The organism is Halochromatium glycolicum, from assembly GCF_016584085.1.
GTDB lineage: Bacteria > Pseudomonadota > Gammaproteobacteria > Chromatiales > Chromatiaceae > Lamprobacter > Lamprobacter glycolicus.
In genome coordinates this window covers 1-57671 of the sequence record NZ_NRSJ01000006.1, presented here as the reverse complement: position 1 = coordinate 57671, position 57671 = coordinate 1, and the positions used below count along the sequence as shown (strand labels likewise).

Below are 57671 nucleotides of genomic sequence, written 5' to 3'. Positions count from 1 at the left end.
CGCCGACGTCCTAGTACAGCCGAGTCTGGTCCGGGTGCAGCGTCTGAGCTACGCCGAGGCCGATCGGCGTCTCGAGCAACCGCCGCTGTCCGAGCTCGCTGCCGTGGCCGAGCGGTATCGGGCACGACGCCTGGCCCAGGGGGCGACCGAGATCGATCTGCCCGAGGTCAGCGTCCGCGTCCAGGAGGGCGAGGTGGTGATCCGTCCGGTCGAGCGCAGCGGCGCGCGTGCGCTGGTCACCGAGCTGATGCTGATGGCCGGCGAGGCGGCGGCGCGTTACTGTCAGGCGCGTGCGATCCCGATCCCGTACGCGACCCAGCCGGCGCCGGAGCGGATCGAGCAGCCGGCCGGCATGGCCGCGATGTACGCCTACCGGCGCCTGTTCAAGCCAAGCCGCAGTCTGGTTGGGGAGCCGAGCCGGCATTTCGGCCTCGGGCTCGATGCCTACACCCGTGCGACCAGCCCATTGCGCCGCTACAGCGATCTGCTCGTCCATCAGCAGCTGCGTGCGCACCTGCAGGGCGCCGAGCCCTTGACGGCGGAGCAGGTCAGCCGCCGGATCGGGGAGGCCGAGCAGGGTGCAATGACGGCGCGTCGTGCCGAGCGGCAGTCCAACCTGCATTGGAAGCTGGTCCACCTCGGCCGGAATCCGCGTTGGAGCGGCGAGGGGGTCGTCGTCGAGCTGCAGGAGCGCAAGGCCGTCCTGATGATCCCGCCGCTGGCACTCGAGACCCGCATCCGCGCGAAGCCGGATATGGCCCTCGATCAGCGCATCCCGTTGGCGTTGGCCGAGGTCGATCTGGCGCAGGGCGAATGTCAGTTTCGCGTTCGCGGTTGACCGAGTCCTGCCGAGCAAACCGGCCGGTGAGTATAGGCAGTGATGCTGACCGCCGGACGAGATCGATGTGCAGGCCCTGAACCCTGTGGCGTCTTCTGTCCGGCGATCAGATGAAATAGCTCTAACCCAGCTGATGAGTGAACTGGCCGATGAGCGAACCGGCTGGGCGCCGGTAGCCAGCATCGCCTACCCGATCAGAAAACCTGCGACGGCTCCGGTCATCAGGGTCGCGAGGGTGCCCGCGAAGATCGATTTGAGGCCCAGCGCGGCGATCTCGGCGCGGCGCTCCGGCACCAGGCTGCCGAGCCCGCCGAGCATGATCCCGAGGCTGCCGAGGTTGGCGAAGCCGCAGAGCGCATAGGTCATGATCAGCCGGCTACGCTCCGAAAGGGCGCCTGGCGGCAGTTCGGCCAGCGCGACGAAGGCCAGGAGCTCATTGAGCACCGTCTTGGTTCCCATCAAGGCGCCGGCAGTCGTCGCCTCCTGCCAGGGGATGCCGATCAGCCAGACCAGCGGCGCGAATAGCCAGCCGAGCATGCGCTCCAACTGCAGCGATTGGCCACCGACCTGAGGCAGGAAGGCGAGCAGCTCGTTGGCCAGGGTCACCAGTGCGACCATCACGATCAACAGCGCGATGATGTTGAGCAGCAGTGGGACCGCTTCCAATGTACCCCGTGTGATCGCATCCAGGGTGCTGCCATAGCGGCTCTCGAGCCCTGTTGCGGGCACGTCCGGGGCGCCGACTGGAGGCGGATCGGTGTTGGCCTCGGCGTTGTCCTCGGCGTTGGCGATCGCCTTGCCATGGAACTGCATCGGCACCATCAGCTCGGCGACCGCTAGCGCGGCCGGGGCGCTGATCAGCGAGGCGGTCAACAGATGGCCGAGCGCGTTCGGGATGCTGTCGCCCAGCAATGAGGCATAGAGCATCATCACGGTTCCGGCAATGGTTGCCATGCCGGTGACCATCAGCGCGAACAGCTCACCTCGGCTCATCGCCTTCAGATAAGGCCTGATCAGCAGCGGCGCCTCGACCATCCCCATGAAGATATTGGCTGCGGTGCCGAGGCCCAGCGCGCCACTGACCCCGAGGCTGCGGCGTAGGAGCCATGCGAGCGCGTTGACGACCAGTGGCAGCACTCGCCAGTGGAATAGCAGCGCCGAGAGGGCGCCGATGACCAGCACCAGCGGTAGGGCGCGGAAGGCGAGGATGAAACGATTGCTGGGCTCGACGATCTCGAACGGGGCCGGACCGCCGCCCAGATAGCCGAAGACGAAGCCGGCCCCGGCATCTGTGGCCTTTTGGATACCCTCGACCACCGCATTGATCGCGATGAACAGGCTGCGCGCTTCGGGCACTCCGAGCAGAAGACCGGCGAGCGCAAGCTGCAGGCCGAGTCCGCCGATCAGGACCCGGTAGGAGATGGCCCGGCGGTTCTCGCTGAGCAGCCAGGCGATCAGGATCAGCACGGCGATCCCGAATGAACCCTGCAGCAGTTGCGCGATCGAGGTGGTCATAACCTGCTGCCGGAGCCGCTCGGCGGGCTATCCTGGACGCCTCGTGATCGGTCTACGATGACCCGTTGGGACTCGAATGGGCGGATTGTCTGTCGTGCGCCACCAGTTTACCCGCTTCGGCTTCAGTGGGTTCGGCTTGTCGTTCCGCCGGGACTCATCCAAACGGAGGAGCCGCCTATTTGCGGTATCTGGCGGCCTCTTGGTGTCCGGATCACATCAGTCGGGACAATAAGTGGGTTCATCTTCAGCGGGTTCGTCGAGCGGCCGTGTCGGGCCGCGCGTTGCAACGCCGCCGTCTTGTTCGCACAATGCGTTGGCGACCGAGACGCCTGCCCAGGCTTGGGTCCTCGATGGCCGCAAGGTCTGAGGACCCCTGCTGGGAACCGCCGCGTTCCTGCTCGGGTCTGCAGCAAAGGCCTATGGAGCCGTCCTGCCGCGGGTGCCGTTGTTCTGGACCGAGAAGGGTCCCTCCTGATGCGATCACGATGGGGCCAGGATGTGGGTGCTCTGCTTCAGATGGGCAGATCTGTGGGATGCGTGGCGAGATCAATCGACCTTGAGGAATCGACGATGTCTTTGATGCGATACATGGGAGCGGTGAAGCGCTTCGCGGCGCTGCCGCTATTGATGTTGCTGGCCGGGCCGGCCCTCGCCGCCGATCCAGGCCGTGATCCGGGCGACTATTTCTTCAACCAGACCTTCGGCGACTTCAGCGAAGAGCTTCAGCTCGCTCAGGACGAGGGCAAGGACGGCATCCTGCTGATGTTCGAGATGGATGAATGTCCGTTCTGTCACCGGATGAAGACCCGCGTGCTGAATCAGCCCGAGGTTCAGGACTACTTTCGCGAGCACTTTCTGATCTTCCCGGTCGATGTCGAGGGGGATATCGAGGTTGTCGACTTCGAGGGCAATACCGCACCGGAGAAGGAGTTCGCGCTCAAGCAGTTCCGTGTTCGCGCGACCCCGGTGTTCGCGTTCTTCGATCTCGATGGCAAGCTCGTGGCGCGCTACACGGGCGCGACCCGCGATGTCGAGGAGTTCATGCTCCTCGGTCGATACGTCGTTGAAGACGCCTACAAGGAGACCACGTTCACCAAGTACAAGCGGGCCATGCGCAGCGCCGGGCAGCAGGCGTCGCTCGCCGGCCCGTAGCAAGTCAGTAACAGAGCCGATTGCCGCTCGCTCGGGCCCAGCTAGCGTTGCCAGCGCAGGCCCTTGTTCGCACAGGCCCTTGTTCGCACAGGCCCGTATTCGATCGAATCCGTTTCAGATCAGGACCGTTTCAGGTCAGATTAGCGACCGATTAAACCGCGTCCAGAGGCAGAAACGTCATTCTTCCGCAGCAGGCGCGGTCAAAATTGCACATCCCAAACTGGACCCAGTGTAGACGCAGGAGATCCGCAATGAATCAGCCCGAGCCGAAACCATCCGACGGTGCTCGCTGCATGCGCTGCTTGATCAGCGGGCGTGTTCAAGGCGTCTTCTTTCGCGCGTCGGCCCGTGATCAGGCGCAGCGACTGGGCGTGTCCGGCTATGCGAGCAACCTTCCCGATGGCCGGGTCGAGGTACTGGCTTGCGGCCAGCCCGAGGCGTTGGATGCGTTCAAGGCCTGGCTCGGTCGCGGCCCCTCAGCTGCCGAGGTCACCGACGTCGCCTGCGAGTCGGTCGCCTATCAGCACAGGAGTGGCTTCTCGACCGCCTGAGGGATGACCTCGACACGCTCGATGCCGGTGTTGAGGCGTCCGTCCGCGTGGAGTTCCAGCCAGCGATAACCGGGCGGCTCGTCATCGAGGGTGAATTCTTCATGACCCGGTGCGAATTGAGCGCAGGTAGAGGGCGTGGCGAGGAGCCGCGTGGACCCCTGCCGTCGGTCAAACGACTGGTGGACATGGCCCCACAGGATCAACCGGAGCTGAGGATAGCGAGCCGTCAGCCCGAGGAGCGCTGCACCGTCCTCGACCTTCATGGTGTCGATCCAGCGACTGCCGACCGGGACCGGCTGGTGATGGAGGGAGATCAGCGTCGGGCGCCCCTGGTTCGAGGCGAGATGCTGTTCGACTGCCTCGAGCGTTCCCGGCTGCAGCCGTCCGGCGTCCGAGCCGTCGATCGTGGAATCCAAGAGCAAGAGATCCCAGCTGCCGATCCGCTCGGCACGAAAGGGCTCGGCTGCGAGGGCGTCGACCGCCTTCGCGAGGAGCCCCTTATGATCATGGTTGCCCGGGATGCAAAAGCAGGGGATACCACAGCGGTCGATGACTTGGCGCAGGTAACGGTAGCCCTCGAGGCGTTCGTCATGGACCAGATCGCCTGTGAAGAGGATCACGTCGGGCGGCCAATGTCTTACCTGTGACTGCGCAAGGACCGCCTCGAAGGTGGAGCGGGTCGGAACGCCGAACAGGGTCTGATCTGGATCGGCGTAGAGATGGAGGTCGGTGAACTGCAGCACGCGCTGGATACCCTGCCTGGCATGCCAAGGGCCGGCGCCAGGTTGGCGCGCTGGGTCAGATTGGGCCATTCGGTCGGCTTCTTCTCAAGCGGCATCGAACTAATCGTCTTACAGAGATGTAGCACTGGCACCCCGTAGAGGCAATGCGCCGGTTAACGAATTATGACCGGGTTCGCAATGCGGGAAAGCGCGCGGCAAGGGTCGATCGAACGGGTGCAAGCAAGCGGCGATCCCGAGGCCGATTGACGCTGTCCGCAAGGGTCGTGCGGTAGGAACCCGCTTGCGGGCGACCAGACCGCGCTCGCGGCGACGAAGATCGCCCGCAAGCGGGCTCCTACAGCGCTGAGAGCACAGATAGCAGGACCCGGTGGCAGGACCCGGTGGCAGGAAAAGGGTCTCGGTCTCTCTGACGCGATGCACGAGCGCTCAATCGGCGATTGGAAAGCTCGCTGTAATCGCGACCGCGAAGATGAGGGCATTGGTCAGGGCGCCAACCAACGGGTGCCCGGTTCGGCGATAGATCCAGCCGCTGAAGAGTCCGAAGACGATGAACAGGATCAGGATGGCCGGGATGATGATGACGAGGAAGAACAGCTGCCCGAGGTCCAACGCGACCGCGAGCATCAAAGAGGCCAAGAAGAGCCCTTTTGTGAACGCATAGGCGCCGCGGGCTGCGCCTTCGCCGCGCGTGATCCATTCGTCGATGCTGAACCAGAGCGCCGTCGCGGTCAGCAGCACGATCAGGATGAGGACGCGATGCGGGTCGGGCAGGAAGGCCGCGACATAGCGATCCGTTGGCAGGGCGATCGTCAGGGTCAGGTAGACGATCACGGCGACCAGCGCGATGATCAGCGCCGATAGGGAGCTTTGCGGCCGTTCGGCCTTCGGGCGCTTGCCCCAGAGGACGAGCGCGATGCCGCTGAGCAGGGCGTAGACCGCAAAATGCAGCGCGATGTAGTCGGCGATGGCAATGGACAGGAAATCGCTTGGAACAGGTCTGAGGATCAGCGGCGTGAACAGTGCCGGCAGCGCGGCCACGGGCAGCAATCGGCGCCACTCGAGGCCGGCACCCAGCGGTTGCGGGCTCACGCGCGGCAGCAGGCGACTGAGGGGCCAGGCGAGCAGTATCACGCCTAAGAAGTAGAGTCCGAGCCAGAGGCCGCGTCGATCCACCCAACCGCTGCCTTGGTGATCGAAGACCTGATTGAGCCAGCTCAGGGCCGCTTCCAGCGATTGCTGGCTGTAGAGCACGCCGATGTGCTCGACCGCGTCGGCGATCACCAGCCTGCGCGCACTGCCGCTCTGCTGCCCGCCATAGGTGACCCCGGCAGCGACCTGATCCGGCGGCAATCCCGCGACCGCAGCGACGGCCTCACGGCCCTGTTGATGGATCATCTCTGGCTCCCAGGCGCCATAGATGAACAGCATATTGGCCGGGCTCTCGCCCGGTTGGTACGGGCCGAGCTCTTGCGACAGGTAGGGAGAGACGGCGACCAGGGCGTCGACCCCGATCCGGTCGGGACGCCCAGAAGTCGGCTCGGACTGCGGCGGCATGGACGCCGGGTCGGTCTCGGCCTCCGTGCTCGCATAGCGTACCGCGATGTCGCCTGCCATCGAGTGCCCGAGGAGCGCCAGCCGGCCATCGTATTGCGGCAGCGCAGCGGCATAATCGACGACCGCCGCCAGCGCGTCGAGCAGGATCTGGGCGCGGCGCGGCGCGCCGATCGCACCCTCGAGCGGTCGCGGGTTGGCACCGTGGCCAGGGAAATCGAGGGAGACAACGGTATAGCCGTTGCGCGCCAGGGTCAGCGCGAAGGGCTGCATCATCTGGCGCGACCCGGAGAAACCGTGGGCGATGACGACGATCGGGGCCTGATCGACGTCGATTGGTTCATAGACGGTCAGCGGCGCCTCTGGGAGCGTGCTGTGCTCAGTTGTCAGACCTTGATCCGTCGTGCCCAATCGGAGCAGACCAACCAGCATCAGCACAATGGCGACAAGGGCTGCCAGTCCGTCGATCAGCCGGAAACGCCTCCCGCGGCCGTGTTGGGGGGAAGTGGTGATTGTCATGGGGCCGGGTGTCGTTCGTCTTGTGGCGGACCGGTTCTGTCTGGGCGAGGGGTTTGCGCGGCCGGATGTCGTGCGTCGACGGCATTCTAGCAGGGCATCACAGAATGCTGATTGCGGTCCCGCGGATTGACAGAGAGATCGTCATCGAGTTCTGCTAGATTTGCAGCGTTCTGGAAGGCAACGGTAGCCATGATGATGAGCGTAGTAATCGACGAACCGACAACGGCCGAAGGTTTGAGGGCATCGGTGCTCGCGACTGAGCTCGATACGATCGAGCTCGCGAGACTGGCTGAGGTGATGGGTCAGGTGCGCCTCCGCGATGGGGCCTGGGCGGTACGCGAGGGCGAGCAGCGGCGAACCCTGTTCGTGCTGATCGAAGGCCGTTTGGATGTGACGCATCGCAGCGAAGGGTCCGATACGGCCGTCTACCGGATGGCGCCCGGCGAATGCGCCGGTACGCGGGCCTTTGTCGACGGTTCCCCACGAAAGGCCGGGTTGCGCGCGGCGGGTGATTGCGTCCTGCTTACGCTCGAGCCAGATGATTTCGAGGCGCTACTGGAACAGCAGCCGCGGCTGGTGCTCAAGGTGATGCGGGCGCTGTTCCGGATCACGCACAGCAACCTGATGCGCGCGAACCAGGAGAGCGATCAGCTGCGCAACTATGTGACCCGGTCGCACGGCCGCTACTGAGGCAATGCGTCCGTCAGCCGCAAGGGGCAGGCCAACGGGTTGGTTGCAACGTCGCGCCGAGCGTGCGCGCGCTGACCGCATCGTCGCGTCCCTGCCGCTCTATCAGGTGGCCTTATGGCCAGATGGCTGGGAGCACGCCGAGGATGGCGGCGTGATCGTGCGCGACACCCATGAGATCGCCGAGGCCCGGCGCTGGTACCAGATGGCCGAGCGCAACGGCGCCGGGCAGGGCCAGAGCAGGGGACCGCAGGCAGCGAAGACCATGCGTCTGCACGGGATCGGCGTTCCGCGAAGCCTGGTCGAGCTCTCTGGACGCCGCTTTGCCTCCGAGCAGGCCGCGTCGGTGGCGGTGCGCCTGGTTGCCAATGACTGGATCGAGCAGCGTCGCCGGATGCTGGCTGAGAATCCATGCCGGCTCCTCGCGCTGCGGGCTCAGACCTGGAGCGGATCACGGCACCGGCGCTTCGATGACGGCAATGCGGTCCAGGGTCTGCTGCGCTGGTTGGTCGGCCTCTGTGTCGCGGAGCACTTGACCCCTGCCGCGAGGTTCCGGCTCGATGTCCGTGCCGATGATGGCTATGGACTCAAGGGCTGGCGCTGTCGGGTCCGGGTCGATCTCGATGAGACTCAATGCCAGGCGGTCGGCGATGCGATCAGGCTCGCATTGATTCCTTGGAATCGGCAGGCGTTGCGAGATGAGAAGCCCTACCCGCTGATATCGGTGTGGGTCGAGCGCGGCGAGCGAGCTGAAGACGGCCGATGAACGCTCCGGAATCCGCTGGCGCGCATCTGCCGCGCATCCTGTACCTCTGGGTTCTGGTTGCAGCGCTGGCGCTGATCGCGGGAACCGCGACCGCCGATCCGGTCGCGGCGGGAAAGGCGCTTCGGTTCTTCGTCGTCGGCGATGCCCCCTATGCCGATGCCGAATACGAGCCTTTTGCGCGCTTGTTGGAGCAGGCCGGTGCGCGGTCGCCCTCGTTCATCGTCCACGTCGGTGATATCAAGGGTGGGGGCCAGCCCTGCAGCGAGGCACGCAACCGGCGCATCGCGACGCTGTTCAAGGAACAGACGGCGCCCGTGCTCTATACGCCCGGGGACAATGAATGGACCGACTGCCATCGGCGCTCGGCTGGACGCCATGATCCGCTCGAGCGGCTCGCGGCAGTGAGGGAGCGGTTCTTCGCCGATCCGAAGGTGCTTCATAATCAGTCGTTGGGCTTGGTCGTTCCCGATCCGGCGTTTCCGGAGAACGCCTATCTGGTGCGCGACGGCGTGATGCTCGTACTACTCCATGTGGTGGGGAGTCAGAACCATCACCGACCCGATTCGCCATCGGCGATGGCGGAATGGGAGCGTCGTTCTGCGGCCAACCGCGCGCTGTTGCAGGCGGCGACGGCCGCGGCAAGGGAAGAGCGGGCGCGGGCGCTGGTGCTGTTCTTCCATGCCAATCCAGGCTTCGAGCGGACCGCGCCTGAGGAAGGCTTTCGTCCCTTGTTGGCCGACTTGCGGCGATTGCTCGAGCGCTACCCAAGGCCAGTCCTGGCCGTGCATGGCGATACCCACCGCTTCCAATTCAATCAGCCGCTGGCCGGCGCCGCTGATCACGATCGGGCGGGTCAGGATGGTCGTCGGTTCTGGCGTCTCGAGGTGCCCGGCTCGCCATTCCTAGGCGGTGTTTGGGTGACAGTGACGGGCGATACAGAAGCCCCGTTCAAGATCGAGGTGGTCTTTTTACGTGCCGAGACGGCATTCGAGGGCCGCTAGCGATCCTGTTCGACCATCGCATAGGCCGAGTGATTGTGGATCGACTCGAAGTTCTCGGCTTCGACCCGATACGCGCCGATACGGGTATCGGCATTGAGACGGCGCGCGACATCACGGACCGTGTCCTCGACGAACTTGGGGTTGTCGTAGGCGTGCTCGGTCACGTACTTCTCATCCGGACGCTTCAATAGGCCATAGAGCTCGGCGCTGGCCTCGGATTCGACCATCTCGATCAGCTCCTCGATCCAGAGGAAGCCTCGCGTCTGGGCCTCGACGGTGACATGAGAGCGTTGGTTGTGCGCGCCATAGCGAGAGATCTCTTTCGAGCAAGGGCACAGGCTCGTCACCGGGACCACGACCTTGATCGAAAGCTCCGGCTGGCCGGCACGGACCTCGCCGATCAACGTGACGTCGTAATCAAGCAGGCTTTGGACCCCGGTCACCGGTGCGCGCTTGTTGACGAAGAACGGGAAGCGCATCTCGATATGACCGGCCTCCGACTCGAGCCGCTCGGCCATCTCTGTGAGCATCTCCTTGAAGGTGCCGACGCCGATCTCGTGTTCGTGCCCGTTCAAGATCGCGACGAAGCGCGACATGTGCGTCCCTTTGAAATGGTGGGGCAGGAACACGTACATGTTGAAGGTCGCGACCGTGTGCTGCTCGCGGCCGCGGCGATCCTTGATCCGGACCGGATGGCGGATGTCTTTGATGCCGACCTTGTTGATCGCGATCCGGCGTTCGTCGCGACTCGCCTGGACGTCCGCGATCTCGCAGGCAGCGGCTGGGCTGCTCGCGTCGGTTGAGGGTTCGAGGTTGGCCGACGCCGAAGGTGGCGGGCTGGTCAGCAGGGAATCCACAGACAAAGCTCCAACGGTGAAACGGGATGGGGCGGCGCGTGGGCGCAACCGGTAACGGCCCCGATTGGTCTTTCTTGATCACAGAGAGTGCGGCCCTCGCGTTCGCGCGACAACCCCGACTCGGGTCCAGGACCAGGCACTTGGCTTCTTGCGCTCCGGCTCAGTCGTGCTCGAAGAGCCCCTCGGCCTTCATCAGTGCCGTCCCGTAGTCGAGATCGACGGCAAAGGAGATGTTGGTGTTTCGGGCCGGGCGGCGCTCCCAATCCGCATCCTGGACGATGACGTCGGCCGGTTCGAAGCGGCCGCTGATGACCCCGACGATGTGTCCATCCTGCACATGGATCAGCGGTCCGCCAATATCGCCGTTTTGGACCATGTTGTCGAACAGGATCAACCTCGTGTCGTTGTAGGAGCGGATCTTCGCCGAAGCATAGCCGCCGACCGTCAGCGAGGTATGGATCTGATCATGCCCGAACGAATAGCCCAAGCTCATGACCATGGCGCCGGGCAGCACGTTCTCTCCGCTGCCCAAGAAGTCGTCGGGGATACCGATGTCGAGCGCTTGGTCGATCTTGAGCAGCGCAACATCATGCGCCGAATCGCGCCGAGCGACCGAAACCGCCATCGCAGCGACTCGGTCGAAGGTGATCGGATGGAATTCACCGCCGCTCGAGGTCGGGACGACGAGCAGCCCTTCGGTCTCGGTCACAAGGTGGGCTGAGGTCAGCAGATAACCCTGCTCATGGACAACGAAGGCGCTGCCGAGGAAGTCGACCGACTCCCCGTTGTCGCGGACGAGCATCAGACAGCCGCCGCGGAATTTTTGGCTGATGCCTTGCAGCATGTGGCGTTCTCCGTGCGCGTGAGTGCACGGCCGGCTGAGGCGGCCGTGTGAAGGGTGGTATCAAAGCGCGGGCAATATTACGGCGCGCCGGCCTCGAGCCAGGCATCGACGCGGTCAGGATAGGCGCGCGTCCAACGCAGGGCCTGGGCATAGGGGTCCCGACCCTGATCTTGGTGGATCCAAACCAGGAGCCGCTCCATTGCCTGCGGGTCCCACTCGAAGCGATCGAGCAGGGCTGCCGCCTGCGGGCGCTCATCGGCAAGGCCAAGGCGCGCCATCGTATGGATGCGCCCGCTGCCGCCATAGACGTCCTCGGGATCATCGAGAAAGCGCAGCGACCAGCGGCCGAACATCCAGTGCGGGACCCAGCCGGTGACGACGATCGGACGATTGCGCGCGACGGCGTTGGCGAGTGCCTCGGTCATCGTCGCCTCGTTGCCGGTGATCAGCCGGAATCCAGCGAGCCCGTAGACGTCGATCGCACGCTCGGTGGCGGTCATGATGCCCGCCTCCGGATCGATCCCCTGGATGCGACCGCCGAGCATCCGGCGATGCTCGGCAAGCTCAGGAATGCTGTGGATATTCAGGCTGGGCCGGGTACGCTCGCCTTGGGCGCCGGTCTGTCGGCCAACGCCCGTCGCCGGCACCACCAGGCCGGTGCGGGTTCCGACCAGATTCGGACCCAGGTCATCAAGCTGATCGCCAAAGGCTGCGAAGTAGTCGGCATGGGTGTCGGGAAGCCAGGCCGAGAGCATGGCATCGGCCTCGCCCTCGGCAACCAGGCGCCACATCTCATCGGCACTGGTCTCGATCAGCTCGCAGCCCAGGTCGAGCCGTTCCTCCAACACCACGCAGACGACGTTCGCACTCGCGACCGACGACGACCAATCGACATAAGCGATCCGGATTGGCGGCGCGGCGTGGCCGACAGCGGTGACGAAGCAGGCGAGGGCCGCGGTCAACAGCGGCAATGCCGGGTGTATCCGACGCCGCTGAGCCTGCCTTCGGCGGTGGAAAGGGCCCTTGATCATGCGCTGCCTCCGCTCTTCGGCTGCTCTGTGGCCGGCTGATCGGTGCGACTGGTGTCAGGTCCTGGGCCTTGCGGGTCCTTGGTCGATTTGCTGACGCCAAACGCCGCGACGGCGGGCCGCGGACGGACGGCAGCGCCCGTGGCGCGTTGGATATGACCGGTTGGAACCCAGAACTGGCGTCGCCCGAAGGTTGGCATCTTGCGTGTCGCATGGGTCCGGTACTCGGGGCCTTCATAGCCGCCGAGGTTGAGCTCGAAGGTTTGGCCGGTCTTGTAGTGGACGAGACCGAGATGGAGTGACCAGCACATGCCGAGCAGGATGATCGCGAATGGCAGACCGGTCGAGATCGCTGCAGTTTGGAGCGCAACCAGACCACCGCCGAGTAGCAGCGCTGCGGCGACTGTGCCCTCCATCACGGCCCAGAACACCCGTTGGACCACCGGCGGTTCGGTGTTACCGCCGGCGGTGATGATGTCGATCACGAGCGAGCCGGAGTCGGACGAGGTCACGAAGAAGGTGATGATGACGGTGATCGCGACGACCGACGAGATCGCGCTCAACGGCAGGTTTTCGAGCATCACGAACAGCGAGACCGGGATGTTCTCCTGGACCGCCTTGGCCAAGCCGCCGGCGCCGAACATCTCGATATCCAGTGCGGTGGCGCCAAAGGTGGTCACCCACATGAAGGTGACCAGCGTCGGCACGAGCAGCACGCCCTTGATGAATTCGCGGATCGTGCGTCCGTAGGAGACGCGCGCGATGAACATACCGACGAACGGCGACCAAGCGATCCACCAGCCCCAGTAGAAGACCGTCCAGCCGTTCTGCCAGTCGGTGTCGTCGTAGGTCTCGTTCCAGGTGCTGAGCGCCGGGAAGTTCTGCACATAGACACCGATATTCTCGATGAAGGCGTTGAGGATGAACAGGGTCGGTCCGACCAGCAGCACGAAGAACATCAGGATCGCGGCGACGACGACGTTCATCTGACTCAATAGTTTGATGCCGGAGTCCAGGCCGCGGACGACCGACCAGGTCGCGACGCCGGTGATGCCGGCGATCAGCAACAGCTGGACTGTCGTGCTCTGCGGGATGAAGTCGACGAGGTGGCTGAGACCGGCGTTGACCTGCTGGACGCCGAGCCCGAGCGAGGTCGCGACGCCGAACATGGTCGCGACCGTGGCCATGATGTCGATGATGTTGCCGATCGGCCCATAGATCCGCTCGCCGAAGACGGGGTAGAACACCGCGCGAATCGACAGCGGCAGACCCTTGTTGAAGGCGAAGAAGCCGAGCGAGAGCCCGACCAGTGCATAGATCGCCCAGGGATGCAGTCCCCAATGCAGGAAGGTGAAATCCATCGCGACGCGGGCAGCCTCTGGGGTGCCCGGTTCCGCCAGTGGTGACGCCACATAGTGGAACATCGGCTCGGCGACGCCGTAGAACAGTAGGCCGATCCCCATCCCGGCGCTGAACAGCATTGCGAACCAACCGAGCGTCGAAAACTCTGGCTTGGCACCTTCCCCACCGAGCCGGATATCGCCGTAGCGCCCGAGCAAGAGCGCGATCACGTAGATCAGGATCACGTTCATCGTGCCGACGAAGAACCAGCCGGCATACTTCGAGACCACCCCCTGAACCGTATTGAACAGGTTGTCGACGGTGTTCTCGAAGAAGATGGTGAGGCCGACGAAGAGGATGATGATGGCCGCCGAGACGAAGAAGACCCAGGGATGGACGTCGAGCTGGAGCCAGCCGGGGCGACCGGAATCCGGCCTGTTGGTGGCCCCGGTGCTTGGACCGGCGCTGGCCCCGGTCGTCGTCACGCTGCCCGGGCCGGTGTTCGAGTCGGTGTTCGGTGGGGAGTCGCTCGATTCTTGCATAAGCTCATCAGCTCGCTCGTGATCCGCTGCAGGCCGCTGAATCCTAACCTAAGCGAGCTCGATGCCGAAAGTTCGGAAACAACGCTTTTTTGCGGCGGTTGCCCCGTCTGCACCGGGCGCTCCGTCGCCCCGTGGAGCACGCCCGTCAAGGTCGGGTAGGCCCTGGGGCGCCCTTCCTACTGCGTTGTGTGAACGGCATTTCCGTTAATCCTGGCGGTGAGATGACAGAAAGATGACGCGGGCCGATGACTTGCGCGATTTTCGATGCTGTGATCTAGAAAAAACACTGTTCCCGATATAAACTACAAGATGTTGCGCAGGGGCAACATGTCGCGTCGATTGTTCATTCGTCGGTCGCGCGCGAGCGACGTTGCACAAGCAACGCGATCGATTCTTCCACTCACACACGCTAGGTCATAGGTCACTATGAATACCCAGATACCGCGCGCGACTCGCGCATCTGCCGAGCGTCTACGGTCAGGGCCACAGGCCTCCCGCACGCTGCTTGCCCTCAGCCTCGCCGCCGTCCTTGGCGCGCCACAACTTGCAACGGCCGCCGCTGATCCGGCGACACTCGAGCGGCGGATCGCCGAGCTCCAGGCCGAGCTCAGTCGGGCTCAGGCCGAGCTTGCCGCTGCCAAGGCCGATGCCGAAGCCGCGAACGAGAAGGCAGCGGCAGCGGAGGCACAGCTTGATGATTCCGGTCCGCCGGTGGCGGACAAGATCCAGTTCGGGCCCTTGACGATCGGCGGTGCGATCCGGGCCAATTACATCCTTGGGAGCTATCCGGATCGCGGCGATGGTCCGTCGCGCGGGGGCAATGGCGGCGATTTCGAGCTGGACACCTTCCGAATCAATATGGACCTGAAGTACGACCAGCTGGTCGGAAAGCTCGAGTACCGCTGGTATCCTGGTTATAACTTCATCCATACAGGATGGTTGGGGTGGGACTTCGACGACGGCAGCCAGGTCCAGGTTGGTATCAACCGCGTGCCGTTCGGCCCCGGTCCCTATGGCGTCTCGCAGAGCTGGTTCTTCGATCAGCACTACTATGTCGGTCTGTCCGATGATATGGACCTCGGCATCAAATATGTCACCGATATCGGCAATCTGAGCCTCGATTTCGCCTACTATGCGCGCAGCGAATGGAACGGCAACGGGACCAGTCAGGACAGCACGCGCTATGGCTATGACGCCGTTGAATGGCATTCGGGGGTTTCGCCTAATGGAATCGTCTTGGACGGAGACAATGCTCCACCGCCAAATGGTTACCGAGAGCGTAATCAGTTCAATATCCGAGCAATTTATACTTTTGAGGACATGCCGGTTGCGACTGATCTCGGCGTCTCATTGCAATATGGACAGCTCAAAGGACGGCGGGCCGATGATGGCCATCACTGGGCGGCTTCCGTTCATATGACCAACAGCTGGAACAACTGGCTGCTCGCGACCCAGCTGACGCGCTACAAGTACGATATCGACTCGGATAACCCGCTCAACACCGACACCCTGTTGCCGATGGGCGCCTATGACTTCGCCTGGCCGGTTGCCTCGGAGGCCTGGTTGCCGGCAGTCTCGCTCAGTTACCTCTACGAGACGCCGCAGATCCCCTGGCTGGATTCGGTGCGCCCGTACGTCGAGTACTCGAGCATCATCAAGGAAGAAGGCGACTTCAACGACAGTCAGCTTGTCACCTTGGGCGCGGCATGGGCGCGCGGCGGTTGGTACATCTACACCGACCTGGCCTTCTCCGACGGCAACTATTTCGTCGGTAGCGAGACTGAAGACGGGAACGCGGAAACCTTTAATGACGCGGACCTGTTTTCGTCTACTGCTGGTGTTGGCGACTTCGGTGCCAATGGCAACGATCACTGGAACTATCGCTTCAACATCAACTTCGGCTACTACTTCTGATCGAAGCCTGAGCGGTGCGGTGCCACCGCCCGCGTTGGTGCGGCCCGCGTTGGTGTGATCAGAAGAGGTCGAACTTGGCAACGGCGCTCGATCCGAGCAGGGTCGGGCGCCGTTGTGCGTCTGTCACGCCGCTGGTTTCGGACGGGGACGGGGCGTGCACTGGTGCAAGACAGCGGACACCCCGAGACCGATGGTCGCTGCCGCCAATGGTCGTGGGGTAGGAGCCCGTTTGCGGGCGATCTTCGCCGCCGCGAGCGTGGCCTGGTCGCCCGCAAGCGGGCCCCTACAACGCTGAGGGCCAGGTGGCGGAAAAAGGTCTCGGCATTTCTGACGCGATGCACTAGTGGTCGTAGCGGTCATTACCCATGGGTGCGCTGCATGAAGCGCCAGCAGTGGAGCCACTGCAAAGGGTTGCATGCCGGGCTATAGCCATTCCGCCTGATCGCCGGACAGAAAGCGCCGGAACAGTCAGCACCGATGGGCTCAGCTTGTCCGGAAATCAGGGCGAGTGACGATAAGCGGTCCACTGCGGTTTCTCGGTTCAAGGCTTGAATCCGGTGGCAGCAGCCGGCGGTTCACCAAACGACAACCGCCACCGACCTGAGAGGGTCGGTGGCGGCGTTTCAGCGCCGAAGCGGGCTCGGCGCGTCAAAGGAGATTGACCAGGCGGCTCAACCGGCTGCGCCGCCCGCTGAGGAGATGCTCGCCGCAACCTGCACAACGGCCAATGACCGTTTCCAGTTCCAAGCAATGCCGGGCGAGCGATCGGCCGCCGGCCGCTTGGCCAGGAGCGCGACTCAGAGCTCGCCGGTGACCCAGTAGTTGATCCGATCCTGATTGTTTTCGATGTACTTGGTCACCGCATCCTCGTAGGAGGTCTCCTGAGCATCGTACATCGCCGCCTGCAGGTCATCGATCGGGATCTGCATCCGCGAGATGAAGCTTGCCGCCTCGATGTCCTCCTGATAGAAGCCCTTGCGTGCGAGTGCGACAACACGCTCGAAGCTACCGAGCACGCCCTTGGGGTCTTCCAGATAGCGCAGGTCATAGGCGCCGAACATCCAGTGCGGGCTCCAGGCAGTGACGACGATCCAGTCGTCGCGGCGGACCGCACGCTCGAGCGCCGCCGTCATACCGGCCCCGGATGAGATCTGGAGCTCGTAGTCGTCGAGCTCGTAGTCCTTGACGGCCTGCTTCGACAGGCGGGTCAGACCAGCGCCCGGATCGATTCCGGTGATGGTCTCGTCGAGCTTCTCTTTGACCTCGTCCTTCTTCAGGTCCTCGATGCTGCTCACCATGTCTTCGGGGACATAGGCCGGCACCGCCCAGCCCAGACGGGCGTGGGTGTAGAGGATGCCGAGCGGGACGACATCGTTGCAGACCTTCTCCAGGTAATCGGCGTGCGTCCCGGGAAGCCAGGACATCAGCATCATATCGAGGCTACCGGTCGAGAGCCCCTGGTATTGGGGGGCGATATCGGTCTGCAGCAGCTCGACCTCATAGCCCATCTCGTCTTCAAGGATGCGCTTGGCGAGTTTGGTGACGAATTCGGCGTCCGACCAGGCTGTCCAGCCGATCTTGACGGTCTTTTCGGCCGCCATCGCGCTGCCGAGCGATAGCGCGAGCGCACCGGCGAGCAAGACGTTGGTTAAGGTCTTCATAGACATCGTCAGTCCTCAATGGGTTGATGAATGACATCGGAGCGGAAGATGCGAGTGTCTCACATGTTCCGAGTAGGGCAGGATGCCCCGTCATACTCGACCGCCGGTGGCGAGCGAGAATGGTGGCGCGCAAGCGCCAGGCCGATCGCAGCCGCGCATGACGACCGATCGGTTTTCAGCGCAGACCTCGAGCGCAGCGGTTGGGGCATTGCGAGCACCCCGGGTCTGCCGAGCGAGGCGCTCGATCGGTGCTGCTGCGCCGGCACGGCCGCGCTGAATTCGGCGATAATTGGACCCCCTGGGCCTTGGGCCAGGGCGTCTCTCAGACCAGGCCCGCCTCGCGTGATCCCGGAGCGGACTGACCGGTGCGGCCGCGGACAAGCCGTTATTCTGCCGATGCGGGATCTCGTTGAAGTCTGATTACACTGCGTCCAGTTTGGGATGTGCAATTCTGATCGCGCCCGCTGCGGAAAAATGACGTTTCTGTCTCTGGACGCGGTTTAGACATCCGATGATTGGGATTCCTTCCAGCGCTCGAAGGCTTGGCGCATGCGCCCAACGAATGATGGCGCTGCGGCGGCGCCTCCAACGGCGCCGAAGCTTTGGGTGATGCGGTCGAGCAGGATTGCGAGCAGTACGACGCCGAGACCGCCCTCGAAGCCGAGCCCGACATCAAGGCGCTGGATGCCGGTCAAGACCGTGTTGCCGAGCCCGCCGGCGCCGATCATCGACGCGATCACCACCATCGACAACGCCAGCATGATCGTCTGGTTGATGCCGGCCATGATCGAGGGCATCGCGAGGGGGAGTTGCACCTTGAAGAGCAATTGGTGATTGGTGCAGCCGAATGCCTTGCCGGCCTCGACGTGCTCTTCGCTGACCTGCCGGATGCCCAGATTGGTCAGGCGCACCGCCGGCGGCATCGCGAAGATCAGGGTTGCGATCGACCCGGGCACCTTGCCGAGGCCGAAGAAGATGGCGGCCGGGATCAGATAGACGAACGGCGGCATCGTCTGCATGAAGTCCAGCACCGGGCGCACGACGGCCTCGACCGGGTCGTGCCGGGCCATCGCGATGCCGATCGGGATGCCGATGATCAAGGCCACCAGGCTCGACGCGATCACGAGCGCCAACGTGGAGATCGTCTCCGGCCAGATGCCCATCCCGAAGATCAGCACCATCGCTGCGACCGAGAACAGGCCGAACTTCCAGCCGACGCGCCAGGTTGCGATCACGACGATCAGCGCGGCGAGCAGCACCGGCGGGACGGCTTGCAGGCCGCCCTCGAACGAATCGATCACGAGCTCGAGCACCTCGGAGATGCCGTCGAGCACGCCGGTCAGGTTGATCTGAATCCAGTCGACCCCGTCGGCGACCCAGTCGCCGATCGGGATTTGGAAATCGGTGATACCGTTGGCCATGGGTCAGGTCGTCTTGTCCAAGGTGTGGAGCAGGATCGTCTTGTCGACGACGCCGCGATAGCGTCCATCCGCATCGAGCACTGGCACTGGCCGCTCGCTCGCGGTGACGCGGGTCAGCACCTCGGACAGCTCCATCTCGGCGGGGACCGGCTCGGCGTCCTTCAGGAAGGCCGCCTCCCACTGCGGGTTGTCGCTCGCGGCGGCGGCCGCCAGGCTGTTGACCGTGACCAGCCCGCGGAACTGCCCGCCCCGATCGATCACGACCGCGACGTCGCCGCGGTGATCTCGCAGCTGTGCCAGCGCCGAGCGCAGGTTGACACCGGTGCGCTCGAATACCGCGAGCAGGCTCTTCGATGCGATATCACCGGCGTTGAAGACCTTGCTGACATCGACGCCATAGAAGAACGAGCGCACGTAGTCATTGGCCGGTTTGGTGACGATCTCCTCTGGGGTGCCGATCTGGACGATGGCGCCGCCTTCCATGATCGCGATCCGATCCCCGATCCGGATTGCCTCGTCGAGATCGTGCGAGATGAAGACGATCGTATGCGCCTCGGTCTCCTGCAGTCGGACCAGCTCGTCCTGCATCTCGGTGCGGATCAGCGGGTCGAGGGCCGAGAACGCCTCGTCCATCAACAGGATCGGCGCCTCGGTCGCAAGTGCGCGGGCAAGCCCGACGCGCTGCTTCATGCCGCCGGAGAGTTCATCCGGATAACTGTCGGCGTTGGGGGCCAATCCAACCGTTTCGAGCGCCCGCATCGCCTGATCGCGCTGCTCGGTCTTGCTGGCGCCGGAGACATTGAGACCGAATGCGGCGTTCTCGGCGACCGTCTTGTGCGGGAGCAGTGCGAACGACTGAAACACCATGCTCATCGTGCTGCGCCGCATCTCGATGAGCTGCTTCTTGCTCATCTGAGTGATGTCGTGACCGTTTACGATGACCTGTCCACGGGTCGGCTCGATGAGGCGATTGAGCATCCGAACCAGCGTGGACTTGCCTGAGCCTGAAAGGCCCATGACGACGAAGACCTCGCCTTCGCGGATGCTGAAGTTGGCCTTCTGAACGCCGACCGTCGTGCGGGTGCGCTCGAAGATCGCATCCTTCGAGAGCCCTTGCTCCAACAGCGCAAGCGCCTCGTCAGGCTCAGGACCGAAGATCTTGTACAGATCCTTTATTACAACCTTGTCTTGCATCAGATTTGAACAGCATGACCGATCAGCTGACTTCGGGACGGGCCAGACGCGATCAGTGCGGAAAGGGTTAAACGAGGCTAACAGCTTCGTCCATTGCTTTCAACAAATTCACCCGTAGCCTCAGAAGGCCATAACAGAATGGTCCCTGTGGCGGTTCAATCAGGAGCTTGCGCGAGTCAAGCAGCCGTTTTGATCGGGCCTCTTATTGACCTCAAGCGAGTGACGACGATCCTTCCAATACAGAGGATGGGTTCTGTCGCTCATTGGGTTAGCGCCAAGCACGATGAAGTAGGCGAAGCACGATTCAGCCTTGGCCGATGCTTGGGTTTGACTGCGCTTCGAGAGGTGGGGCGATGGCATTGCTTCGCCGATTCAACGAAACATTGCAATGAGCTCCGGCTGCTGGATCATCGTCGATTGAATCATGACGATCGGGTGATGACCGATTGTTCCGGCTGTCCGTTTCCCAGTCCCGCCTCATCGGTCCCGCCTCATCGGTCACGGCTGACGATGTACTGGGCGATCCAACGCAATGGGTCTGCGCCGTCATCGAAGCACTCGAGGCTCCTGAGCGCATCGTTGACGAGATCGTTGGCGGCCTCGTGTGCCGGCGCGATCCCCATCAGCGATGGGTAGGTGGCCTTCGCGTGCACCACATCGGCCCCGCTCTGTTTACCGATGACGTCGGTTTCACCTTCCACGTCGAGTAGATCGTCTTGGATCTGAAACGCCAATCCAATGCACTTCGCATAATGGTCGAGTGCGTCGGCGCGCGCCGGCTCGAGGTCCGGGCAGGCCAGCGAGGCCATTTGGACACTGGCCCGGATCAGGGCGCCAGTCTTGTGGATGTGGATGTTCTCGAGCATCACGAGGTCGAGCTCGGTGCCCTCTGATTCGAGATCGAGCGCCTGTCCGCCGGCCATCCCGATCGATCCAGCCGCGCGCGCGAGCGCCGCCACCATCGCGACGCGGATCGAATCATCGATCTCGTCGATCGGCTCCTGGGCGAGGGTCGCGAAGGCGAGGGTCTGTAACGCGTCCCCGGCGAGGATTGCGGTGGCCTCGTCAAATGCCTTGTGGCAGCTTGGCCGACCCCGCCGGAGGTCGTCGTCGTCCATTGCCGGCAGATCGTCATGGACCAGCGAGTAGCCGTGAATGAGCTCGATCGCGACGGCCCCGGCGTCGACGCGCCCCTTAGGGATGCCGAGCGCCTGCGCGCCGGCATAGGCGAGCGTCGGCCGCACTCGCTTACCGCTGCCGAGCACTGCATACCGCATCGCCTGATGGAGACGAGCGGGGGGCTGTTCGGCGGGCGGAAGTGCCTGCTCCAAGGCCGCCTCGACGCGCGCCTGGCATTCGGAGAAGAAGGTTTTCAGCTGGGGCGCGTTCTGCATGAGGTGGCTATTTGGGTTGGCTAATCGTGACTCAGCTTGGAGGCATCCGCGCTCGGGTCGTTCTCTGGCCCCGGGTCAGGGGTGGGCTGGGAAGAGGGCGCGCCGGGCGGCTGCCCGGATACCGAGAAGGGCTCGGGCTCTGCCTCGGTGGTCTGTTCGCTCAGGATGCGGACCCGCTGCTCGGCTTGCTCGAGCGCCTGCTGGCAGCCGCGACTCAAACGCACGCCTTGTTCGAAGGCCTCAAGCGATGCCTCGAGTGTGAGATCCCCGTGCTCGAGCTGATCGACGATGGCCTCCAGGGCTTGCAGCGAGGCCTCGAACTGTTTGGGATCGGCGATGGTGTCGTTGCTCATGGGGTATTTGAACCATGCTTTCGAACTACGGTACCGTAGTCGGCTTTGGCCGGTCAACGCAGCGAGACTGCTGCGCGCTGCGGTCCAGGTTATCGAAAGGAGCATTCCGCCACCGCATGAGCGGACAGTACGATTCTTCGTCGATCGAGGTCCTCAGCGGCCTCGACCCGGTGCGCAAGCGTCCGGGGATGTACACAGACACCACCCGGCCCAATCACCTCGTGCAGGAGGTGATCGACAACAGTGTCGATGAGGCGCTGGTCGGTCAGGCGAGCCGCATCGATGTGATCCTGTATCAGGACGGCTCGATCGAGGTCAGCGACGACGGCCGCGGCATGCCCGTCGATGTCCACCCCCAGCAGGGTCTCCCCGGCGTCGAGGTCATCCTGACCAAGCTCCACGCTGGCGGCAAGTTCTCGGCCGGCAGTTACCGCTTCGCCGGCGGGCTGCACGGCGTCGGTGTCTCGGTGGTCAACGCCCTCTCGAGGCAGCTGCAGGTCTGGGTCAAGCGGGACGGCAAGGAATACAGCATCGCCTTTGCCGGCGGACACAAGACGGCCGAGCTGACCGAGATCGGCAAGGTCGGCCGTCACAACAGCGGCACGCGGCTGCGATTCTGGCCTGACGAGCGCTACTTCGATTCGCCGAAGGTCTCGGTGCGGCAGCTGACCCATCTGCTCCGTGCCAAGGCGGTGCTCTGTCCCGGTCTGGATGTGCGCTACCGCGACGAGAATACCGGCGACGAACAACAATGGTGCTATGCCGACGGCCTGAGGGACTATCTCGCCGAGGCGCTCGGTGATGCGGAGCGGGTGCCCGATGGGCTGTTCGTCGGCGCGCTCGAGGGGCAGACGGAGGCCGCGAGCTGGGCGATTGCCTGGCTGCCCGAGGCCGGCGATCCGGTCACCGAGAGCTATGTGAACCTGATCCCGACGGTTCAGGGGGGCACCCACGTCAACGGTTTTCGCACCGGTCTGACCGAGGCGGTGCGCGAGTTCTGCGAGTTCCGCAACCTGCTGCCGCGCAGTGTCAAGCTGGCGCCCGAGGACGTCTGGGCACGCGCGAGCTGGGTCTTGTCGGTCAAGCTCGCCGATCCACAGTTCTCGGGGCAGACCAAGGAGCGTCTCTCGTCGCGCGAATGCGCGGCCTTCGTCTCGGGCGTCGTCAAGGATGCCTTCAGTCTCTGGCTCAACGAGCATGTCGCCGATGCCGAGCGGATCGCCGAGATCGCGATCGGTGCCGCCCAGGCGCGGCTGCGGGCCGGACGTGCGGTCACGCGCAAACGGGTCACGCAGGGGCCGGCGTTACCGGGCAAGCTGGCCGACTGCACCGCGACCGATCCGGTCCGCAGCGAGCTGTTTCTGGTCGAGGGCGACTCGGCCGGGGGGTCGGCGAAGCAGGCGCGGGATCGGGAGTTTCAGGCGGTGATGCCGCTGCGCGGTAAGATCCTGAACACCTGGGAGGTCGACCCCGCCGAGGTGCTCGGGTCGCAAGAGGTGCACGATATCGCCATTGCCATCGGTGTCGACCCGGGTAGCGATGAGCTGTCCCGGCTGCGGTTCGGCAAGATCTGCATCCTCGCCGATGCCGATTCCGATGGCGCCCATATTGCCACGCTGCTCTGTGCGTTGTTCCTGAAGCACTTTCCCCGCCTGGTCGCGGCCGGCCACATCTATGTCGCGATGCCGCCGCTGTACCGGATCGATGTCGGCAAGCAGGTGTTCTACGCGCTCGATGATGCTGAGCGTCGCGGGGTGCTGGAGCGGATCGCGGCCGAGAGGCTCAAGGGCAAGGTCAGCGTGCAGCGGTTCAAAGGGCTCGGCGAGATGAATCCCCAGCAGCTGCGCGAGACCACGATCCATCCCGATACCCGGCGATTGGTCCAGTTGACGGTTGACCCTGGCGATGCAAGCGCTACCTTGATGGATATGCTGCTGGCAAAGAGGCGGGCCGCCGATCGCCGCGCTTGGCTGCAAGAGAAAGGTGATCTTGCCGAGGTCTAATTGACGGTTGGCAGCAAAGCCCGTACCGAATCGCGCGGGATCTTCGTTTGCCAATCGCCTAAGGAGCCGTAACAGGATGCCTCCTGTGGCCAGACAAATCAGAGGCTTGCGGGCTAAGCGGCCGTTTTGACAAGGCATCTTGCGCTCACCGGCTCGACCGTTCGAGTCTGCGTTCCACATCGCATTCCGCACTACCCCTTATGCACTCATTCCCCTTCGCCCATGCCGCTGACGATGACTGGCATACCGCACTCGAGCGCGTCATCGGTGGTCTTGGCTCGGTTTCGGGCCGCCTTGGCTTCCTCTATGTGACCGACGCTGCCAACGCGCATCTGGATGCCATCCTCGATGCGCTGCGTGAGGCGACCGACGTCGAGCATTGGGTCGGTGCGGTCGGGCTCGGGATCTGCGCGACCGGTGTCGAGTACTACGAGCGCCCGGCGATCGCGGCAATGGTGACTGACCTGCCAGAGGACGCCTTCCGCGTCTTTCCACCGATCGTCAAGGACCTCGAGGCGTTTGACAGCGCCCAGCGGTCTTGGCTCGGGAGTGCCCAGCCATTTATGGGCCTGGTGCATGCCGATCCGGCGAATCCGCTGACCGAGAGTCTGATTCGTCAGCTCGCCGAGCGGACGGTGACGGGGTTCTTGGTCGGGGGCCTCGCCAGCAGTCACAGCAACGCGCGGGTCGTCGCCGATGAGCCGACCCAGGGGGGGCTTTCCGGTGTCATGTTCACCGAGGCGGCCGGTGTGCAGACCGCGCTGTCGCAAGGCTGCTCGCCGATCGGGCCGCATCGACGCGTGACCCAATGCCAACGCAATGTGATCGTCGAGCTCGATGGCCGTCCGGCGCTGGATGTGTTCAAGGAAGACATCGGTGAGGTTCTGGCCCGTGACATCTCGCGTGTTGGGGGGTATATCTTCGCCGGGCTGCCGATCCCCGGCTCCGACACAGGCGATTATCTGGTCCGCAACCTGATCGGCGTCGACATCGAGAAGCGGTTGCTCGGCATCGGGGACCTGATGGAGAAGGGGCAGGAACTGATGTTCTGCCGGCGCGATGCGAACACCGCGAGAGAAGACCTGTCGCGCATGCTGAAGCATCTAAAGGGCCGGCTGAGTGGCCCTCCGCGGGGAGGGGTCTATGTGTCCTGTCTGGGCCGTGGCGCCAATCTGTTCGGCGATGACTCGCAGGAGCTGATCCAGATCCGCGATGAGCTCGGGGATTTCCCGCTCGTTGGCTTCTATGCCAACGGCGAGATCTCCCAGAACCGGCTGTACGGCTATACCGGCGTATTGACCCTCTTTACCTGAAACGGGTGGCCATGTGGTTCGGGTTGCTCCGGACTCTGATGCGTCCAGCGTTTGAAGCGAGCCCTGCCCAAGGGCGAACACTGGTGCTGCTCTGGGCGCTGGTCGCAGCGCTCGCGGTGGCCGTCTTCAGTGTTGCCACGATCAAGTTGTGGCCCCTGTTGCAGTCGCCGGTCAGCGAGCGTGCACCGCTGAATCCTTCCTGTAGTCTGCATGCCGGCCCTTGCTCGGTTCGCTTCGACTCAGGCGGTGAGGTCGTGCTCGAGATCGTTCCGCGAGCGATCCCGGCAGTCCATCCTTTGCAGATCCAGGTGACCTTGCGCAATCTGCCTGCGCCGCAAAGCGTCGAGGTGGATTTCGCCGGCGTGAAGATGGATATGGGATTCAACCGCACGCGCTTGCGGCCGCGACTCGATACCGGGATGCGCGAATCGCCCGGACCCGTTGAGGATAGAAGGCCCGGGGCGCCGCTGGCTCGCCCTGAGCCGCTTCAGTGGCGCGGGCAGGGGATGCTGCCGGTGTGCGTGCGTGACCGGATGACCTGGGAGGCGCGTGTCCTGCTGCAGTTTCCGCAGCGGCTGCTGGCCGCGCCATTCCGCTTCGAGACGCTCCGCCCCGGCCAGCGCTGAGCCCGGCCATAGAAGAAACGGGCCCGATCGCGCCGCTGATCGTCGCGAGCGCTGCTATCATCTTCCGACAGCGCCCGGCTGTTGTCGCAATGGGCGCGTCGTCAAGCTTGGAGAGAGAGTCATGCGTGTTTTGGTCGGCGATATCGGCGGCACCAAGACCGGTCTCGGGATTGCCGAGGTCGAAGGCGATGGGGTGACCCTCGAGCTTCACCGACGCTACCCGAGCCGCAAGTCGGTCTCGCTCGGTGAGATCGTCACGACGTTTGTGGACGAGACCGGCTGTGAATGCGCGGTCGCCGCATTCGCTGTCGCGGGGCCGGTTGTTGGTGGCCGCAGTAAGACGACCAACCTGCCCTGGCAGATCGATGCGGCCGCGCTGCAAAAGGGGCTTGGTTTCGAGCGCGTCGGCCTGCTCAATGATCTCGAGGCCGTCGCGTGGGGCGTGCCGGCGTTGACCGAGAACGAGCTGGCGGTGATTCAGGACGGTGCTGAGAACGCGATCGGCAATGCCTGCGTCGTCGCGGCAGGGACCGGGCTCGGCGAAGCCGGGATGTTCTGGGACGGTGCTCAGTATCGGGCGTTTGCGACCGAGGGCGGACACACCGATTTCGCGCCGACGGACGAGCGTGAGTTCGCGCTGTTGAACCACCTGCAGAAGCGGGTCGGACGGGTCAGCTGGGAGCGCGTCGTCTCCGGCATGGGGATCGGCAACATCTACGAATTCCTCGCCCAGTGGCATAAGGCGGTTCACCCGCCGGCTGTGGCCGAGGCGCTGCGCAGCGATGGCGACATTGCGGCGGCTGTCGCCGAAGCGGCGGACAATGGACACGCGATCAGCCAGGAAGCGATGGAGCTGTTCGCCGTACTCTATGGTCGCGAGGCCGGCAACACGGCGCTGAAGCACATGGCGATGGGAGGCGTTTATCTGGGCGGCGGGATCGCGCCGAAGAACCTGGCATTGCTGCAAGGACCCGGCTTCAGCGAAGGGTTCCGGGACAAGGGCCGAATGCGCGGGCTGATGGAGCGCATTCCGGTGCATGTGATCCTCGACCCCGACACCCCTCTCTATGGTGCAGCGCGCTATATGAAGGCTGAGTTGGGCTGACCCAGGGGCTTGCGTGGGGCATCGGCGAGCCGCCCTCGCTGTTTTGGGTGCATTTTTCCGCAACTGTTACTTCTGTGCCATAATGTGTTGTATCTGTGCACCATGAGGCAGTCCCATTCCGATGTCGCCCGCTCGACGGAGACCCGACCTGGCCGAAGCCCTGCGGCTTAGCTCCCTGGTGCTGACGCCTCTGTGGCGCTGGGCCTGGCTCGGCTGGCTGGCGTTTTGTTGGATGCTTCCGGTTACCGCGTTCGCGCTTGATCTCGAGGTCGAAGTCGATGGCTTGGAGGGCAGGGAGCGGGACAATGTGCTTGCGCTCCTCGCGCTCTATCAGGAGCGCGAGGATGCCTCGATCACACCGGCGCGGCTGCGTGCGCTGTACCGTCAGGCGCCAGCGCAGATTCGCGAAGCACTGGCCCCGTTCGGCCTCTATCGCGTTGAGGTCGAGTCAACCCTGAACGAGCCAGCTGCAGCGGATAGAACCTGGGTCGCACGCTTCGAGGTCGACCCCGGCCCCCCGGTCGAGATCGGCCGCATCGACTATCGCATCACTGGTTCCGGTGCCGACAACCCGCGTTTCCCGGAACGGTTCCCGATGCAGGTCGGGGACGCCTTGATCCATTCCGAGTATGAGAAGGCCAAGAGCCGGATCATCCGCATCGCCTCCGAGGAGGGGTACATCTTTGCCGACCTGACCCGGCATCGGGTGCTGATCGATCCGGTCGCCTATGAGGCGATCGTCGAGTTCCACCTCGAGACGGGCGAGCAGTACTATCTCGGCGAGGTGCGATTCGATCAAGACCTGCTGGCCGATTCGTTTCTGCAGAAGTACGTCAATTTCGAGCCCGGCGTGGTCTACAACCCGGAGCGGCTGCTCGGGCTCCAGGGCCGTCTGATCGCGACCGAGTACTACGAGAACGTCGAGATCCAACCGCTGCGGGATCAGGCCGGTCCTGACCGCCAGGTCCCAATCGAGGTCATCGCGAGCCGTAACAAGGCCAATGTCTATCGGGTCGGTATCGGCTATGGCACCGATGTGGGCCCCCGATTCAGCCTCGACTATCGGCGTCGCTATATCGGACGCTACGGACACCACGCGAAGGCCGAGCTCGAGATCTCTCAGCTCGAGCAGTCATTGGTCGGCGAATACCGGATTCCATTTCGCAACCCGGTGCGCGATTATCTCCTGATCCGCCCCGAGGTCTACTTCTTTGACACGGCTAGCCGCCAGGGTGACCTGTTCAAGCTCGGCCTCGCGCAGTCGGTCGAGAATCGATACGGCTGGCGGCGCATCATCGGCTTGGACTATCGTTACGAGGATTATTCGGTCGCCGGTGACGAGGATGACAGCTTCAACGGGGTGGTGCCGCATATCTCCTGGTCCAAGGTGGAGGCCGATGATCCGATCAACACGCGCAACGGCTATCGCGCCAAGATGAACTTGCAGGGAACGGCAGAGGACCTGCTTTCCGATAGCAATTGGTTGAGTGCGAAGCTCGACTACAAGCTGATCAAATCCTTGGGCCAGAACATGCGTTTCATCGGGCGGACCGAGCTCGGCGCCATCTGGGCGAGCAGCGTGAGGGATGTGCCGGCCAGCCAGCGCTTCTTTGCCGGTGGCGACAACAGTATTCGAGGCTGGGACTTCGACGTCTTGGGCCCGAATGATCCGGCCGATAACGAGACCATCGGGGGTCGCTATATCGCGGTCGGCAGCCTCGAGCTCGAGCATCGTCTCGTCGGCAATTGGGCGGGCGCGGTGTTCACCGATTTTGGCAACGCCTTCGATCCCGATTTCGAAGACGAATGGGAGCAGAGCGTGGGGTTAGGTGTGCGCTATAGCACGCCGATCGGACCGGTTCGGGTCGATGTCGCCTATGCGCTGACCAAGGACCCGACAGGATTCAGGTTGCACCTTTCATTGGGGCCGGACCTATGAACGAGTCCGCGAGCACTCCGGCTGAAACCGAGTCGTCTGATCCTCGTGGCGGTGCGGCCCGGGCCGGCGGCACGCGTCCAGCTCGACGGGCCTTGGGCTGGCTGCTGGCCGCGTTTGGCGTCTTGCTGACCGCGGTTGTGCTGGGTTTGCTGTTCCTGCTCGGCACCCAGACCGGCCTCAGAGCAGCGTTTGCCGTCCTCGATGAGCTCGCGCCTGAGATGATCGATGTTGGTCGCGTCGAGGGACGGGTGCTGGGGCGGCTCGAGCTCGGTGAGCTGGCCCTGAGCGTGCCCGGACTCGACGCGCAGGTCGGGACGCTCGTGCTCGATTGGCGTCCTGGTGCGCTGCTGACCGGGACCTTACGGGTCACCCAGCTGAGTGCGCGCGATCTGACGCTCGTCAGCGAGCCGGCGCCGAAGACCAAGCCGTCGGAGCCGTTCGAACTGCCGTCGATCAGACTGCCGCTCGCGGTCGATATCGAGCAACTGCTGGTCGAAAACCTCGTTTATGAACAGGCTGGCGCGCCGCCCGAAGCGGCGATCCGATTGACGCGGGCCGAGCTTCGGGCCGAAGCGGGCGGCGAGACCCTGGACCTGAAGCAGCTGACCGCCGACTTGGCGCAGCCCGATGCACATCTGCAGGCGTCCGGTCGGGTCGGGCTCGCGGATGCGCATCCGGTGAGCCTGGCGCTCGATTGGGGCCTTCGGCAATCGCCAGCCCTGGAGGTCGATGGCGACGGGGCGATCAGCGGCGATCTGACGCAGCTCGCGGTGACCCATCGCATCACCGGGTCGGTCGAGGCCAGTCTGGATGCGCGGGTTCGTCAGGTCCTCGAACAGCCCAGCTGGGACGCGAATCTCTCGCTTGAGGCGATCGCGCTACCCGAGATCGTCGCCGATGCACCCGAGCTCGATCTGCGCGCTGAGCTGAAGAGCGAAGGGGATCTTGAACAGGCCGCTGTGACTGGGACACTCCGTGGCGAGGCCCCGTCGGTAGCCGAAATCGGTCGGCTTGCCGCGGATCTCGATATCGAATGGGCCGATCAGGTGCTCACGATCAAGGCCCTGCGCCTGACCGAGTCGAGCCAGGGACCGGTAGGCACTGACAGCGACGCACCGGCCGAGGTTGGACCCTTGAATGCGCGGGTCGATCTGACCGGGCGGCTGGACATGAGACCGGCCGTACCGACCCTTGCGATGCAGGCGGTCTGGGAACGGCTGCGCTGGCCCCTGGCCGGTGATCCGCTCATCGAGCTGCCGCAAGGCTCGCTGAATGCCGAGGGTGCCTTCGACGACTATGCCTATCGGCTGCGCACGAGCCTGTTCGGACAACCGATCCCGGAGACCGAGATCGCCCTGGTCGGGACCGGAGACCGACAGCAGACCTCGATCACCGAGCTCAGTCTCAACACACTCGGCGGTCAGGTCAACGCGAAGGGGCTTGCCGGCTGGGCGCCGGCGCCGAGCTGGGATCTCGCGATCACCGCGAACGGGATCGACCCGGGGCTCCAATGGCCGGGGTTGGATGGGCGGGTCGAGCTGAAGGCGGACAGCCGCGGTGACCTCGAGGACGGGTTCAGCTATGGCCTGAAGGTGGACGCGTCCCTGGAGCGCTATCCGGCGGCACTGATCAATCTGAGCGGCAGCGGCACCGGGGACCAACTGACGCTCGGTGAGCTCAGCATCGAGACGCTCGGCGGGCTGGTCGAGGGAGAGGGCGAGCTCGCCTGGGCTCAGACGCCGGCCTGGTCGTTGAAGCTGGCGGCGCGCGATATCGACCCCGGGCAGCACTTCGAGGGGCTCGCGGGGGTGATCAGGCTCTCGGCCGAGAGCGAAGGCGATCTCGAGGAGGGGTACCGATTCAGTCTCACGGGGAATGCGGCGATGGAGGATTACCCGCCGGTGCAGATCGATCTCGCTGGCCAAGGAGGCGCCGAATCGGCCAAGCTCGAGACCCTGACGGCCGAGGTGATCGACGGTCGTCTGGACGGCAGCGGCACACTGACCTGGGCGCCGAGCATCGCTTGGGAGGCCGAGCTCGTCCTCGATGGCCTGGACCCCGGGCAGCTGCTGGCCGATTGGCCGGGCACATTGGGCGGGCGTATCCAATCCGAGGGCACGACCGTCGACGACGGGCTCGAGCTCAGCGCTCGCATCAGCGACTTCGGCGGCGAGCTGCGCGGTTATCCGGTCCAGCTCCAGACCGAGCTGGCGATGCTGGGGCAACGGATCGACCTGAAGCGGCTCGAGGCACGTTCCGGTGAGACGCGGCTGACCGCAAGTGGTCGCGCCGATCAGAAACTCGACTTTCGTTACGCTTTTCGCTCCCCGAGCTTGGCCGCGCTGGTGCCTGCACTTCAGGGTCAGCTCGGTGCGGAGGGCAGCGTCGAGGGTACCCTGGCCGCGCCGCGCGTGACCGTCGAGCTCGATGGGCGTGACATCGAGCTCGAAGGGCAGGGCATCGAGCGCATCGATCTGACTGCCGATGTCGGCCTAGACCCGGAGAGTCCGCTTCAGCTCGATCTGACGGCCAGCAACCTCATCGCGGGTGGACAGCGTGTCGAGACCCTTGCGTTGCGCGGTCGCGGGAGCATGCGATCGCATCAGCTGGATGCCGAGATCAGCAGCGATCTGCTGCGTCTGACGGCTGCGGCCGATGGGGGGCTTAGCGACCGTGGCGAGTATCGCGGCGAGCTCGGACAGCTCGCTCTTGAGACGGAGGATTATGGCCGCTGGAGCCTGCAGAAGCCGATGCCTTACGCTGTGGTTGGTGCGTCGCTCGATGTTGGACCGCTCTGTATCGCCGATGGGAACGCATCGCGCGGGTGCGCAGCATTCCAGCGGCCCGAGGCCGGTCGCTTCGTTGCTTCGCTCGATCTCGAGCGTCTCGGTTTCGACCTGCTTGATCAGTTGACTCCGGAACTGATCTCGCCCGAGGGTTACCTCCAAGCGAACGCGCGTTTCGAGGGGCGCGGCGACCTGTTGACCGGGACTGCTCGGATGTCGGTTCCTGACGGGGCGCTGGAGGTGGTGCTGCCTAGGGCGAGCCAAACCCTGACCTTTAGCGGGACTGAACTCGCTATTCGATCCGATGCGGATGGGATCGACGCCCGCTTCCAGCTTCCTGTGGACCAGGCCGGTCGCTTCGATGCCCGTGTCGGGCTCCCCGGTTTTCGGCTGACCGCCACCGGCCAGCAACCGCTGCGCGGGCAGCTCGAGATCAATCTTGACGGCCTGGATCGGTTTGCCGCGCTCGTGCCGGATCTGCAGGATGTGGGAGGTCAAATCGACGGCGATATCGGGCTGAGCGGGACACTCGGTCAGCCGCAGATCCGGGGCAATCTATCGGTCCTTGATCTCGCCCTGAGGGTTCCAGCGATCGGGCTGGAGATCGCCGAGCTCAATCTCACTGCAGCCAGTGAGGGGGCGAGCAGGATGCGGCTGAAGGGGGGAGCGCTGATCGGTGGCGGCCAGCTCGATCTTGACGGCGCGATAACGGGGATAGGAGATGATGAGCCCAGTCTCGAGCTGGAGCTGACCGGCGATGCGCTGACGGTCGCTGATACCAAAGAGTACAACGCGGTTTTATCAATGAACCTGGAGGCTGGATTGGGTCTTGGCGGCGGTGCTGTCAACGGAGAGATCAAACTGCCGCGCGCCCGGATAATGCCGCGGACGATCCCGGCCGGTGCGGTGCAGCCTTCACAAGACGTGGTGGTCGAGGAAGAGGCCAACGAGCAGGAACCCTTTCCGCTCAGCGTCGATGTGCTCGCGAAGCTCGGCGAGGATGTGTTGATCGAGGCATTTGGTCTACGCGGACAGCTCCGCGGGCAGCTGCGGGTAACCAAGGAGCCCGGAGGAGCGATGCTGGGCGATGGTGAGCTGCAGGTCATTGACGGCACCTACCGGGTCTCGCTGCCCGGGCTCGGGCTCCTGACCTCGGTCGGCAAGCCTTTGGTGATCGAGAAGGGGATCGTTGTCTATGCCAAGACCCCGCTGGACAATCCCGGCATCATCCTGAGCGCCCAGCGCCAAGGCGGCGACATCACCGCGGGCGTCCGGGTATTTGGTACCCTCCGCAATCCGAAGCTGGCCTTCTTCTCGGACTCTGACCCGAACATGACACAGTCCGAGATCACGAGCTATCTTGTCACCGGCATCCCGCCCAAACGCGACGCAACAACCGATGACCGCTCGATCTCGGTTGGCACCTATGTCGCGCCCAAGCTATTCATGGAATACGACACCAGTCTCGGTGATCAATCGGACAGTATCAAGATGCGCTATGACCTGACCGAGAGCATACAGGTTCAAAGTGAGACGGGCGATGCGCAGGGTGTCGATATCTTCTACAAATTCGAGAACTGAGGCGCAATGACCAGCAGCTCGAGAACTGGCCAGCTTTCTGGCCTAGGAAGCCCTAACAGAATGGCGCCTGTGGCCATTAAATCAGGAGCTTGCACGATCCTGGCGGCCGTTTTGATAGGGCCTCTAAGTCCGAATTTCATTCGGCCCCGCCCATCGCTGAGGAAGTGCGCACTATCTTGAATTGGATCGATGTTTCCCATTCTATTCTTTGTCGTCGGGGAGCGTGCGGCGAGTCGTCATCGGCTGTTCTGTCTGCGCCGTCGTCAAACTTGGAAGCGTGACACAAGGACGATCAGAACAGTATCTGACCGGCTCTTGGTCTGTGAGTGAGCTGTTGCGGTGAATTCGGGCGCAGGAAAGCTGCTTGGGCCGCGTCATTGGTTTAGCTGGCTCGCGGTCGGTCTTTTCAAGCTCCTCGCATTCTTGCCGTTCCGGCATCAGGTGCTGCTCGGGCGCGGGTTGGGAGGGGTTGGTTACTTTCTGGCCTGGCGCCGCCGTTCGATTGCGAAGACGAATCTCGCTATCTGTCTGCCCGAGTATAATGAGGTTGCGCGTGAGCGTCTGATCCGCGAGCATTTCGCGTGGCTTGGTGTGGCCGTGGTCACCCAGGGTCTGACCTGGTTGGCAACGCCCAGGCGTATCGCGCGGATCGTTCGTGTACGTCATCGCGAGCGGATTGACCCCTATCTGGATGCTGGTCGGCCTGCCATCTTCCTGTTGCCGCATTTCGTGGGCTTGGAGCTGGGTAGCACAGCCTTTTCGGCACTGGTGCATTCTGGGATGTATATGTATCAGCGTCTCCGCGATCCGGTAATTGATGCGCAGGTGCTGCGTGCACGAACTCGCTTTGGGGCCATACCGATCGAGCGTCATCGCGACCTCCGTGAATTGGTTCGGCGCTTGAAGGCCGGCACGCCATTCTTCTATCTGCCTGATCAGGACCCCGGCCGGCGGCGTGGGGTTTTCGTGCCGTTTTGCGGGGTGCCAACGGCAACGGTACCGACGCTGGGTCGGATCGCGCGGATGGCGGGAGCGGTTGTGATCCCGACCTTTGCGCGTTTCTTGCCGAATGGGGAGGGGCTCGAGCTTTGTTTTGATCCGCCGCTGGAAGATTTCCCAAGCGGAGATGAAAAGGCTGATGCGGCGCGGATGAATCAGGTGATCGAGGCGAGTCTGCGGGGCATGCCGGCGCAGTATTTCTGGGTCCATCGTCGGTTCAAGACACGGCCTGTGGGCGCCGAGCCGATCTATCCGGTTCGTCGTCGACGATGATCCTAGAAACCGCAGTTGGACGGCCGCCAGGGTGCGTCCCGCGTGCCTGATCGGGAATTGGCCAGCTAGGCACAACGAGGCGGAATAGTCATTCTATTCCAACGAGTTGTCACAACGCTGGGCGCCGCGCGGGGCGTGCCCTGGTGGTCGTAGCGGCCGTCACCCATGGGTGCGCTTCATGAAGCGCCAGAAGTGGAACCAGTGCAAAGGGTTGCATGCTGGGCTAAGCGGTCAACTGCGGTTTCTAGGATGATCGGATGCTTCGATCGGCGTTGCCCTGGATTGCTTGCTGGGGAGGTCGCGTTCAGAGGGCGCTGTCGTTGGGCGTGTCGCGGGCATCCGGGCTGGTCACCGCTTGGCGGGGGACGCCGTGAATACGGTCCCTGTAGGCTCGGCGATCGCCGTCCTGGCGATCGACGCCCCCGCCAAGCGGTGACCAGCCCAGATGCTTCAGCTCCAACGAGTTTTAGCGCAGGGGGCGCCACTCGGGGCGTGCCCTGGAGGTTGTATAGTCAACCGTACTGGTATCCGTACAGACCCTTTTGGTTGTCCTGGATCACTGCCGCCAGAATCAAAGGGGTCAGTACTCGCATTAGGTTGGATGGCGATAGCGTCCTGCACCGAAATCGAACTCACCTAAACGGTCGCGCCGACGGGAAAGCAGTTCGACTGCCGTTTCGAGGATGATCTCTAATCATTCACAGGGGCTGCGGCTCGGGCGGCCGAGAGATTGGTTCGTCGGGTCGGCGCTGCTGGCGCTGGTGGTGGTGCTGGTCGAGGCGGTCGTCGGCTGGTCGGCGCTGCTTGCGCCTTGGGTGACGCTGCCGCGCTGGGTCTTGGTCACTGCCTTTGGGTTGACGGCCTTGAGCTACCTGTTGCGGGCGCTGAGGGTGCGGGTCTATTTCACGGATGAGCTCCGAGGACGATTCGCTGCGGTGGTCCGATTGTCATTCTTGCACAACACTGCAAACAATCTATTGCCGATGCGAGCGGGGGAGATGGTCTTCCCGTGGCTGATGCGCCGCTATTTCGGTCATGGGTTTGTTGCCGCTGGGGCGTCCCTGGTCTGGATTCGGTTGCTCGATCTGCACGTCCTCGGCCTGATCGGCCTGCTCGTGCTCTGGCTGCAGGCGCCGAATCCGGCTTGGGGACTGGCCGCGTTGGGCTGGGTTGGTTTGCTGCCGGTGCTCTGGTGGACTGTTCGCTGGAGTGGGTGCAAGGGTGAGCCGGGCCGCGCACATTGGCTCAGAGGTCTATTGCGGTTCTTTGCAGAGACCGCACCGCCTGATCTGCTCCGGCTTCTTTGGCTTTATCTCTGGACAACCTTGTCCTGGAGTCTGAAGCTCGTTGCCTTTGCGCTGATCCTTGCGCACTTCTTGCCGATCGAGCCCTGGCAGGTGTTACTCGGCGTGATGGGTGCGGAGTTGTCGAGCGTGCTGCCGTTCCACGGCATCGCCGGCAGCGGTTCCTATGAGTTCGCGACGGTCGCGGCGCTTGTGCCGTTCGGTGTGAGACCTGCAGACGCCTTCAGCGGTGCAGTCAATCTCCATCTGTTCCTGCTTGGCGCGACCCTGCTGCTCGGGGGCGGCGCACTTCTGATTCCGGCCGGGAAACGCACCGATCTCGCGAAGGGTCAGCCTAGAAACAAGAGTTGAACGGCCGTCAGGGTGCGTCCGCGGGCCTGATCGCAAACAGGCCAGCAAGGCACAATAGGGCACAGCAAGGCGCGATAGTCAGGCTCTTCCAACGAGTGGTTGCGCAGCTTGGTGCCGAATGGGGCGCACCATGGGGCCGTAGCGGCGCGCACCCATGGGCGAGTGCCAAGCGGCTACATGATCCCAGTCAATCGAAGCGAGAGTCATCCGCCCTGGTTTCCGGACAGGCTGAGCCCATCGGTGCTGACTGTTCCGGCGCTTCCTGTCCGGTGATCAGGCGGGATGGCCATCGTGTTTGAGGGGTGGAGCGGTCGCGGTCAACTGCGGTTTCGAGTCGAATGGGTATGACGGTTTCCGTTAGCGCGCAAGGGCGAGCAGTGCATCGAGGTCCAGGTTGGCCTCGCAATGGTCGGCGAGGGCATCGAGGGCGGCCTCGATACGGGCCTCGAAGTCGATCTGGGCCGCTCGGGCGCCGATCTGCTCGAGCCAGTGGGCGCGGAAGGCGTCGCTTGCGAAGATGCCGTGGACGTAGCCACCCATGACGCGGCCGTCGGCGGAGACGGCGCCTTCCGGGCGGGTTCGGCCCGCGGCGTCGAGCGCGAGCCAGGGGTGCTCCAGTCCGGCGCCGGTGGTGCGGCCCATGTGCATCTCGTAGCCGGTGAGGCGGCAGCCGCTGTGACGGTCCTGAGCGTCGAGCTCGAGCAGGCGCTTGTCGCCGCCGATGGTGGTCTCGATCTCGAGCAGGCCGAGGCCGGGGGTCTCTCCGGGTGGGCCTTCGATCCCGTCTGGATCGCGCACCACGCGGCCGAGCATCTGGAAGCCAGCGCACAGCCCCAGTACCCGGCCGCCGCGGCGCACATGGGCGAGGATGTCGATGTCCCACCCCTCGCGCCGCAATGTCTCGAGGTCGGCGCGCGTGGCCTTGGAGCCGGGCAAGATGATGACATCGGTCGTGGCCGGGATCGGCTGGCCGGGCTGAATCCAGCGTAGATTCACCGCCGGCTCGGCGGCGAGCGGGTCGAGGTCGTCGAAGTTGGCGACCCGCGAGAGGCGCGGTATCGCGATGTTCACCGTCCCTCCCGAGGTCTCGGCCGGGCGCTCGAGCGCGAGTGAGTCCTCAGCGGGCAGCCGGTGGGCGCCCTCGAACCAGCGCACCACGCCGAGGAAGGGCCAGCCGGTGTGCTCGGTGATGGTCGCGCAGGCGGGCTCGAACAAGGAGAAGTCGCCGCGGAACTTGTTGACCAGGTAGCCGACCACCCGGTCGCGGTCGGCCTGATCCAACAGCAGCCAGGTGCCGACCAGCGAGGCCATGGTGCCGCCCTTGTCGAGATCGCCGACGATGACCACCGGCACCTCGGCGCGTTCGGCGAAGTACATGTTGGTGATGTCGCACTGGCGCAGATAGACCTCGGCGCCGCTGCCGGCGCCCTCGACGAGGACTAGGTCGGCCTCGGCGCAGGTGCGCTCGAAGCTGTCGAGGATGGCCGGCATCATCCCCTGGCGCATCTGGTGATAGGTGCGGGCCGGGCAGTTGCCGAGCGAACGCCCGCGCAGCACCACCTGCGAGCCGACATTGGTCTGCGGCTTGAGCAGCACCGGGTTCATGTGGATCGAGGGCGGCACGCCGCAGGCGCGCGCCTGCAGTGCCTGGGCGCGCCCGATCTCCCCCTGCGGCCTCTCGCCGTGCGGCTGCTGGCCATCCGGGTCGGGTGCCGCATCGCTGTCGGCGGTGACCGCGGCATTGTTGCTCATGTTCTGCGCCTTGAACGGGCGCACCTGCAGGCCGCGCCGGGCGTAGGCGCGGCACAGGCCGGCGACTAGCAGGCTCTTGCCGACGTCCGAGGCGGTGCCTTGGATCATGAGCGCTCTGGCGCGCCTTGGACCGCTGCGTGTCAGCAGCGGGAGGTCGTCGGGGATCTGGGGGGCTTGCTCGAGCTTCAAGGCAGTACCTATTACGGGCTGTTCGTTACCCAGCCCCGACGGGGGCGTCAGGCCTCTTCGAGGGCCTTGGCGCGCTCTTCCTGATTGATGGCGAGCTCGGGGTTGTTCATCTGCTCCTCGGTGAGCTGCTCGCCGCCACCGCCGCAGGCCATCATCGAGGCCTTGGCCTTCTTGGTCTCCGGGATCGCGACCTCGACACTCTCGAGCTGTTCCGTTCCGCCGCCGCAGGCCTTGGGGACCGCGGCGCTGGTGCCGACCGCGGGCCGCTTGGCCGCCGGTGCCTGCTTCCAGGCGTTGTGATCGGGCTCGACGATCTTCTCCTTGCTCTTGTCGTAGTCGAAGCGGATCAGCTTCTTGAACATCGGCCCCCAGTAGTTCTGCTTGCCGAGCTGGTAGAACTTGCGCTCGAAGGCGCTCTTGAAGAAGGCCTTGATGCAGCCGATCAGGTACCTGCGGCGGAAGGCGTCCTTGACCCAGGGATACTGGAACAGCATCCGCTTCATGTAGAAGCGCCGATAGTTGGCCATGACCCCATCGAGCAGCTCGGCGCGGTCGATGTTGTCGGGCTTCATGATCGGCTGCACGAAGTTGTACTTCGAGTAGTCGAAGACCTCGACCTTGTCGCCCATCTCGGAGAACATGTCGGAGAAGGGCCAGGGGGTGTACATCGACCAGTTGGCCATGTCGGCGCCCCAGTCCATGACCATCTGGTAGGTCTCCTCGAGCGTCTCGCGGGTCTCGTTCTCGAGGCCGACGATGAACTGCGCCTCGGTGACGATGCCGTTCTCCTGCAGCAGGCGCACCGCGCGCTTGTTCTGCTCGATCGTGGTCTCCTTGACGAAGCGGTCCAGGTTGAGCTGCGCGGCGGCCTCGGTGCCGAGCGAGACGTGCACCAGCCCGGCCTTGCGGTAGAAGGGCAGCAGCTCCTCGTCGCGCATCACGTCGGTGACGCGGGTGTTGATGCCCCAATGGATGCCGAGATCGCGGTCGATCAGTTCCTGACAGAACTCGATGAACTTGTTGCGATTGATCTGCGGCTCCTCGTCGGCGAGGATGAAGAAGCCGACGCCGTGGACCTTCACCAGCTCCTCGATCTCGTCGACCATCTGCTTCGGGTCGCGCACCCGATAGTCGCGCCAGAACTTCCACTGCGAGCAGAAGCTGCAGGTGAACGGGCAGCCGCGCGCCATGTTGGGCGTCGCGACCGGCACGCCGAGCGGGATGTAGATGTACTTCTTCCACTCGAGGATGCCCCAGTCGGGCCAGATCGAGTCGACGTCCTTGATCGAGGGCTCGACCGGGGTGGCGATGACGTTGTCGTCCTCGAGATAGGCGATGCCTTTGATCTGCTCGCGCTCGGCCGGCCAGCGGCCCTCGTCGATCGCGCGCACCAGGTTCAGCGTCACCGCCTCGCCCTCGCCGCGCACGATGACATCGATCCAGGGCGCCTCGCCGAACACCTGCTGGTACATGAAGGTCGGATGGATGCCGCCGAGCAGGGTGATCGCGTTGGGGCATTCCTCCCGGGCGATCTGCAGCAGGCGCTGGGCGGCGTAGATCATCGGCGTCATCGCCGTCGTCGCGACGATGTCGGCGTTGGCCTCGCGGATCGCCGTTCTCAGCTGTTCCTCGTCGAGGTCGTCCACCAAGGCATCGACGAACTGGTAATCGGTATAGCCGCCCTGTTTCAGATAACCGGCTAGATAGGCGACCCAGGCCGGCGACCAGTTGCCGGCGATGTCGGCGGCGCCGGCGCTATAGTTCGGGTGGACAAAGAGGATGCGCATACTCAGCTCCGAATGAATCGTGCCGTTGCCCGCAGCAGCGGACCGGCGGTGAGAGGGCTTCCGCGTCGAAGACCGCGGTAGGCGATGACCGCCTCGGCCGGGATTCGCTGTCTCGACCAGCTGACAGACCGAATCGTCGCGTTCGCTTGACGACCGCAGATTAGCATGCTGGGCCGCTGAGGTGCCGCGCAGGCCGCGGCGTGAGTTGCCTTGAATCAAGCCCGAGCGGCTTTCTCAGGCGCTTCCGTGCGAGCTTGGCCGCATGGTATTCGCAGCGGTTTCGTCAGCCAACGCGGGGACCAGTACGCTGTCGACGCGCAAGCGGCCGATCTGAAGCCCCTGCAAGATCAACTCGTGGAGTCGGGGCTTCGCGTTACTTGCTCGGGTTGATCCAACTTGCATCAGTTGCGGTCAAGCATCGTGCGCCACGGCCCAGGGCACGATGTAACGGCGGGTCTCGCCGCCTTCGATCTGCTCGCCGATGAGCGCGCGCACGCCATAGACGCTGCGGAGATTGTCACTGCTCAGCACGCTGTCGACAGCGCCGCTCGCAACCGGGCGGCCCTGATCCAACAGCAGCAAGCGGTCGCAGAAGCGGCTGGCGAGGGTCAGATCGTGCAGCACGACCACGACCGTTTGGCCGCTGCGGCAACGCGCGCGCAGCAGCTCCATCACCCGCAGTTGGTGCATCGGATCGAGCGCGGCGACCGGCTCGTCGGCGAGCAGGACCTCGGCCTCGACCGCGAGCACGCGGGCGAGGCGGGCGCGGGCGCGCTCGCCGCCGGAGAGGGTGTCCGAGCGGCGCTCGCGCAGGGCCCAGACATCGGTCGCGTGCAACGCCTGTTCGATGGCCGCGTGGTCGGCCGCACTGGCGCCTGGGGCCTGACCGCCGCGCCACCAGCTGCCGCGGTAGGGATGGCGCCCGAGCGCGACCAGATCACGCACCCGGATCGGCCATTGCAGCCGATCATCCTGGCTCAGATAGGCCAGCCGTCGGGCGCGCTCGCGCGCGTTCATCGCGGCGAGCGACGCGCCCTCCAGCAGGACCTCGCCGCTCGCTGGCAGCAGCTGCATCAGGGCCTTGACCAAGGTGCTCTTGCCGGCGCCATTAGGGCCGATCAGCCCGAACAGCTCGCCGCGGCCGATCGCGAGGTCGACGCCCGCGAGCAGGGTCTGCCCCCGAATCTGCACCGACAGGTCATGGAGTTGCAGGCAAGGCGTCATAGCATGTCCCGGCGCGAGCGCAGCACCAATGCCAGGAAGAAGGGGGCGCCGACCAGGGCGGTGACCACGCCGAGCTGCAGCTCCTTGGGCGTGTCGATCAGGCGCAGCGTGATATCGGCAGCCAGCACCAGCACGGCGCCGCCGAGGGCGCTCGGCAGCAGCAGCTGTCCGGAGCGATACTGGACGAAGCGTCGCAGCATGTGCGGCACCACCAGGCCGACGAAGCCGATGGCGCCGGTGACCGCGACGCAGGCGCCGACGCTGAGCGCGGTGCCGACGATCACCAGGATGCGCAGCCGCGGCAGATTCACGCCCAGGCTGGTCGCCTCGGCCTCGCCGAGCGCGATCACCTCGAGCGCCGGTGCGGCGGTCAGCAGCAGCGCGAGTCCGCCAACCACGAACGGCAGCACCAGGCGCACGTCGGCGAAGCTGCGATCGCTGATCGAGCCGAGCAGCCAGAGCACGATGTCCTGCACATCGTAGGGGTTCGGCGCCAGGTTCAGCGCCAGCGAGGTCAGCGCCGAGGCCAGCGCCGAGACCGCGACCCCGGCCAGGATCAGCGTCAGGTTCGAGGAGCCGGCGCGCGCGAGGCCATACAGGAACAAGGTCGCGATCAGGGCGAACAGCATCGCCACCGCCGGCAGCGTCCAGTCGTTGATGGCGCTCAGGCCGAAATAGAGGGTCAGCACCGCGCCGAGCCCGGCGCTCGACGAGATCCCGAGCAGGCCGGGCTCGGCGAGCGGATTGCGGAGCAGACCCTGCAGGGCCGCGCCGGACATCCCCAGCGCCATCCCGACCAGCCAGGCGAGGGCGACGCGGGGCAGCCGGATCTGCTGCACGATCAGCTGATGATTCTCCGGCCCGCTGCCGAATAGACCAGCGACCACCTCGTCGATGGTGAGGGGGGCGGCGCCGAAGCGCAGCGAGAGCAGGCTCAGCGCGAGCATTAGGAGGAGCAAGACTAGGCTCAGCGGCAGGGCGCCGGCGCGCGGCACCCGGGCGAGGCGGGCCGCGCCCGTGCCCAGCCGGCTGATGCCCGCCCCGCTGGTGCTCGCCCCGCTGGTGCTCGGCCTGCTGGTGCTCGGCCTGCTGGTGTTCGGCCTGCTGGTGCTCGGCCTGCTGGTGCTCGGCCTGCTAGTGCTCGGCCTGCTAGTGCTCGGCCTGCTGGTGCTCGGTCTGCTGGTGTTTGCCCCGCTGGCGCTCGGGCCGTTGGTGCCCGGGCCGCCCGTGATCGCCCTGCCGGTGCTTGGCCCGCTGCTGTTCCGTGCCCCGGCGATGGCATCGCCGCTGATGGGCGCGTCGGCGTCGTCGAGGGTGGGCTCGCCCCTTGCGGTGGAATCGCTCAAGTGAGATCGCTCATCGGTTGGGCCGCGGGCTCGATACCGGCCCCAGGCGCTCGAGCTGCGCGGCGATGTGCTCGGCGGCGTCGATCAGCTCGAGCCCGCCGCAGCCCCAGGCGCTGTCGCTCGGCATGCCGATGGTCGGCACGCGGGCCAGCAGATCGGCCAGCAGCGGGTGGCGGGCGAAGCGCGACTGGGAGGGCGGCTGTGCCTTATCGAAATAGCCGAGCAGGATCAGATCGGGCGGCTCGGCGATGACCTGCTCGAGCGGCATCCGGCCCCAGCCGCGAATCCCTTGCTCGGCGGCGAGGTTGCGCAAGCCCAGCAGCTGTATCATCGCGTCGATATAGGTGTCGCGGCCGGCGGTGCCGCCGTTCGGGCGCAGATAGAGCGTGCGGTAAGGGTGGGGTTGGCTGGGGAGGGCCGCGATGCGTGCGGTGGCGCGCGCGGTGGCGCGCTCGCCTGCCGCGGCGCGGCCGATCGTCTGGGCCAGGCTGCGGGTCATCTCCAGCGCGTCATCCAGGTCCTGTGGGTAGGGCAGCGGCACGGTCCGGACGCCCTGGCGCGCGAGCAGGTCGCTGTGCGGTCGCCCGGACCAACCGAGGTAGGTCAGCGCGATATCCGGGCCATAGTAGAGCAGCTCCTCGACCGCGCCTTGATTCGCCGGATAGCCCGCCGCGCGCTCGGTGACCGGCGAGACGACCGGGTCCTGGGCCTGGTGGGAGACCGACAGGATCTGCTCGGGCCGGCCCAGCCGCAACAGCAGCAGATCGGCGCAGAGGTTGGTGCTGACCACGCTGGGCAACTGCTCGGTGGCGCCTGCGGAAGACGGCGAGCCTGAGGCTGGATGGGTCTCCGCGGTCGCTGACGCAGCGGGCAGAGCCGCGAAGGCCGCCAACGTCACCAGCCATGGCAACAGCCAGGGGAGGCCACGAAAAGGGTGGGAGTGTCGACGTAGACAGGGGGTGAACTTCGATGGCACAGCAGAGTAGCCCGAATGCCTATCCCGAACCAGGATTCTCGGTCGGTTCGGATCGGCCCCGGTGGCAGCAGCTCGGAAAGGCGCGTGATTATGACCGAATCGGCCACGCGATGCCGAAAAGGCCGGACATCAAGAGCCGGTTGCACATCCGGCAGGCACGGATAGCGCGGCGGAGCCTCGCCCCCCGGGCACGGTGTGGCCATCCGTTTACCCTGAATAACGCAGGATTCATCGTCCGGGGTGGCGCCGTGCGATGCGCGTTAGCCGCTGTGCCGCGCGATCGCCCAGCCGACATGCTCGCGCACCACTGGGCTCGGATGATCGAGGCGCTGTTGCAGGGTGCTGCGGACCGCGGCCGTGGTCGGCGCATTGCCCAGGGCCACGGCGATGTTGCGCAGCCAGCGCTCGTGGCCGAGGCGGCGGATCGCACTGCCTTCGGTCCGTTGCAGGAAGGTCGGCTCGTCCCAGCCGAACAGCTCGATCAGCGTCGCGGTATCGAGCCGGTTGCGAGCGAAGAAATCACCCTCGTCGGTCAGCCGTGCGAAGCGGTTCCAAGGGCAGCAGAGCTGGCAATCGTCGCAGCCGTAGATGTGATTGCCCATCTTGGGTCGCAGCGGCTCCGGGATCGGCCCGAAATGCTCGATCGTCAGATAGGAGATGCAGAGCCGGGCATCGAGCTGGAACGGCGCGATGATCGCATCGGTCGGGCAGACCTCAATGCAGGCCCGGCAGCGGCCGCAGTGCTCGGCGGCGGGCTCGTCGGGCGGCAGCGGCAGGTCGCAGTAGATCTCGCCGAGGAAGAACCAGGAGCCAGCCGCATGGTTGATCAGGTTGGTGTGCTTGCCGATCCAGCCGAGACCGGCCTTCTCGGCGAGCGGCTTCTCCATCACCGGCGCCGAATCGACGAACACCCGCCAGCCATAGCGGCCAATCGCCGACTCCAGTCGCTGAGCCAGGTGCTTGAGCCGGTTGCGCAGGACCTTGTGATAGTCGCGCCCGAGCGCGTAGCGCGAGACGAAGGCGCGCGCCGGGTCGGTCAGCGCCGCGTCGACCGCCTGCTGATGCTCGGGCAGATAGTCCATCCGCGCCGAGATCACCGACAGGGTGCCTGGCACTAGCTCGTCGGGCCGCGTGCGCTTGGTGCCGTGCCGGGCCATGTAGTCCATCTCGCCGTGCAGCGAGTCGGCCAGCCACTGTTTCAGCCGGCCCTCGGCCTGACGCAGGTCGCAGTCGGCGATGCCGATCTGCTGGAAGCCGAGCTCCTGTCCCCAGCGCTTGAGGTCGCGCTTCAACGCATTGAACTGCGGCGGTGAGAGGGCCTGACGGGTGGGGCTGGGCATTGCTGCCGCCCTCAGGCCTCGGCTTCGAGCGAGCGCACATCCACGGAATCATGATAGAGCTCGATCCCGAGCCGCTCGGCGACCTGGCGCGCCCGTGGATCGACCATCGGCGAGATCACGATCAGGCGCTGGGCCTTGCGCTGGTGGCGCTCCTCGTAGAAGCGGGCCTTGCGCTCGAAGCTGTACATCCCAGCTTTGTCGATCGATGACTTGAGCTCGCAGATCAGCAGGAGGCCGTTCTTGATGATGATGTCGAGCTCGATCTGCTCCGGACGTCCGAAGACCACGCCCTCGTCGTCGAACTCGTTGACGTTGAGCACCTGGACATCGAAATTCTCTTCAAGGATGCCTGCGAGGGCCTTCCGGAACGCGGCCTCGGACTGCATCCCCCAGCGCGACCCCAAGGCGCCGATGCTGCGATCGACCTTCTTGGCTTGCGCCATGATCTCTTCATGGACGCGATCGAAGTGGCGATTGCTCTCCTCCCAGTTGAGCTTCTGCTCCTCCCACTTCTGCGTTTGCTCCTCCCACTTGCGTTCCTGGGCCCACCATTTGCGCGAGTCTTCCTCCCATCTTCGCTTCTGCTCCTCCCACTTTTGCGTCTGCTCCTCCCATTTACGTTCCTGTGCCCACCATCTGCGCGAGTCTTCCTCCCATTTGCGCTCCTGCTCCTCCCACTTCTGCGTCTGCTCCTCCCATTTGCGTTCCTGGGCCCACCATCTGCGCGAGTCTTCCTCCCATTTGCGTGTCTGCTCCTCGCGATCACGTCGGAGCTCGTCCATCATCTGGTTGAACCAGTCCGAGCTCTCGCTGCGCGTTGGATGGTGCTGACGCGTCAGCTCCAGCACATAGTCGCGAAAACCCGGGTCCTCCCGCAGCAAGGCCGGCAGCTCCCGCTTGATCGCTTCCTTCAGTGATTCGGCTGTCATGGCTTGCACCCTCGCCCGTTATGTCGTCGTCTCAACAAATAACAGAAGTCATCAGCCTTATGGTAACGCCTCGCCATTGCTTCCGGTCGGCCGATGCCAGGAGACCAGGAGCCACAAGCCACAAGCCACAAGCCAGGAGCCGAGCTGGGGAGCCCTGTGCAGCAAGTCGCCGGCTTGGGACAGTAAGTCAGTCGTGCACATTGTCCCGCCCGCTAATAGCTTGGCTGGCCGCCTGCGCCAAAAAATAGGGATGAATGGCTGATATCGGTCAATCAGGCAGGCTGAGGTCCCTGTTATCCTGAGTAGTTTTTCGGAGATCGCATGAGCCCCGCCCTCTCCGTCGTCCCGTCGTTGCTCGCGCTCGCGCTGGTAGCACATCCGGTTGCTGCGCAGGTCGAGGACGTCGATGAATTGGACCCGATCGTCATCACCGCGGCACGCACCGCCCAGACCGCCGACGAGGCGCTGGCCTCGGTGACCGTCGTCGATCGGGCCGAGATGGATCGGCGCCAGTCCCACACCATGACCGATGTGATGCGGGGACTCCCAGGCGTCGATATCTCGACCAACGGTGGCTTGGGGCACAACACCAATATCTATCTGCGCGGTGCTCGGCCGGATCACACCTTGCTGCTGATCGATGGGGTGCGCATCGGCTCGGCCAGCAGCGGCTTCCTGCCCTGGGCCTCGATCCCGCTCGGTCTCGTCGAGCGTGTCGAGGTGGTGCGCGGACCGAGCTCGAGCCTCTATGGGTCGGAGGCGATCGGCGGCGTCGTCCAGGTCTTCACCCGCAGCGGCGAGGTCGGTCCGCTGCGTCCGCGCCTGCTGATCGGTGCCGGCAGCGATAACAGGATCAATACTCAATTCGGCGTATCCGGGGGCACCGATACCGATTTCGGCACAGGCTGGTTCGACGCCGGGCTCGGCTTCGAGCAGACGCAGGGATTCAATGTCTGTGATGGGACGCCGGACGGAGGCGGCTGCGGCGTCTACGAATTCGATGACGACGGCTATCGCAATGGCAATGGCTCGCTGCGTGCCGGCTGGGCCTTCTCGGATCGGCTCGAGATCGATCTCAACTTCCTGCGCTCGGAGGGGGATCTCGAGTATGACGGGAGCGCTTTCTACGGCAACGAGAAGCGACAGGTCTTGCAGGTGCTCGGCACGCGTCTGACGGCCAAGCCCCTCGACCCCTGGACTCTGACCCTCAGTGCGGGCCGGAGTTGGGACGATAGTGAGATCTTCGCCAACGGCGAATTCATCAACCGGCTCGACAACCGCCGGGATCAGCTGAGCTGGCAGAACGATATCGCCTTCGCGCCCGGCCAGCTGGCGACGATCGGGATCGACTACCTCCGCGACGAGCTGAGCACGCCGACCGACTACGACGAGACCTCGCGCGAGACCACGGGCGTCTTCGGTCAATACCTCGGCAGGCTGCTTGGCCAGGACCTGCAGCTCAGTCTGCGCCACGACGACAACGAGCAGTACGGCGGCAAGACGACCGGGGATGCGCGTTGGGGCATCGCCCTTGAGAATGGGCTGCGGCTGACCGCTGCCTACGGCACGGCATTCAAGGCGCCGACCTTCAATGATCTCTACTATCCCGGGTTCGGCAACCCGGATCTCGAGCCCGAGACCTCTTGGAGCGCCGAGCTCGGTCTGTCCGGACGGCATGTTTGGGGCGAATGGGCGTTGAATGCCTACCAGACCGAGGTCGACGAGCTGATCGCCTTCGATGCCGCGACCTACTCGCCGATGAACATCGACCAGGCCCGCATCCGTGGGCTCGAGCTCTGGGCCACTGCCGATCTCTCGGGCTGGCTGCTCGACGGCAACCTGACCTTGCTCGATCCCCGCAACGACAGCGAGGGCCCCAACGACGGCAATCTGCTGCCGCGTCGGGCGCAGCAGACCGTCCGGCTCGATGCCGATCGGCGCTTCGGTCAGATCGATGTCGGCGCGACCGTCTTCGTCTCCGGTCGCCGCTTCGATGACGACGAGAACGCGGTGCGTCTCGATGGTTATTCGCTTGTCGATCTGCGCGCCGCCTATGCCTTCAGCGATGCGCTGCGGATCGAAGGGCGGATCGAGAACCTGTTCGACGAAGACTATGAGACCGCCGCCTACTTCAATCAGCCTGGCCGCACCCTCTTCCTGGCGCTGCGCTATGAGCCTTAAGGACGCAACAGACATGGCTTCGTTAGACATGGCTTCTTTAGACAGGGCTTCGTTGCAGCGGCGACGCGGTTGCCCGGCAAATAGACCTCGAAACGACAGTTGACCGCTGCCCAGATTTAGAGGTCCTATCAAAACGGCCGCTTGACCCGCGCAACCTCCTGATCGATCAGGCTACAGGAGGCATTCTGTTAGGTCTTCTCAGACAGCGGCTTGGATGGAAGCGGCGCAGCAGACGCGATTGCTCAACGACGCGACAGCGGCTTCTTGAACACACTCGCTGAGGAACACCCGATGAGCCCCAGTAACTCGACCGATCCACACGCAGCCGGTGGAATCGACTGGTGTCGTGCACCAGCGGCTGCGGTGGATCTGAATGCCCGCGAGGCGGCGATCAGCCGTCAAGGGAATCTGACCAAGCCGCCCGGGGCGCTGGGGCGCCTCGAGGACATCGCGATTCAGCTCGCCGCGCTGCAGGGACGTGAAACGCCCGGCGTGGATCGGGCCTGGATCAGCGTGTTCGCAGCCGATCATGGCGTCGCCGCTGCCGGCGTCTCCGCCTTCCCGCAGGAGGTAACCGCGCAGATGATCGCCAATATGGCCACTGGCGGCGCCGCGATCAGCGTGCTGGCGAAACGGATCGGAGCCGAGATCGAGCTGATCGATCTCGGGACGGTCGCTCCGGTCGCGCCGCATCCGATGATCCGTGATGCCGCGATCGCGCCTGCGACCGCGAATCTTGCCGAAGGCCCGGCGATGTCGCCGGTCCAGCTCGAGCAGGCCCTTGGCGAAGGGGCAGCGGCCGTCGAGCGCGCACGTGCGTCCGGGGCCGAGCTCTACATCGCCGGCGAGATGGGGATCGGCAACACGACCGCCGCGACGGCGCTCGCGGCCGGCTTGTTGGGCCGGCCAGCGGCGGAGCTGGTCGGTCCCGGGACCGGGCTCGACCATGCCGGCCTGACGCGCAAACGGGCGCTCATCGATGCGGCGTTGGCTCGGCATGCCGAGCAGCTCAGTGATCCCGCCGCCGCGCTCGCCTGTCTTGGCGGCTTCGAGATTGCCGCGATGGCCGGCGCCTACATCGCCTGTGCGCAGCAAGGCCTGCCGGCGCTGGTCGATGGCTTCATCAGCTCGGCCGCGGCCTTGGCGGCCTGTCGACTCTGCCCCGGCGCGGCCGACTGGATGCTGCTGGCACATGCCTCGGCCGAGCCCGGTCATCAGGCGATCGTCGCGGCCCTCGGCAAGCAACCGCTGCTTGATCTCGGGATGCGGCTCGGGGAGGGCAGCGGAGCAGCGGCCGCCTTTCCGCTACTCCGGTTAGCCTGTCAGCTGCACGCCGAGATGGCGACCTTCGCCGAGGCCGGCGTCGCCGAGAAGGCGCGTGAGGCCTGATTCGACGTCCGAGCCTGACCCATGTTTGCGTATTGGTTGATCGATCTGGTGCGCCACGGCGAGACCGAGGGCGGCGCCTGCTTCCGAGGTTGGCAGGATGACTCGCTCAGCGCGGCTGGCTGGCAGCAGCTCGAGCAGGCGACGGCGGGCGCGCCGATTCCGCCGCAGTCCGCTGCGGCGCCCGGCCACGCATCTGGCCTGTCTTCCGGGCACGGGAGCAGGCCGACAGCGGTTCGCTCCGAGACGCCCGCCGAGACACAGCCTGCCGCCTGGGATCGCATTCTGACCTCGCCGGCGCGGCGTTGCGCGTCCTTTGCGCAAACCCTGGGCCGGCGGCTCGGGATCGGGGTCGAGCCACGCGATGCGTTCCGCGAGCGCGGTTTCGGCGCCTGGGAGGGCAAGCGAGCGGACCAGCTCCCGGCGGATGAGCTGGCCCGCTTCTGGACAGAGCCGAGCGGTTATGATCCGCCTGACTCGGAACCCTTCGCCGATTTTCGCCACCGGGTCATCGGGGCTTGGCACGAACTCGTCGACCGCAGGGAAGGGCATACATTACTGATCACCCATGGCGGGGTGATTCGGGTGATCCTGGGTGAGGTCTTGGGGCTCGCCGATGACCGCCTGCTTCTGCTCGAGGTGCCGCCCGCCTGTCGGACTCGCTTGCGCGTGCCGATCGGTGAAGGCCGCCCCAGTCTGATCAGTCACGGTGAGCCGACGGCAGCTTCAAGTGACTGATCGGCACGGCGGCAACCTCGAGCGGCTGTCGAGCATGAGCGGGCGGCCCCCGCAGACCCTGCTCGACTTCAGCGCCAACATCAATCCGCTCGGCATGCCGGCAGCGGCCCGAGAGGCATTGATCGACGGCATCGATGCGCTCGGCCATTATCCGGACCCGAACTGTACGGCGTTGCGGCAGGCGATTGCGGCGCATCACGATATCGATCCTGCGCTTATCGTGGCCGGAAACGGCGCCGAGCAGCTCATCTGGTGGTTGCCGCGGCTGGTGCATCCGCGCCGGGTGCTGATCACCGCACCCTGCTATGTCGATTATCGGCGCGCCGCTGATGTCTGGGGCGTGCCCGTACAGGTGCTGGAGCTGAAGGCCGAGCATGGGTTCCGGCTGGACCCGGAGCGTCTAGCTGTCGCAGCGCGACCGGGCGATCTGGTCTGGGTCGGCCAGCCGAATAACCCGACCGGGATGCTGGTCGAGCCCGATGCCCTCGAGCAGGTAGTGCGCCATCGTCCCGACGTGGACTGGGCGATCGACGAGGCCTTCATCGACTTCGTCGAGGCGGTGACGACTGCGACTGCCCAACGCCCGGCTAATCGGCCGGGCGCGGATTCCTTCATCGAGTTGGTCGACGCGGTGACGACTGCGGCGGCCTGGCGGCTGCCGAACCTGATCGTGCTGCGCTCGATGACCAAGTTCTATGCACTCGCCGGGCTGCGGCTCGGCTATGCAGTGCTGAGCGCCGACCGGGCCGATGCGTTGGCGCAGCTGCTGCCCGACTGGTCGGTTAATCGCTTGGCGTCGGCGGCCGGTGTCGCGGTGCTCGCCGAACCAGAGCGGTCAGCCTTTGCCGAGCGGACGCGTGTCTCGGTGCGGATGCAGCGCCAATGGTTGGCTCAGGTGCTGCGCGGGTTGGGGCTGCCGGTGATCGACGGACAGGCCAACTATCTGCTCCTGCGGCTGCCGGAGCCGTTGCCCACTGCGACGGTGATCGCTGAGCGGTTGCTAACGCAGTCTGGCATCGCCGTGCGTGTCTGTGACAACTATGCTGGCCTCGATGAGCGCTACCTGCGGATCGCAGTGCGCACAGCCGATGAGAATCAGCGGCTTGTTGGTGCTTTGCAGTCTGTCCTCGGCGGTGAATGCAGCCTTCGCGAGTGACAGGTTCGCGATTGCCAACGGCCGGCGTGCTCAGTCAATTCGTCCAGTGCATACTCAGCGCCTCCGCGGTGGCGCCGATGCCGCGCTGCGCGATCTCGCTCGGAGCACCGTCGGCCACTAGCCGTCCGCCTGCATCGCCTCCTTCTGGTCCCAGGTCGATCACCCAGTCGGCGGCCGCGATCAGGTCTAGATCGTGCTCGATCACGATGAGCGAATGGCCGGCCTGGACCAACTGCCGTAGCACGCCGATCAGCCGCTCGGTATCGGCCATATGCAGCCCGACCGTGGGCTCGTCGAGCAGGTAGAGGGTCGGCTGCTGCGTCCCGCCATCGGTTCCGCCGCGCGCCTTCGCCAACTCGGTGACGAGCTTGATTCGCTGTGCTTCGCCGCCGGAGAGCGTCGGGCTGGCTTGTCCGAGCGAGAGATACCCCAACCCGACCTGCTGCAATAGCCCGAGCGGGTGGCGAATCGGCGGATGCGCCTGGAACAGCTCGACGGCCTCGTCGACGCTCATCGCCAGCACCTCGCCGATATCGCGTCCCAGGTAGCGGATGCGCCGCGTCTCGGCGTTGAAGCGCGTCCCCGCGCAGAGCTCGCAGGGCAACTTGACGTCCGGCAGAAAGCTCATCTCGACGCGCTCGACGCCTTGCCCTTCGCAGGCGGGGCAGCGGCCGGCGCCGGTGTTGAACGAGAACCGGCCCGGCCCCCAGCCGAGCATCCGCGCCTCGGGCGCGGCGGCGAACAACCGACGAATCCGGTCCCAGATCCCGATATAGGTGGCCGGGCACGACCGCGGTGTCTTGCCGATTGGGGTCTGGTCGACCTCGAGCACCCTCGTCAACGCCTGCCAGCCGGTCAGGTCGGTGCAGCCGACGAGGGCACCGGGCTGCGGACGCCGGCCGGATCGGCGCCCGGAGCCGGCGTCCGCTGCAGCGCGCTGCTTGAAACCGCGTCCGGACCCGTCCGGGCTGCTGAGCAGGCGTTTCAACGAGGCGCCGAGCACATCGCGCACCAGCGTGGACTTGCCCGAGCCGGAGACCCCGGTGACACAGACGAATTGGCCGAGCGGGACCGCGAGGTCCAACCCTTTTAGATTGTGGAGGTTGGCGCCTTCTATCCGGAGCGACTGTTCTTGTGTCGTGTCGGTGGTATCGCGACGTGCTGGCAGGCTGTGCGCTTGAATCTGATCGGTGCCAGCAGAGTAGGATGTTTCCTGGGTTTCCGGCTCGGATTGGGCTTCGGATTGGAGCTCAGACTGCGACCCGGCTTCGGCTTGCGCGGCGGCACTCGTTCGTGCTTTGCGCTCGAGGCCGGGTCTGGCTTCGGGCTCAGTATCTGGCCCTATCGATGCGGGGCGTGACTGTTTTACTTGGCTGGAATGGTCGGCGTAACGCCCAGTCTCGGAAGCGGTCTCAGAAGCGGGCGCGGACTGCGGCGATTCAGCCTGGGGTTCTCCGACGCACTGACGTGCCAGATACCGACCGGTCAGCGAAGCGGGATTCGCGGCCAGCGTGGCGGCGTCTCCGCGCGCGACCACCTCGCCCCCGTGGACCCCGGCGCCGGGCCCGAGATCGATGATCTCGTCGGCATGACGCATGGTTGCGGCGTCGTGCTCGACGACGATTAGGCTGTTGCCGTTGGCTTTCAGCGCGGCGAGGCTGTCCAGCAGACGGGCATGGTCGCGTGCGTGCAGCCCGATGCTCGGCTCGTCAAGGATGTAGCAGACGCCGCGCAGGTTGGAGCCGAGCTGGGCGGCGAGCCGAATCCGCTGTGCCTCGCCGCCGGAGAGGGTCGGCGCCGCACGCTCCAGCTTGAGGTAGCCCAGTCCCAGCTCGCGCAAGAAACCGAGCCGCGAATGGATCTCGCCGACCAAGTCCGTGGCGATCGCCGCCTCACGCTCATCCAAATCCAGATCGTCGAAGAACACCGCTGCGTCGGCGACACTCAGCGCCGACAAATCGGCGATCGAATGCCCACGAAAGCGGACCGCAAGCGCCTCGGGGCGTAATCGTTGACCCGCACAGGCGGGGCAGGGCGCCTGCGCCTCGGCGTCGAGCCAGCGACCTTCCTCGCCCGTCTGGTCGGCATCGAAACCCTTAAGCTTGAGGCCAGTCCCGAAGCAGGCCGGGCACCAGCCGTGCTTCGAGTTGTACGAGAACAGCCGCGGGTCCGGCTCGTCGAAGCCGGTACCACAGCTCGGGCAGGTGCGCTGGGTCGAGTAGGTGTGTAGCGGTGGCGATGCCGCTGGCGATGACGCACTCTTTGCGTGACTGGATTGGGTGCAGTCGAGCACGCGAACGACGCCCTTTCCGAGAACGAGCGCTTCATCCAGGCAAGCGGCCACGGCCGCGCGGTTGCTGGGATCGGTCGGTTCGGGCCCGATCCGTTGCCGCGGCAAGGGCAGGTCGATCGAATGCTCGCGATAGCGGTCGAGCGGCGGCCAGGGGCTCACCGGTACGAAGGCGCCATCGACATAGAGCTCGGGGACTCGACGGCGCTCCGCCCAGGCCGCGAGCTCCCGATAGATCCCCTTGCGGGCGATGACCAGCGGGGCGAGCAGCATGACCTCCCGTCCGGCGAAGGTCTCGAGGAGGCGTTCGAGGATCGCCTGGCGACCCTGGGGCTGAATCGGGACCTGACAGCCCGGGCAGTGCTGCACACCGAGCTTGACGAAGAGGAGCCGCAGGAAATGATGGATCTCGGTCGAGGTGCCGACCGTGCTCTTGTGCCCGCCGCGGCTGGTGCGCTGCTCGATCGCGACCGTCGGCGGCAGCCCGAGCACCGCATCGACGTCAGCGCGCGCGGCCGGCTGAACGAACTGCCGGGCATAGGCATTGAGCGACTCGAGGTACCGCCGCTGCCCCTCGGCGAACAGGATGTCGAACGCCAGCGTGCTCTTGCCGCTGCCCGAGACGCCGGTGATCACGACGAAGCGGTCGCGTGGGAGCGCGAGGCTCAGGTCCTTGAGGTTGTGCTCGCGGGCGTGGCGGACGATGATGGTGTTTTGGCTATAGGGCAGAGCGGGCTCGGCGACTTCGGCGTCGGGTTGATCGACTCTCTCGCTCAAGGCCCTGCCGGTGTGGCTGTGCGGGTGCTCGGCGAGCTCCTGCGGCGTGCCGCAGGCGACGAGCATGCCGCCCTGGTCGCCGCCCTCGGGGCCGAGATCGATGAGCCAGTCGGCGGCGCGCATCAGGTCGGTGTTGTGCTCGATCACCAGCAGCGAATGACCGGCTTCGAGCAGCCGCTCGAATGCCTGCAGCAGGGTCGCGATGTCGGCGAAATGCAGTCCCGTAGTCGGCTCGTCGAACAGGAACAGCAATCCCGGTTGCGTCGCCTTGCGGCGCTTGCGGCCCAGGGTCTTGGCCAGATGTCCGGCCAGTTTCAGGCGCTGCGCCTCGCCGCCGGAGAGGGTCGGCACCGGCTGTCCGAGACGCAGATAATCGAGGCCGACATCGGCCAGCGGCTGCAGGCTGCGCTGGATCTCGGGCTGATCGGCGAAGACGGCGAGCGCCTCGGAGACCGTCATCGCCAGCACCTCGGCGATGTTCGGCGCCGAATCCGAGTCGATATCGGACGCAGTATGCGATATCGGGGGCGAATCGCTCTGCGCGTCATTCGAGGGGACCTCCGGTTGAGATCGGCGATTGTCCGGCTTGGACTTTGAGATCGGCTCGGTACTGGGGGTTGCCTCGAGCTCGGGCCCGTCGGCGATGCGCCCGACCTCGGGACTCGATGTCGCCGTCGTGGACGCGAGCCATTCGCCCGGCAGCCGCACCTCGAGGACCTCGGGCCTGTAGCGGCGGCCATTGCAATCCGGGCAGCGCAGGTAGACGTCGGACAGGAACTGCATCTCGATGTGCTCGAAGCCGGAGCCAGAGCAGGTCGGGCAGCGCCCGGGCCCGGAGTTGAAGCTGAAATGCCCGGGCTTATAGCCCCGCTCGCGCGCGAGCGGCGCGGAGGCGAATAGTTTGCGCAACGGGTCGAGCGCGCCGACGTAACTGGCCGGGTTCGAGCGCGCGCTGCGTCCGATCGGCGCCTGATCGACCATCACCACATCCGCGATCAGCTCCTCGCCCTCGACCGCGTCGCAGTCGCCGAGCGGCCCTTCCGGGTGGCCCTTCTGTTTGGCCAGGTGATGGAACAGGACCGCCTTGACCAGCGTCGACTTGCCCGAGCCGGAGACGCCGGTCACGACCACCAGCCGTCGCAACGGCAGCGCCAGGTCGATCCCCTTGAGGTTCTGGGCGCGGGCGCCGCGGATCTGCACGGCTGGCTCGTCCGCAGCCGGCGGGTTTGGCGGTCGCGGCTCCGTGACCTGGCGGCGCCCGGACAGGTAGGCCCCGGTCAACGAGTCGGGGTCATCGAACAGGGCGCTCGGCGGGCCGTTGAAGACGAGCTCGCCGCCATGCTCGCCCGGCCCCGGCCCGATATCGAGAATCCGGTCGGCCGCGCGCATCACCTGCGGGTCATGCTCGACGACCACCAGCGAATTGCCCGCACCGCGCAGGCGCTGCAACACCGCGATGATCCGAGCCATGTCGCGCGGATGCAGGCCGATGCTGGGCTCATCGAGCACGAACAGGGTGTTCACGAGCGCGGTGCCGAGCGCGGTGGTCAGGTTGACCCGCTGCACCTCACCGCCGGAGAGGGTGCGCGACTGGCGGTCCAGCGTCAGATAGCCGAGCCCGACCGCGTTCAGATAGCGCAATCGGGAACGGATGTTCACCAGCAGCAGCTCCATCGCCTGATCCAGCGTCCCCGGCAGGCGCAGTGCGTCGAAGAAGCGCTCGACTGCGGCGAGCGGCAGCCGCATCAGGTCGTGGATCGTCAGACCGGGCAGCCCGAGCCAGGCCTGCTCAGGCAATGACGCGCGCGCATGACGGAAGCGCTCGCGCCGGTCGAGCACTGCATCGGCAAGCGCATGGTCGCCGAGGCGGAAGTCCAGCGCCGCATCCTTGAGCCGGGCACCGCCGCAAGCGGGGCAGGGATCATAGCTGCGATAGCGCGACAGCAGCACCCGCACATGCATCTTGTAGCTGCGGCCCTCCAGCCAGTCGAAGAAGCCGCGGATGCCGTACCAGACGCGTCGTTTCGGGTCATCCTCCCAGGCGCCCTCGCCCTCCAAGACCCATTCGCGGTCGGTCTCGCCGAGCGCGCGCCAGGGCACATCGGTCGGTACGCCCCGGCGATGGGCGGAGGCGATCAGGTCCTCCTGGACCTGCGAATAGCTGTCGGATTGGATCGGCTTGATCGCGCCGTCGAGCAGCGACTTGCTCGCATCGGGCACGACCTGATCCCAATCGATACCGATCACGCGGCCGAAGCCGCGGCAGGTCTCGCAGGCGCCAACCGGTGAGTTGAACGAGAACAGGCTCGGGAGCGGCTCGCGATAGTCGATCTCGCAGTCCGCGCAGTGCAGCGCGCGGGAGAACGACCAGGGCGGTCCGGGCTGGCGCTCGGCGTCGAGCGGGTAGACGCGCAGGCGGCCACGACCGTGCTCGAACGCCGCCTCCAATCCCTCCAGCGCGCGGCCGCGGTTGTCCTCGGCGAGCCTGAGCCGGTCCTGGATCACCTCCAAGCGTCCCGCGTCTTCGTGCAGGAACCGGATGTAGCCTTGCTGAGCGAGCAGGGTCTTGAGCTGCTCGGTGCTCAATCCCTCGGGGACGGCGAGCTCGAAACAGATCAGGATGCGGACCGGCTCGTCGCCTGCGCGCTGGCGCAAGGTGGCCCAGATGCGCTCGGGCGTCTCACGCTGCACCTCCCGACCGCAGCCGTGACAGAACAGTCGTGCCGCACGCGCGAACAGCAATTTCAGATGATCGTTCAGCTCGGTCAGGGTGCCAACGGTCGAGCGCGAGGTCCGGATCGAATTCGACTGATCGATCGCGATCGCCGGCGGGATGCCGTCGATCCGCTCCGCCTGCGGCCGATCCATCCGGTCGAGGAACTGCCGGGCATAGGGCGAGAAGGTCTCGACGTAGCGGCGCTGACCCTCGGCGTAGAGGGTATCGAACGCGAGTGACGACTTGCCCGAGCCGCTGACGCCGGTGACGACGATCAGCTCGCCGAGCGGCAGGTCCAGATCGAGCTGCTTGAGGTTGTTCTGGCGGACGCCGCGCAGGTGGAGCATCAACAGAGATCCATGCGCCCAGAGCCGATCGCGTACTCGCGCTCCAGCGTGCCAGCGTCGTTGATCACCCGATGCAGAAAGGCCATCAGCACCAAATTGACATAGAGTGCGCGGTACTCACCCTCGGCATTGAGCCGCTCCATCAGCTCGAGCAGACAGCTAGTCTTGCCGGTCTGACGAGGGGCATGGAGCAAGATAACCATAACGGACCCTCTTGATCGAAGGGCTGCCCCGGCTTTGCCGGGGGATGTTTACATTCCTTGCTTGGCCGTGCGGCCCTGGCTGGCAGCGCTGACCTTGGTATCCTTCGCCAGTCGATCCTCCCTCAGCCGCCCCGGAGCACGGCAACCATGAGCGCAAGCGAGCAACCCTGGCGCATCCCCTA

The 57671-nt window shown here is 65.1% G+C and carries 41 protein-coding genes (1 of these 41 running past the window's edge); 20 read left to right on the top strand and 21 right to left on the bottom strand.

Annotated features, from left to right (window positions below; translation table 11 throughout):
- Window positions 1–838, top strand: the 3' portion of a protein-coding gene (locus CKO40_RS05220; RefSeq protein ID WP_200345136.1) for an RNB domain-containing ribonuclease. The gene continues 1025 nt to the left of window position 1, outside the view; only the last 838 of its 1863 coding nucleotides appear in the window; the start codon falls outside the window, past its left edge; the stop codon is at window positions 836–838.
- Window positions 839–1024: 186 nt separating this feature from the next.
- On the opposite strand, the gene CKO40_RS05215 is transcribed toward CKO40_RS05220, so the two are convergent.
- Entirely contained in the window at window positions 1025–2353 is a 1329-nt protein-coding gene (locus CKO40_RS05215; protein ID WP_200345135.1) for a NupC/NupG family nucleoside CNT transporter, read from the bottom strand.
- 570 nt (window positions 2354–2923) lie between these two features.
- Here CKO40_RS05215 and CKO40_RS05210 point away from each other — a divergent pair.
- Window positions 2924–3505: a thioredoxin family protein gene (locus tag CKO40_RS05210; RefSeq protein WP_200345134.1), complete on the top strand. Its 582-nt coding sequence runs from the start codon at window positions 2924–2926 to the stop codon at window positions 3503–3505.
- Window positions 3506–3756: 251 nt separating this feature from the next.
- Window positions 3757–4056: an acylphosphatase gene (locus CKO40_RS05205; RefSeq protein ID WP_200345133.1), complete on the top strand. Its 300-nt coding sequence runs from the start codon at window positions 3757–3759 to the stop codon at window positions 4054–4056.
- Here CKO40_RS05205 and cpdA read toward each other — a convergent pair.
- Entirely contained in the window at window positions 4026–4868 is an 843-nt protein-coding gene (gene cpdA / locus CKO40_RS05200) for a 3',5'-cyclic-AMP phosphodiesterase (RefSeq protein WP_200345132.1), read from the bottom strand. The genes CKO40_RS05205 and cpdA overlap by 31 nt on opposite strands.
- Window positions 4869–5225: 357 nt before the next feature.
- A complete protein-coding gene (locus tag CKO40_RS05195) occupies window positions 5226–6869 on the bottom strand; it encodes an alpha/beta hydrolase (protein WP_200345131.1) in 1644 nt (547 codons plus the stop codon).
- Between the two features lie 195 nt (window positions 6870–7064).
- On the opposite strand from CKO40_RS05195, the gene CKO40_RS05190 reads away from it, so the two are divergent.
- The 3 genes from CKO40_RS05190 to CKO40_RS05180 are packed head-to-tail and all read left to right on the top strand — an operon-like array spanning window position 7065 to window position 9323.
- Window positions 7065–7559 (top strand): cyclic nucleotide-binding domain-containing protein, encoded by a 495-nt coding sequence (locus tag CKO40_RS05190; RefSeq protein ID WP_200345130.1) that lies wholly within the window; start codon window positions 7065–7067, stop codon window positions 7557–7559.
- Between the two features lie 43 nt (window positions 7560–7602).
- Window positions 7603–8322 carry a hypothetical protein gene (locus CKO40_RS05185; RefSeq protein ID WP_200345129.1) on the top strand — a complete coding sequence of 240 codons (720 nt, stop codon included), beginning with the start codon at window positions 7603–7605 and terminating at the stop codon, window positions 8320–8322.
- Window positions 8319–9323: a metallophosphoesterase family protein gene (locus CKO40_RS05180; protein WP_200345128.1), complete on the top strand. Its 1005-nt coding sequence runs from the start codon at window positions 8319–8321 to the stop codon at window positions 9321–9323. The genes CKO40_RS05185 and CKO40_RS05180 overlap by 4 nt, the downstream gene beginning before the upstream one ends.
- On the opposite strand, the gene folE2 is transcribed toward CKO40_RS05180, so the two are convergent.
- The 4 genes from folE2 to CKO40_RS05160 all read right to left on the bottom strand — a co-directional run bounded on the left by folE2 (window position 9320) and on the right by CKO40_RS05160 (window position 13935).
- A complete protein-coding gene (gene folE2, locus CKO40_RS05175) occupies window positions 9320–10168 on the bottom strand; it encodes a GTP cyclohydrolase FolE2 (protein ID WP_207173423.1) in 849 nt (282 codons plus the stop codon). The genes CKO40_RS05180 and folE2 overlap by 4 nt on opposite strands.
- 172 nt (window positions 10169–10340) lie before the next feature.
- A complete protein-coding gene (locus tag CKO40_RS05170) occupies window positions 10341–11024 on the bottom strand; it encodes a S1 family peptidase (protein ID WP_200345126.1) in 684 nt (227 codons plus the stop codon).
- 77 nt (window positions 11025–11101) lie between these two features.
- Window positions 11102–12055 carry a glycine betaine ABC transporter substrate-binding protein gene (locus tag CKO40_RS05165; RefSeq protein ID WP_200345125.1) on the bottom strand — a complete coding sequence of 318 codons (954 nt, stop codon included), beginning with the start codon at window positions 12053–12055 and terminating at the stop codon, window positions 11102–11104.
- On the bottom strand, window positions 12052–13935 hold the full coding sequence (locus CKO40_RS05160; protein WP_200345124.1) for a BCCT family transporter: 1884 nt from the start codon (window positions 13933–13935) through the stop codon (window positions 12052–12054). Before CKO40_RS05160 ends, CKO40_RS05165 begins: the two co-directional genes overlap by 4 nt.
- 426 nt (window positions 13936–14361) lie before the next feature.
- Between CKO40_RS05160 and CKO40_RS05155 the strand changes: the two genes are divergently transcribed.
- A complete protein-coding gene (locus CKO40_RS05155; protein ID WP_242476839.1) occupies window positions 14362–15849 on the top strand; it encodes a hypothetical protein in 1488 nt (495 codons plus the stop codon).
- A gap of 797 nt (window positions 15850–16646) precedes the next feature.
- Here CKO40_RS05155 and CKO40_RS05150 read toward each other — a convergent pair.
- The 5 genes from CKO40_RS05150 to CKO40_RS05130 form a co-directional block, all read right to left on the bottom strand.
- The gene (locus CKO40_RS05150) at window positions 16647–17516 is read right to left on the bottom strand and encodes a glycine betaine ABC transporter substrate-binding protein (RefSeq protein ID WP_200345123.1); all 870 of its coding nucleotides are present in this window, start codon (window positions 17514–17516) and stop codon (window positions 16647–16649) included.
- Between the two features lie 494 nt (window positions 17517–18010).
- On the bottom strand, window positions 18011–18931 hold the full coding sequence (locus CKO40_RS05145) for an ABC transporter permease (protein ID WP_200345122.1): 921 nt from the start codon (window positions 18929–18931) through the stop codon (window positions 18011–18013).
- Between the two features lie 3 nt (window positions 18932–18934).
- On the bottom strand, window positions 18935–20125 hold the full coding sequence (gene proV, locus CKO40_RS05140) for a glycine betaine/L-proline ABC transporter ATP-binding protein ProV (RefSeq protein ID WP_200345121.1): 1191 nt from the start codon (window positions 20123–20125) through the stop codon (window positions 18935–18937).
- 491 nt (window positions 20126–20616) lie between these two features.
- Window positions 20617–21519 (bottom strand): (2E,6E)-farnesyl diphosphate synthase, encoded by a 903-nt coding sequence (gene ispA / locus CKO40_RS05135; RefSeq protein WP_200345120.1) that lies wholly within the window; start codon window positions 21517–21519, stop codon window positions 20617–20619.
- Between the two features lie 20 nt (window positions 21520–21539).
- Window positions 21540–21872, bottom strand: coding sequence for an exodeoxyribonuclease VII small subunit (locus CKO40_RS05130; RefSeq protein WP_200345119.1), 333 nt, complete (start codon window positions 21870–21872; stop codon window positions 21540–21542).
- 116 nt (window positions 21873–21988) lie between these two features.
- Between CKO40_RS05130 and parE the strand changes: the two genes are divergently transcribed.
- From parE to CKO40_RS05090, 8 genes are all read left to right on the top strand, one after another.
- Window positions 21989–23875: a DNA topoisomerase IV subunit B gene (parE, locus tag CKO40_RS05125; RefSeq protein WP_200345118.1), complete on the top strand. Its 1887-nt coding sequence runs from the start codon at window positions 21989–21991 to the stop codon at window positions 23873–23875.
- Between the two features lie 200 nt (window positions 23876–24075).
- Window positions 24076–25188: an FIST signal transduction protein gene (locus tag CKO40_RS05120; RefSeq protein ID WP_200345117.1), complete on the top strand. Its 1113-nt coding sequence runs from the start codon at window positions 24076–24078 to the stop codon at window positions 25186–25188.
- A 38-nt stretch (window positions 25189–25226) separates the two neighbouring features.
- On the top strand, window positions 25227–25814 hold the full coding sequence (locus tag CKO40_RS05115) for a hypothetical protein (protein WP_200345116.1): 588 nt from the start codon (window positions 25227–25229) through the stop codon (window positions 25812–25814).
- Window positions 25815–25935: 121 nt separating this feature from the next.
- The gene (glk, locus tag CKO40_RS05110; RefSeq protein WP_200345115.1) at window positions 25936–26919 is read left to right on the top strand and encodes a glucokinase; all 984 of its coding nucleotides are present in this window, start codon (window positions 25936–25938) and stop codon (window positions 26917–26919) included.
- 121 nt (window positions 26920–27040) lie between these two features.
- Complete coding sequence (locus CKO40_RS05105) at window positions 27041–28858, top strand: autotransporter assembly complex protein TamA (protein WP_200345114.1); 1818 nt, start codon at window positions 27041–27043, stop codon at window positions 28856–28858.
- Window positions 28855–33225, top strand: a complete 4371-nt coding sequence (locus CKO40_RS05100; protein ID WP_200345113.1) for a translocation/assembly module TamB domain-containing protein — start codon at window positions 28855–28857, stop codon at window positions 33223–33225. The genes CKO40_RS05105 and CKO40_RS05100 overlap by 4 nt, the downstream gene beginning before the upstream one ends.
- A 339-nt stretch (window positions 33226–33564) precedes the next feature.
- Window positions 33565–34497, top strand: coding sequence for a lysophospholipid acyltransferase family protein (locus CKO40_RS05095; RefSeq protein WP_338074124.1), 933 nt, complete (start codon window positions 33565–33567; stop codon window positions 34495–34497).
- Window positions 34498–35180: 683 nt separating this feature from the next.
- Entirely contained in the window at window positions 35181–36152 is a 972-nt protein-coding gene (locus CKO40_RS05090) for a lysylphosphatidylglycerol synthase transmembrane domain-containing protein (protein WP_200345112.1), read from the top strand.
- Window positions 36153–36509: 357 nt separating this feature from the next.
- On the opposite strand, the gene CKO40_RS05085 is transcribed toward CKO40_RS05090, so the two are convergent.
- From CKO40_RS05085 to CKO40_RS05070, 4 genes are all read right to left on the bottom strand, one after another.
- Window positions 36510–38012 carry a cobyric acid synthase gene (locus tag CKO40_RS05085; RefSeq protein ID WP_200345224.1) on the bottom strand — a complete coding sequence of 501 codons (1503 nt, stop codon included), beginning with the start codon at window positions 38010–38012 and terminating at the stop codon, window positions 36510–36512.
- Window positions 38013–38140: 128 nt separating this feature from the next.
- On the bottom strand, window positions 38141–39880 hold the full coding sequence (gene bchE, locus CKO40_RS05080; RefSeq protein WP_200345111.1) for a magnesium-protoporphyrin IX monomethyl ester anaerobic oxidative cyclase: 1740 nt from the start codon (window positions 39878–39880) through the stop codon (window positions 38141–38143).
- Window positions 39881–40291: 411 nt separating this feature from the next.
- On the bottom strand, window positions 40292–41104 hold the full coding sequence (locus CKO40_RS05075; RefSeq protein ID WP_200345110.1) for an ABC transporter ATP-binding protein: 813 nt from the start codon (window positions 41102–41104) through the stop codon (window positions 40292–40294).
- Window positions 41101–42063: a FecCD family ABC transporter permease gene (locus tag CKO40_RS05070; protein WP_338074123.1), complete on the bottom strand. Its 963-nt coding sequence runs from the start codon at window positions 42061–42063 to the stop codon at window positions 41101–41103. The genes CKO40_RS05075 and CKO40_RS05070 overlap by 4 nt, the downstream gene beginning before the upstream one ends.
- 73 nt (window positions 42064–42136) lie before the next feature.
- On the opposite strand from CKO40_RS05070, the gene CKO40_RS05065 reads away from it, so the two are divergent.
- Window positions 42137–42454 (top strand): hypothetical protein, encoded by a 318-nt coding sequence (locus CKO40_RS05065; RefSeq protein ID WP_200345109.1) that lies wholly within the window; start codon window positions 42137–42139, stop codon window positions 42452–42454.
- 6 nt (window positions 42455–42460) lie between these two features.
- On the opposite strand, the gene CKO40_RS05060 is transcribed toward CKO40_RS05065, so the two are convergent.
- From CKO40_RS05060 to CKO40_RS05050, 3 genes are all read right to left on the bottom strand, one after another.
- Window positions 42461–43240 (bottom strand): ABC transporter substrate-binding protein, encoded by a 780-nt coding sequence (locus tag CKO40_RS05060; protein WP_338074122.1) that lies wholly within the window; start codon window positions 43238–43240, stop codon window positions 42461–42463.
- Between the two features lie 446 nt (window positions 43241–43686).
- Window positions 43687–44766: a tRNA epoxyqueuosine(34) reductase QueG gene (gene queG, locus CKO40_RS05055; RefSeq protein ID WP_200345108.1), complete on the bottom strand. Its 1080-nt coding sequence runs from the start codon at window positions 44764–44766 to the stop codon at window positions 43687–43689.
- Window positions 44767–44777: 11 nt separating this feature from the next.
- Window positions 44778–45695: a PD-(D/E)XK nuclease family protein gene (locus CKO40_RS05050; protein ID WP_200345107.1), complete on the bottom strand. Its 918-nt coding sequence runs from the start codon at window positions 45693–45695 to the stop codon at window positions 44778–44780.
- 321 nt (window positions 45696–46016) lie between these two features.
- On the opposite strand from CKO40_RS05050, the gene btuB reads away from it, so the two are divergent.
- From btuB to CKO40_RS05030, 4 genes are all read left to right on the top strand, one after another.
- Window positions 46017–47876: a TonB-dependent vitamin B12 receptor gene (gene btuB, locus CKO40_RS05045; protein WP_200345106.1), complete on the top strand. Its 1860-nt coding sequence runs from the start codon at window positions 46017–46019 to the stop codon at window positions 47874–47876.
- A gap of 291 nt (window positions 47877–48167) precedes the next feature.
- Window positions 48168–49265 (top strand): nicotinate-nucleotide--dimethylbenzimidazole phosphoribosyltransferase, encoded by a 1098-nt coding sequence (gene cobT / locus CKO40_RS05040; RefSeq protein ID WP_200345105.1) that lies wholly within the window; start codon window positions 48168–48170, stop codon window positions 49263–49265.
- 21 nt (window positions 49266–49286) lie between these two features.
- Window positions 49287–50000, top strand: a complete 714-nt coding sequence (locus tag CKO40_RS05035) for a histidine phosphatase family protein (RefSeq protein ID WP_200345104.1) — start codon at window positions 49287–49289, stop codon at window positions 49998–50000.
- On the top strand, window positions 49993–51156 hold the full coding sequence (locus CKO40_RS05030) for an aminotransferase class I/II-fold pyridoxal phosphate-dependent enzyme (RefSeq protein WP_200345103.1): 1164 nt from the start codon (window positions 49993–49995) through the stop codon (window positions 51154–51156). Before CKO40_RS05035 ends, CKO40_RS05030 begins: the two co-directional genes overlap by 8 nt.
- A 34-nt stretch (window positions 51157–51190) precedes the next feature.
- On the opposite strand, the gene CKO40_RS24170 is transcribed toward CKO40_RS05030, so the two are convergent.
- The gene (locus CKO40_RS24170) at window positions 51191–57286 is read right to left on the bottom strand and encodes an excinuclease ABC subunit UvrA (protein WP_242476837.1); all 6096 of its coding nucleotides are present in this window, start codon (window positions 57284–57286) and stop codon (window positions 51191–51193) included.
- Window positions 57286–57489, bottom strand: a complete 204-nt coding sequence (locus CKO40_RS05015) for a hypothetical protein (protein ID WP_200345233.1) — start codon at window positions 57487–57489, stop codon at window positions 57286–57288. The genes CKO40_RS24170 and CKO40_RS05015 overlap by 1 nt, the downstream gene beginning before the upstream one ends.
- Window positions 57490–57671 lie beyond the last annotated feature (182 nt).

Excerpts from the sequence above, each read along its gene's own strand:
- queG (WP_200345108.1), bottom strand. The coding sequence starts at position 44,766 with ATGCCCAGCCCCACCCGTCAGGCCCTCTCACCGCCGCAGTTCAATGCG.
- CKO40_RS05170 (WP_200345126.1), bottom strand. The coding sequence starts at position 11,024 with ATGCTGCAAGGCATCAGCCAAAAATTCCGCGGCGGCTGTCTGATGCTC.
- CKO40_RS05105 (WP_200345114.1), top strand. The coding sequence starts at position 27,041 with ATGTCGCCCGCTCGACGGAGACCCGACCTGGCCGAAGCCCTGCGGCTT.
- ispA (WP_200345120.1), bottom strand. The coding sequence starts at position 21,519 with ATGCAGAACGCGCCCCAGCTGAAAACCTTCTTCTCCGAATGCCAGGCG.
- CKO40_RS05155 (WP_242476839.1), top strand. The coding sequence starts at position 14,362 with ATGAATACCCAGATACCGCGCGCGACTCGCGCATCTGCCGAGCGTCTA.
- CKO40_RS05210 (WP_200345134.1), top strand. The coding sequence starts at position 2,924 with ATGTCTTTGATGCGATACATGGGAGCGGTGAAGCGCTTCGCGGCGCTG.
- CKO40_RS05085 (WP_200345224.1), bottom strand. The coding sequence starts at position 38,012 with ATGATCCAAGGCACCGCCTCGGACGTCGGCAAGAGCCTGCTAGTCGCC.
- CKO40_RS05120 (WP_200345117.1), top strand. The coding sequence starts at position 24,076 with ATGCACTCATTCCCCTTCGCCCATGCCGCTGACGATGACTGGCATACC.
- CKO40_RS05065 (WP_200345109.1), top strand. The coding sequence starts at position 42,137 with ATGCCCGCCCCGCTGGTGCTCGCCCCGCTGGTGCTCGGCCTGCTGGTG.
- bchE (WP_200345111.1), bottom strand. The coding sequence starts at position 39,880 with ATGCGCATCCTCTTTGTCCACCCGAACTATAGCGCCGGCGCCGCCGAC.
- CKO40_RS05075 (WP_200345110.1), bottom strand. The coding sequence starts at position 41,104 with ATGACGCCTTGCCTGCAACTCCATGACCTGTCGGTGCAGATTCGGGGG.
- CKO40_RS24170 (WP_242476837.1), bottom strand. The coding sequence starts at position 57,286 with ATGCTCCACCTGCGCGGCGTCCGCCAGAACAACCTCAAGCAGCTCGAT.
- cobT (WP_200345105.1), top strand. The coding sequence starts at position 48,168 with ATGAGCCCCAGTAACTCGACCGATCCACACGCAGCCGGTGGAATCGAC.
- CKO40_RS05195 (WP_200345131.1), bottom strand. The coding sequence starts at position 6,869 with ATGACAATCACCACTTCCCCCCAACACGGCCGCGGGAGGCGTTTCCGG.
- CKO40_RS05015 (WP_200345233.1), bottom strand. The coding sequence starts at position 57,489 with ATGGTTATCTTGCTCCATGCCCCTCGTCAGACCGGCAAGACTAGCTGT.
- glk (WP_200345115.1), top strand. The coding sequence starts at position 25,936 with ATGCGTGTTTTGGTCGGCGATATCGGCGGCACCAAGACCGGTCTCGGG.
- CKO40_RS05190 (WP_200345130.1), top strand. The coding sequence starts at position 7,065 with ATGAGCGTAGTAATCGACGAACCGACAACGGCCGAAGGTTTGAGGGCA.
- CKO40_RS05165 (WP_200345125.1), bottom strand. The coding sequence starts at position 12,055 with ATGATCAAGGGCCCTTTCCACCGCCGAAGGCAGGCTCAGCGGCGTCGG.
- CKO40_RS05100 (WP_200345113.1), top strand. The coding sequence starts at position 28,855 with ATGAACGAGTCCGCGAGCACTCCGGCTGAAACCGAGTCGTCTGATCCT.
- CKO40_RS05180 (WP_200345128.1), top strand. The coding sequence starts at position 8,319 with ATGAACGCTCCGGAATCCGCTGGCGCGCATCTGCCGCGCATCCTGTAC.
- CKO40_RS05205 (WP_200345133.1), top strand. The coding sequence starts at position 3,757 with ATGAATCAGCCCGAGCCGAAACCATCCGACGGTGCTCGCTGCATGCGC.
- CKO40_RS05090 (WP_200345112.1), top strand. The coding sequence starts at position 35,181 with ATGATCTCTAATCATTCACAGGGGCTGCGGCTCGGGCGGCCGAGAGAT.
- CKO40_RS05130 (WP_200345119.1), bottom strand. The coding sequence starts at position 21,872 with ATGAGCAACGACACCATCGCCGATCCCAAACAGTTCGAGGCCTCGCTG.
- CKO40_RS05160 (WP_200345124.1), bottom strand. The coding sequence starts at position 13,935 with ATGCAAGAATCGAGCGACTCCCCACCGAACACCGACTCGAACACCGGC.
- btuB (WP_200345106.1), top strand. The coding sequence starts at position 46,017 with ATGAGCCCCGCCCTCTCCGTCGTCCCGTCGTTGCTCGCGCTCGCGCTG.
- CKO40_RS05215 (WP_200345135.1), bottom strand. The coding sequence starts at position 2,353 with ATGACCACCTCGATCGCGCAACTGCTGCAGGGTTCATTCGGGATCGCC.
- cpdA (WP_200345132.1), bottom strand. The coding sequence starts at position 4,868 with ATGGCCCAATCTGACCCAGCGCGCCAACCTGGCGCCGGCCCTTGGCAT.
- parE (WP_200345118.1), top strand. The coding sequence starts at position 21,989 with ATGAGCGGACAGTACGATTCTTCGTCGATCGAGGTCCTCAGCGGCCTC.
- CKO40_RS05050 (WP_200345107.1), bottom strand. The coding sequence starts at position 45,695 with ATGACAGCCGAATCACTGAAGGAAGCGATCAAGCGGGAGCTGCCGGCC.
- CKO40_RS05115 (WP_200345116.1), top strand. The coding sequence starts at position 25,227 with ATGCGTCCAGCGTTTGAAGCGAGCCCTGCCCAAGGGCGAACACTGGTG.
- CKO40_RS05150 (WP_200345123.1), bottom strand. The coding sequence starts at position 17,516 with ATGTCTATGAAGACCTTAACCAACGTCTTGCTCGCCGGTGCGCTCGCG.
- CKO40_RS05145 (WP_200345122.1), bottom strand. The coding sequence starts at position 18,931 with ATGGCCAACGGTATCACCGATTTCCAAATCCCGATCGGCGACTGGGTC.
- CKO40_RS05035 (WP_200345104.1), top strand. The coding sequence starts at position 49,287 with ATGTTTGCGTATTGGTTGATCGATCTGGTGCGCCACGGCGAGACCGAG.
- proV (WP_200345121.1), bottom strand. The coding sequence starts at position 20,125 with ATGCAAGACAAGGTTGTAATAAAGGATCTGTACAAGATCTTCGGTCCT.